The following is a 50,838-nucleotide window of genomic DNA, read 5'->3' on the forward strand; positions in this document are numbered from 1 at the left end:
GTCAACCTGCTCGTCAAACGCAAGCCGCCCGAACCGATCATGCCTTGAGCAGGCCGATCTCGATCAGCCGTTCTTTCAGATAATCATCCGCAAGAATCGGATCGGGATAGCGATTCGGATTGTCCACACTGATGCACTGCGGCAGCGTCGCGATCGGGAAGTCCGAACGGGCGTGCAGGAAATAGGGCATCGAATAGCGGCTGAAACGTGATCGTTCGCCCGACGGGTTGACCACACGATGCGTTGTCGATGGCAGGACGTGGTTGGTCAACCGCTGCAACATATCGCCGACATTGACCGCCAGACCACCCTCGGGCGGGGACACGTCCATCCAGCTGCCATCGGGGCGCAGTATCTGCAGCCCGGCTTCCTCTGCACCCAAAAGCAGGGTAATCAGATTGATATCCTCGTGCGCGCCTGCACGGATGCAGCCTTCCGCGTCGCCTTCGATCGGCGGGTAATGCAACAGGCGCAGGATCGAATTACCGTCCGCAATGGCCGAATCAAACCAGTCCGCCGGCAATTCGAGATAACGGGCAATCGAGGACAGGATTCGCCCGCCGACCTTGTCCATTTCGGCATAGAGGGTTTCGAATGTCTCTTTAAACTCGGGAACAGGGGGCCAGACATTGGGCAGCATTGACGATGCCAGCGGACTGGCCGGGTCCATTGTCCGGCCGACGTGCCAGAATTCCTTGAGATCGTGATGTTCGGCGCCCTTGGCAATTTCCGTCTTGAACGGCGTATATCCCCGTTGCCCGGCGAGCGCCTTGTCATAGCCGCCCATTTTTTCCGATTCGGGCAATTCAAACAGCTCTTTGGTCAGGGCCCAGGCTTTGGCGACCAGTGCGGGGTCCAACCCATGATCGACCACAGTGGCGAATCCATAGGCTTTAAACGAATCACCAAGCTGTAGTCCAAGGGCGTCCGCATCTTCGTGGCGCAGCGAAATAATAGGCATCTTGTTCATATTCATGCAAATAGCCCTTGACCTAAAGCGTGGCCAGCGAAATTGACTTGGGTCAAACAGGAGCATCAAAATGGCAAAACAATATTGGCTGATGAAATCGGAACCCGATGTTTACAGCTATGATGATCTGGTAAACGAGGGCGAAGGAACCTGGGACGGGGTCCGCAACTACAGCGCCGCCATTCATCTGCGGACCATGAAAGTCGGCGACGAAGCCTTTTTCTACCATAGCAATATCGGTCTGGAAATTGTCGGCATTGTCACGATCAGCCAGGAGCATTTCATCGACCCGACGGATGAAAAGGCCCGTTTTGTTGCCGTCAGAGTAAAACCCGTCCGCAAAATCGCGCGTACCGTCACCTTGAAAGCGATCAAGGCCAACCCGCGATTGGCGGCGATGGAGCTCATCCGTCAATCGCGTCTCTCGGTTGCGCCCGTCCGCCCGGCGGAATGGAAAGAGATATTGAAAATGGCAGGTGAATGACAATGCCACGCATCGCGATATTATGCCCGATCCCGGAATATGAAGAAGACTGGTCGCATATCAAAGCCGACTATGCGCGGCTATTCGGTCCCGAAACGGCATTCATTGATTGGACAATCGCCGAAGGATTGGCCGATTATGACCTTGTCACGCCCCTGTTGGCGTGGGGATATCAACGCAATTGCCCGCGCTGGTTCGCGTTGCTTGACCGGCTTGAGGCCCAAGATATCCGCCTGTCCAATCCGGCCCGTATCTTGCGTTGGAATAGCGATAAAGCCTATTTGGCCGAGCTGGGTTCACTCGGCATAGCCTGTGTTCCAACCCGGGTTACCGAATCGCTCGACATGTCATCTCTCAACGCAGCCCGCGCCGAATTTGAAACCGACACGCTTGTCATAAAACCTCCCATCTCTGGCGGAGCGGACGGTACTTTCCGTTTGGCTCACGACTCCGCGATACCGGCCTTGGCCGTGGGAAAACGCACGATGATCCAGCCCTATTTGCCCGCCATTGCCGCAGAAGGGGAATATTCGCTTTTCTATTTCAACGGCCAATTCAGCCACTCCATCATAAAGCGCCCGGCCGAAGGTGATTTTCGTGTGCAGGACCAGTTTGGCGGTTACGAAACACATGCCGTCGCCCCGGACGATGCCAAAGAAATGGCTGTGGCTGCGCTTGCTGCGGCTTCACACATTACCGACACCGAAACCCTTGCTTATGCCCGCGTCGATTTGGTTCGCGACGAGAAGGGGCAATTCAGGCTGATGGAATTGGAATTGATCGAGCCTTCATTGTTTTTGCGCTTCGCCCCGGACAACGGCATTGCTTTTGCCGCCGCCCTTATGTCCAAGGCTTAGGGTCAGCCTGTCCTATAATCTGCTATTACTTCTCCGCAGGCGCGCAGTTCCTCTTCATGGCCGATTTCCCGCCAACTTTCCGCCAATGCATCTTTCTCCCAAGCAAGCATCGGTTCAAGGGCAAGCATATGGTCAACCCAAAGCTGACCGGCTGTTCCGACATCAAGGCCATAGGTTCGCACCCGAAAAACTACGGGTGCAAAAAAGGCATCTACGGCCGTAAACTGTCCGCCTGCCAAAAAGGGCCCGCCAAAATTGGCAATTCCCTGCGTCCATAATTCCCGGATACGCGCAACGTCGCGTAAGAGCGCATCGGACATAGGTTTTGATTTGACCCTAACGCCGACATTCATCGTGCAATCGTTACGAAGCGCGGAAAATCCTCCGTGCATTTCGCACACCGCGCTCATCGCCCACGCCCGCGCCGCGTCGTCTTTTGGCCATATCCCGGCATGTCGGTCCGCCAGATGTAACGCAATGCCAAGCGAATCGTAAATCGTCCGTTGATCGTCCTGCAAAACCGGTACCTGACCCGTCGGAGAAAATGCACGAAAGTCGTCATAATTGCTGCTCGCGGCAAAAGGCTCCAGCCGATCCTCGAACGGGATATCCAGCATCTTCATTAACACCCAGGGCCGAAGGCTCCAGCTTGAATAATTGCGATTGGCGGTGATGAGTGTGTATGTCACAAAATGCCCTTTCACTGTTCCGCGTCGGGGGTCGACGCCAACGGTGGCAAATCGCTGAAGTCCAGCCACTGGCTATCCGCTTTCCCATAATAGCTGTCCATGACGGCAAACGGAATGCGAAACGGCCGACCCCAATTGCTGTTCCACATCACCACGGCGCCCGTGCGCGTAGCCGGTTCGAAGATCATGGTCGCGCGATAGCCGTCGACAGCGCCCGAATGCCCTGCAAGGCGATGGCCGTCATAGGTGAAGTTCCGCCAGCCAAGTCCATATTTTGCATCGCTATTGGCGGCCCTTAATGGACCACCATAGAGCCTGGCTGTGTTTACGCGCGGCGTTTGCGACAGCTTGAGCACAGCGGCGGGCAACACATCCTGGCGCAGCTCCATCATCGCCTGCATCCAGCGGGCAAAGTCGACAATGTTGCTATTCACCCCCGCAGCGGCGGGCACCCGCCAATAGGCATCGCGCAAGGTGCGAACCTGCGCGCCGTTATGCGGACGGGCCCATTGCTTGGCCCCGGTCAGCCCCGCCATACCATAGGTCGCACTGGTCATGCCCAAGGGCAGAAACAGCCGTTCGCTGACCGCATCGGTAAAAGGCCGCTTGGCCGCCTGCGCCAATATCTCACTGGCATCGTCAAAGGCGATATTCTGGTAAGTATGGCACGTCCCGGGCAGGCATTGCAGGGGCGCAGCGAACAGCCGTGCCCGCAAGTCGGCAGGATTTTCGCCCTCCTCCAGCTTTTCATCATAGGCATTTTTGGTGAGCCCTGTTTGCTGGGCCAGCAATTGCGCAAATGTCAGCCGTGTTTCCGCCCCGCCCGGAAGCCGGAGCGAGCTTTTCCATGACGACAGGGGTTGTTCGAGGTCGATGGCGGCTTCACTCGCCAAATTTGCCGCAAGCGCGCCCGTCACTGTTTTGGAAACGGAGGCCCACCGAAAGATGCTGGCAGGCGTAACCGGGCTTCCGTCGGTGCGGTCCAGCACGCCGTAAGTCCCCACAAAGCGGAGCTCGCCATTTTCAACGATGGCCACGGCAAGACCCGCCATCTCCGGCCGCGATGCCATTGCGGCAAGACGTCCGTCCAGATCGACATAGTCAATCCGGCCTTTCCATTCCTCCGGCGTATCGGGAAGATTAGAAGATTTCTTGCTCGTAATCGCGCGGATTATGGCCGCCGGACCATCGACGACGGTACCGGACAGGCCGTTCCAGACAGCCGCACCTGCAACACCCACAGCAATTAGCGCTTTGGTAATCCGCCGCATCGTTTCGGTTAAACCGCAACCTCATAATGTGCTGTGGTCTTGGACGCGACCTCTTCGACTGTCACGCCCGGTGCCGTCTCGATCAAGCGGAAGGGAGAGGCGTGGTCCGGCCGTTGAAAAACCGCAAGATCGGTAATGATCATGTCGACGACATTCTTGCCGGTCAGGGGCAAGGTGCAGCTCGGGATGAATTTCGGGCTTCCGTCCTTGGCATTATGTTCCATCACAACGATGATCTTCTTGACCCCTGCGACCAGATCCATGGCGCCGCCCATGCCCTTGATCATCTTTCCCGGAATCATCCAGTTGGCGATGTCGCCATTTTCGGCAACTTCCATCGCACCCAAAACGGTCAGGTCGATATGTCCGCCGCGGATCATCGCAAAGCTGGCCGCACTATCGAAATAGGCGGTTTGCGGCAATTCGCTGATCGTTTGCTTACCGGCGTTGATCAGGTCTGCATCCTCTTCCCCTGCATAGGGAAAGGGGCCGATGCCCAGCATGCCGTTTTCCGATTGCAGCGTCACTTCCATATCCGCAGGGACATGGTTCGCCACCAGCGTCGGAATACCGATGCCGAGGTTGACATAATATCCATCGCGCAATTCCTGTGCAGCGCGGGCGGCCATTTCGTCGCGGGTCCAGCCATTATTATTGCCATCATGGATCGTCATCACACAATCTCCTTTTCGCGGACGGTGCGAAATTCGATCTTCTTGTCATAGGGCGCGCCGATGATCATGCGCTGCACATAGACGCCCGGCAGGTGGATGCAGTCCGGATCAAGAGTGCCGACCGGCACTACTTCTTCAACCTCGACCACGCACACCTTGCCGCAGGTTGCTGCGGGCAGATTAAAATTGCGCGCTGTTTTTCGGAAAACAAGATTCCCGCTTTCATCGGCCTTCCAAGCCTTGATGATCGCAAGGTCCGCAAATATTCCACGCTCCAGAATATATTCCTCGCCATCGAATATTTTGACCTCTTTGCCCTCAGCTACCAAAGTCCCTACGCCCGTCTTGGTGTAAAATCCGGGAATGCCTGCGCCGCCTGCACGCATCCGTTCGGCAAGCGTCCCTTGCGGGCAAAATTCAACCTCCAGTTCACCGGCGAGATATTGCCGCTCAAACTCTTTATTCTCGCCCACATAAGACGAGATCATCTTCTTCACCTGCTTTGTGCGCAGAAGCTTTCCGATGCCTTCATTATCGATACCGGCATTGTTCGACACAAAGGTCAGGCCAGTCACCCCGCTATCGCGCACCGCATCAAGCAGCCTTTCGGGCAATCCGCAGAGACCGAAGCCGCCGCTGGCAATCAGGATATCGTTTTTCAAAAGGCCATCGAGCGCCGAAGCCGCGTCGGGGAAAAGTTTTTTCGCCATGAAATGCTCCAGTAATGTGGGAGAGACGGAACGCTATATCGCCTAGCCGCCAACCGGTCCAAAGGTCAACGCCAATAGCGCACCAAGTTCGTCCAACGCCTGTTCGCCGCTGGTGACCTTGATCGCGGCCATGCCCAATTGGGCGGCCGGTTTGCAGTTGATACCAAGGTCATCGAGATAGATGCAGGCCGCAGGTTCCACAGCCAACGCCGCGCACATCATTTCGTAAATGCGCGGATCGGGCTTGCGAACACCGGCCTTTGAGCTTTCGATAACATGGTCGAACCGGGCCATGATCGATTCCACCGCCCGCGCCTTATCTCCATCAGTGGCCATGCCCGCGCCGTGTCCGGCCCGCACATTATTGGTGATGCACCCCAGCGTCAGCCCCTCGCGCTTCAACTGGTCAAGTGCGGCCACCATCGCGGGACGGATGTCGCCGGCAAGGCAGGCAATCACCGATGCCCCGTCAAGCGCATGGCCCAAAGCCTCTGCCTCCTGCCGGAACAGCTTATCAAACTTCTCCGCGTCAATTTCGGCACGCTCGAATTTCGCCCAGGCATTATTGTCGGGATCGGTCGAATTGACCTTGCGCACAAAATCGCGGGGCAAGCCACGTTCGGCTTCCATCCGGTTGAACGCCTCAAAAGGTGACGAAGTGATCACCCCGCCGAAATCGAAAATGACCGTATTAAACGCCATAGACCCTCTTACGCGACGCTGGTGCCAAAGAGCGACCCGATAGCCGCGGTGGCTGCCATGGCAAAAGCGCCCCAGAAGGTCACGCGCAAAACCGCTTTGCCAATAGGCGCCCCGCCTGCTTTTGCACCGATCGCACCCAACAGTGCCAGAAACAGCAAGGCCGCGATGGATACCGACCATGTGAGCGAAGATGCGGAGGATAGTGGCACCATGGCGAGGGGGAGCGATGCACCCACCGCAAAGGACGCAGCCGACGCCAGCGCGGCTTGCACCGGACGGGCAGATGTGTGGGCAGCCATTCCCAGTTCATCGCGCAAATGGGTGGCCAGCGCATCATGTGCGGTCAGCTTATCAGCGACTTGTTCGGCCAAAGCACGATCAAGACCCCGCGCTTCGTAAATGCCGACAAGTTCCTCCCGTTCCTTCTCCGGAATGGTTTCGAGCTCCAGCTTCTCCCGCGCGCGGTCGGCGCTTTCGGTATCGGCCTGCGAGCTGACGGACACATATTCACCAGCCGCCATCGACATAGCCCCGGCGACCAACCCCGCGATGCCGGTCAACAGCACATTTGCGGGACTTGCCTGCGCCGCAGCGACGCCGACGATTAGGCTGGCGGTGGAGACAATGCCGTCATTGGCGCCCAGCACCGATGCACGGAGCCAACCGATACGGTCGATCAAATGGGCTTCCTTGTGCCTCGGCATGCGACCTGTTCCTTTTCAATAGTTGAGCTTCAAACCCGGTCGTGCCCATCGTGTTTTGACCAGCCGCCCGCTGCCCGAAAGGCAGATATAGGCATCGCGCATATCTTCACCGCCGAACGCGATATTGGTGGTGAAGATGTCGTCGGTAGCCACAAATTCGACCAGTTCGCCCTCCGGCGAAATCACGCTGATCCCGCATTCGCCGATGGTGGCGACGCAGATGTTGCCATTGGCTTCCATGCCAAGGCTGTCGAAAAATTTATAACCCGCCGGGCGATAGACCGGAATGCCCGGTCCCCCCGGTCCTGCATCCGCCGCAACCTTGCCGGGGGCGGTAATGTTGAACTTCATCAGGCGGCATGTGTAGGTTTCAGCTGCATAGAGCGTTTTGCCGTCTGGCGAGAGCCCTACGCCATTGGGGTTGTTCGACGGGAAAACCACCTCTTCCAGATGGCTGCCGTCTGCCTTTGCATAAAAGATGCCGACAATGTCATGGCACCGTTTGGCATAGTCCACCTTGCCATGATCGGTGAACCAGAAGCCGCCATGTTCGTCGAACACAATGTCATTCGGTCCGCGCAGAGTGCAGCCAAAATCGCTCGACTTGTAGAGGACTTCTACCGCACCAGTATCCAGATCGATCCGCTCGATCCGTCCGCCCGAATAATCTTTCGCGATGCCATGCGGTGCCAGAAAACCGTTTGAATCGAGATATTCAAAACCGCCATTGTTGCAACAATACAGCTTGCCATCCGGTCCCATCGCCAGCCCGTTGGGCCCGCCGCCCGTTTTGGCGACGATAGACTTGCTGCCGTCTGGCCGAACCCGGGTGATTTGCCCAGAAGCGATTTCGACCAGGATGATACTGCCATCGGGCATAATGACTGGCCCCTCCGGGAAGCGCAGTCCATCCGCTACCAATTCAAACTCTGCCATTTGCCCGCTCCTCCCGCGCTAAAACCCTATGCCTATTTTTCTTTGGTCCAGCGCTGACATAGATAATGCACGATTGGAAGTTTTTTGACACATTTTGATGTCGATCAACGACGGCCAACTTGAAATGCGTAAATTTGGATCATCCAGCCGACTCACCCGAGCGGCGGCCAGACTAAGGATGCGACAATGAAATCGATCATGGTACATGCGGGAAGCGACGCCGGCTTTGACAGCCGTTTGCAAGTCGCACTTGATCTTACGCGGCGATTTAACGGGCATCTCTCCCTCATTCTCCCGCGCCCCCCTCAGGATTATGTCGCGTTCGATATGTTTGGTGGCGCGCATTTCATTGCCGAAGCCTTTGAGGCCGCCGAAAAGGAGCGCGCGAAATTGCGGACACGGATTGACGAGATATTGAAGGTTGAAGGCATGCCCTGGGACTGGCAGGATTTTGATGGCACCACCACCGAGGCGTTGATCAATGCCGCCCGGTTGGGCGATGTTATGATTATGTCGCTGGATGCCACTGCGACCGGAGCGCCCGGCCACGGACGGGCATTGGTAAGCGATGTGGTAACAGCATCGCGGACGCCGGTTCTTGCGGTTCCTTTGTCATGCAAAAGCATCGCGTTCGAGCGCGCAATGATCGCCTATGATGGCGGGTTTGAAGCAGCCAATGCCATCCGAGCAGCTTTGCCAATGCTAGCGGCTTCTTCGACCGTGAGAATTGCCGAAGTGGAGATATCACCCGATGCGTTTCCCGTTACCGACGCAGCGACCTATCTTTCCCGACATGGCATCAGTGCAGAAATCTCGGTTGTGGCAAAAGGAGATACAAGCATCGAAGAGCGGCTGCTCGTCGAAGCCAAAGCGTGGCGGCCCGACTTTCTTGTCATGGGCGCTTACGGGCATGGCCGCTGGCGCGAGACGTTGTTTGGCGGGGTCACCCGATTCTTGTTGGGCGAGATTGGTGTGCCCGTGCTGCTGGCGCATTAAGGGCAGGAAACGCATAACAAAGATTGGCAATCTCTCCCCGGCGTGGCAGGTGTTTGCGTCGGGGGATTGAATATGGCGTCAGATACAAAAGCGGCCAGCCGCCCAATGGGCTTTTGGATGGCCCTCGCCCTTGTTATGGGCAGCATGATCGGTTCAGGCGTATTTCTCTTGCCTGCCAGCCTTGCCCCGCTCGGATGGAATTCCGTGTTTGGCTGGCTGATCACGGTGGCGGGCGCACTTTGCGTCGCGGCGGTCTTTGGAAAGCTGAGCCGGATCTTGCCCAAAGCCGGCGGACCCTATGCCTATTCCCGTGCCGCCTTCGGTGACGGTGCAGGCTTTGCCATTGCCTGGGCCTATTGGATATCCATGTGGGTCGGAAACGCCGCCATCGCCACTGGCGCGGTCAGCTATCTTAGCCAGCTTTTCCCCGTTTTGGGCGAACCCGGCATTTCGGCGGCAACGACTGTCGCAATCGTCTGGACATTCACGCTGATCAATATCAGCGGCACGAAACTGGCCGGACAGGTCCAGCTTGTGTGGACTATCATCAAGATCATACCGCTTATCGCGGTGATCGGGCTCGCTGCCTATGTCCTGACGCAGCAGGGCACCGCCGTCGTGCGGCCATTTGCGACGCAGGACCTGTCCTTGTCGGCCATTTCGGCGGCCACGATCCTGACCCTTTGGGCGATGCTGGGGCTGGAAACGGCCACCGTTCCGGCGGATAAGGTGGAAAATGCGGAGCGCACCATCGGACGGGCGACACTGCTCGGCACCGGCGGTGCAGGGCTGGTCTACATTTTGGTCTGCTCAGCCGTCGTCCTGATGCTACCGGCCGCATTGACCGCAGCCTCGCCAGCGCCCTTTGCTCTGTTTGTCGAAACCTTTGGCGGCGCGAATGCAGGGACGGCGATTGCCGCTTTCGGCGCAATCAGCGCACTCGGCGCGCTCAACGGGTGGGTCATGTGCCAAGGGGAATTGCCCGCCGCGATGGCGCGCGACGGAATGTTCCCCGCCTTTATGGGGAAAGCAGCCCCCAATGGCACACCACGCAACGCCCATCTTTTCACAACCTGCCTTTTGACTGTCGTCATCCTGATGAACAGCAGCCGGTCGCTGTCCGCGATGTTCGAATTTCTGATCGTCCTCACAACGGCCATCGTATTGGTCATGTATTTCGGCTGCGCTGCTGCTGCCGCGCGTTTGATGATGCGGGGCCAGATCCCCGCGACCAAGGGGTTCACCGCGATCATCCTGTTCGCCATGCTTTATTCGCTGTGGACCATTTACGGAGCAGGGTGGGAGGCCTTGGGATGGGGGATCGCCTTGCTGTTTGCCGGGCTGCCGACTTTCTGGCTGATGAAAATTTCCCTCGCGCGGGGTTCCCATAGCGCGCCCTGAGGCCTACATGCCCCGCATAGAAAAAATTGCGGGATTTCCAAATGAACAGCACAAGCGAACTCGGTATCTACATCAACGGTAGCTGGCGGCGCGGCGAAGGTCGCGACGTCCACAATGTCGTCAATCCGGCCACAGGAGCCGTGATTGCGGAATTGCCGCTGGCGACCGCAGCCGATCTGGACGAGGCACTAGACGCAACGGCCAAGGGATTCGCCCATTGGCGTGCCGTCGACGTTAATGAGCGCGCGGCAATTTTGCACAAGGTTGCGGGACTTATCCGTGAACGTGCCGAAGATATTGCAGTGCTGCTGACCACCGAGCAGGGCAAGCCATTGGCCGAAGCACGGACCGAAGTCCTGTCCTGCGCATCGCAATTCGATTATTTCGCCGAAGAAGCCAAGCGCAGCTATGGCCGGGTTCTGGTGCGCCCCACAGGGCAGCGCTCGCTCGTCCTGAAACAACCCGTCGGGCCGGTAGCCGCCTTTTCCCCATGGAACTTCCCGGTCAATCTGATGTGTAAGAAGATGGCCGCAGCGCTGGCCGCCGGATGCTCGATCATTGCCAAGCCGCCAGAAGAAACACCCCATTGCACCAGCGCGATCATGCAGTGCGTCATTGACGGCGGCGTTCCGGGCCATGTCGCCCAGTTGGTCTATGGCGTTCCCGATATGGTTAGCCGCCACCTGATTGCCTCGCCCGTCATTCGTAAGGTCAGCTTCACAGGGTCGGTACCTGTCGGCAAACATCTGCTGAAACTCGCCGCCGATGGCGTGAAGCGCACGACAATGGAGCTGGGCGGACACGCCCCTGTCCTGGTATTCGACGATTGCGATCTGGAAAAAGCCATCAAACTGTCGTCCACGCAGAAGTTCCGGAATGCCGGACAGGTCTGCATTTCGCCAACGCGCTTTTATGTGCAGGAAGGCATTTACGACCGGTTCGTCGCCGGCTTTGCCGAAGCAACGAAGAAGGTACAGATGGGCAACGGCCTCGATGCGAGCACCATCATGGGTCCGCTCGCCAATGATCGCCGCCCGCCCGCCATTGAAAAGCTGGTGCGCGATGCAACCGACAAAGGGGCGAAATTGCTCGCTGGTGGCGAACGTGGCGAAGGTGGCTATTTCTATCAGCCCACCGTGCTGGCCGATGTTCCGATGACAGCCGACATCATGACGGACGAGCCCTTTGGCCCCGTTGCGTTGATCCGGCCCTTCAAGGATTTTGATGAGGCCATTGCGCAGGCCAATCGCCTGCCATTCGGTTTGGCGGCCTATGCCTTTACCGAAAATGCCCGGCAGGCCAATCTGGTCGCCGACGCGCTCGACACAGGCATGGTCGGCCTGAACAGCTTTGTCATCTCGATGCCGGACGCGCCCTTTGGCGGGGTAAAAGAATCCGGATTTGGTAGCGAAGGCGGACCCGAGGGCCTCGACAGCTATTATGTCACCAAGGCGGTGCACCAATATTGATCAAAAGGCGGCTCTATCTCGCAGCCGGCTTCACATCGGTAGCATTGGGAATCGTGGGCACGGTTTTACCCTTGTTGCCCACGGTGCCGTTCATGATCTTGGCCGCCTTTTGCTTCGCGCGCAGCAGCCCGGCGCTTGAGGCGCGTCTGATGAACCATCCGCATTTTGGCCATCATCTGGTCGCTTGGCGGGAAAAGGGCGTTGTGTCGCGGCGGGCGAAATGGTCCGCCGCAACCGCTTTTGCCATCAGTATCGCGATCAGCCTTGCGACCCTGCCGCTCTTATGGTCGCTGATCCCCTTGGGTGTCGCGGTGATTTCCCTGACGTGGATCTGGCGGAGGCCTGAAGCCTGAAATTTTTCGGTCTGAAGAAGTGAAACGCTACATTCGACCAACAACCACATCACTCTGAACTAACCAAAAACCACGTCACCCTGAACTTGTTTCAGGGTCTATTTCTCAGCCATATCCTTCGCCGTGCGTGGCAAGCCGGCCAGTTACGCCCGGTTACTTTCCGCATACCGCTCGGGCAATGCTGATCAATGGACCCTGGCACGCAGTCACCGAAGGTGAAACAAGTTCAGGGTGACGGTATGGGTTCATCAAGGAATATAGTTACGACTTAAAGCGCCGCGTCGCGGACCACGGCGATGCCCGCCTCGCGCTGGACCTTTAATTCCGCCTTCAGCTTGGCCGGATCCCGCGCGAAGACAAAGCCGAAGCTGACGCCGCCTTCCTTGCCAATTGTCGCATGGTGCAGCTTGTGCGCCTGCACCAGCCGCTTGGCATATCCGCTGCGCGGCACATATTTGAAATAACGCTGATGCACCAATCCATCATGGACCACGGTATAGATGATGCCATAGAACATGATGCCCAGGCCAACCCATGTCCCCGGCTGCCAGGCATTGGCGCCCAGAACAAGCGGGCTACCGATGGCAAACATCGAAATGCTAATCACCGCGCCGACAATCCCGTAAAGATCGTTTTTCTCAAGGACATTATCGTGCGGCTCGTGATGGTCACGGTGCCAACCCCAGCCCCAGCCATGCATGATATATTTATGGCTCGCCCACGCGACCCATTCCATCGCAAGGACGGTGGCAAGAATAATCAACAGAATGACCGGAATGCTCATTCGGCCTCTCTAGCGACTTTTTATGGGAGAATGAAGTGCACAAGCAGTCGCCTCACTTGATTTCGCTGCAATCGCTTCTATGGCAACATTCATTATGTCAGCGCCCCAAACCCTTTACGAAAAAATCTGGAAAGCCCATGTCGTCGAACAGCGGGATGACGGCACTTGCCTGATCTTCATTGATCGCCATCTGGTTCATGAAGTCACCAGTCCGCAGGCTTTTGAAGGACTGCGCGTCGCCGGACGCAATGTGCGTCGCCCTGACCTGACTTTGGCAGTGCCTGACCATAATCTTCCCACAACCGCGCGGCGCGATGGTGCGGGCAACCGCATCCCTATCGCCGATCCCGAAAGTGCAGCGCAACTGGATGCACTTGAGCGCAATGCCCCTGCCTTCGGTATCCGCTATATTGCCGATGCCGATCTCGAACAGGGCATTGTCCATGTGGTGGGGCCCGAGCAGGGATTTTCTTTGCCGGGAACAACGATTGTCTGCGGCGACAGCCACACCGCCAGTCATGGCGGGCTTGGCGCATTGGCGTTCGGTATCGGCACGTCTGAGGTCGAGCATGTTCTGGCGACACAGACGCTTCAGCTCAAACAGTCCAAATCCATGGAAGTCCGTGTCGATGGTGAACTTGGACCCGGTGTTTCGGCAAAGGATGTCGTGCTGCACATCACCGGCGTGCTCGGGGCTTCGGGCGGAACGGGTTATGTTATCGAATATACCGGATCGGTAATCCGCGCACTCAGCATTGAAGGGCGGCTGACCGTATCGAACATGGCGATCGAACATGGCGCACGCGCTGGCCTTGTTGCGCCTGACGATGTGACATTTGCTTATCTGAAGGGCCGTCCCATGGCCCCCAAAGGCGCGCAATGGGATGCAGCAGTCGCCTATTGGCGTAGCCTTGCTACCGACGCAGGCGCTGCATATGACAAGGTCGTCGTGATCGACGCGGCAGATATCGCGCCCAGCGTCACATGGGGCACCTCGCCAGAGGATGTCTTGCCGATAACGGGAACCATTCCCGACCCCGCAGGCTTTGCCGACCCGTCCAAACAGGTCGCAGCGCAAAAGTCGCTGGATTATATGGGTCTGTCGGCGGGAACAAAGCTTACCGAAATCGAAGTTCAGAATATCTTCATCGGCAGTTGCACGAATAGCCGGATCGAAGATCTGCGGGCGGCGGCAGCGATTCTTAAAGGACGCACGAAGGCGGCTGGTGTGAAATGGGCGATCGTCGTACCCGGCTCCGGCCTCGTCAAAAAACAGGCGGAAGACGAAGGGCTGGACGAAATTTTTACAGGTGCCGGCTTCGAATGGCGCGAACCGGGATGTTCGGCATGTTTGGGCATGAATCCAGACAAAGTCCCGGCCGGAGAACGTTGTGCATCGACAAGCAACCGAAATTTCGTCGGCCGACAAGGCCCGGGTGCGCGGACTCATCTTGTGTCACCGGCGATGGCGGCCGCCGCGGCAGTAACCGGACGGCTGACTGACGTCCGAACCTTGCTGAAATAGCACCCTGCCCCGCAGTCCCTTTACGGTACAATCTTACGCCACATATTGACTCATTGGGCAGGGTGCGGAATGTAAAATGCTTACGGGGGGAGCCGATGGCAAAGCAAGCTGCCAAAAGCGATAAAATAAATGAGCCGCCGCCGGAACAGCCCGGTGTTGTTGTAGGCTGGACGCATCATGACCATGGGGCGTCTATCGATTTGCGGATTCAAACCACAATTTCACGAGAGGCGCTGGACCACAAGCGGATCGACAGCCACCATTTTCTGATGACATATAATCAGGCCTTGTTGCTCGCAAAATTCCTGCTCGATACGACAGGGCAGACGTTGCCGTTACGGCAACGTCCTTCCCTTTGGCGGCGGATATATTCCCGATTCAACAAATAGGCCAAAGTCCCTTTACTTGTCCTGATAGCCAAAGCTAAGGCTGCTGTGTAAGGGACAGATGCATGACCGATAAAAAGAATATAGCCGAAGATGATAAATGGTCCACGGGTGCCAAAGTTGGCGCGGCCGTAGGTTCTGCAGCTTTGGTTGCGGCCTTGCTATATGCAGGTCGGCGCAGCCTGACGCAGAAAAAGGGCAAACTTGAACCACTTTCGCCTGAACCCGATCTGGACATGACGACTGAAGCCCGGCCAAAAACGGATACGGACTGAACAGCGATGCAGCCCGTTTCTCATGTCGAAGGTCGCGCCTATCCGTTGGGGCTGAAAAATGTCGATACAGACATCATCATTCCAGCGGTCTGGCTTAAAACCATCAGCCGCAGCGGCCTTGGGAAAGGCGCGTTCGAATCGTTGCGGGCGGTTGAAGGCAATGTGTTTGACAATCCCGAATATACAGGCGCACCCATATTGATCGCAGGCGATAATTTCGGCTGCGGATCAAGTCGCGAGCATGCGGCATGGGCAATGGCCGATCTTGGCATACGGGCCGTTATCGCGCCGAGTTTTTCCGACATATTTTCGGGCAATGCCTTCAAAAACGGACTGCTTGCTATTGTCTTGCCGCAGCCCGCGATTGACCGGCTTTTGGATGTGGCCAAAACGCATCCAATCCATGTCGATCTGGAAACGCAAACCGTAACGACGCCGTTTCAGGACCGGTTTGAATTTGAAATTGACCCGTTTCGTAAACATTGTCTGCTGAACGGCGTCGATGAAATCGGATTAACATTGAAAAGCAGCGAAGCAATTTCGGCATATGAACGCAAATTGGCGGCGGACCGCCCTTGGCTGGCTCCGGAAATGGCTTGAATCGATTACGCTACACAAATTTTTGGAAGAGAGAGACATATGCGCGCATTATTATCCATGGCAACCGGCGGACCTGACACTTTGGTGATGGGCGAACTGCCCGAACCAATTGCCGCGGCTGGCACCGTCGTGGTTGCGGTAAAGGCGTGTTCGATAAATTATCCAGACACCCTGATGATCGTCGATCTTTACCAGTTCAAGCCAGCCAGACCTTTCGCCCCGGGAGGTGAAATTTCCGGCGTGGTCGAAGCGATCGGAGAAGGCGTAACAGGCTTTGCGATCGGCGACCGCGTTATTGGCCTGTGCGGGAATGGCGGCCTTACCGAAAAAGTGGCAGTCGCCGCGTTCAATTGTTTCAAAATGCCCGAAGCCATGTCTTTTGAAGATGGTGCGTCATTGCTGATGACCTACGGCACGTCGATCCATGCCCTGAAAGATCGCGGCCAAATGAAGGCAGGCGACAATGTGCTCGTCCTCGGCGGCGCAGGCGGGATTGGCATTTCGGCCATCGAATTGGCGAAAGCTTATGGTGGCCGCGTCATCGCCGGGGTGTCGAGCGAAGATAAAGCAGCCATCGCGCGCGAGGCCGGAGCAGATGACGTTGTCGTCTATCCCCACCAACCTTTTGACAAAGACCAATCCAAAGCGGTTGCGGAAATGTTCAAAGCTGCGGCGGGTAAAGACGGTTTCAACATCATCTATGACACAGTCGGCGGCGATTATAGCGAACCGGCCGTGCGGTCCATCGCGTGGGAAGGAAAGTTTCTGGTTGTCGGCTTTCCCGCTGGCATCGCGAAGTTGCCGCTCAATCTGACGTTGCTGAAAAGCTGCGATATCTGCGGCGTATTCTGGGGCGCATTTGCCGCGCGCACGCCGCAAAAGAACCACGCAAACATCGCCGAATTGTTCGATCTATATGCAGCAGGCAAAATCAAGCCGCGCATTTCGGAGACGTTCAGCCTTGAAAATGCCGGCCAAGCCATTGCTCGACTCGGTGACCGGGCGGCGGTTGGGAAGCTTGTTGTCCAAATTTGACAGAAGTTACCTTGTCGATCCAACACTGAGCCATTATCTTTGCCACATGCACCTAAGGGAACCGCAATATGACGACCTTTGACAATCGCGAAAATGCTTTCGAGAACAAATTTGCCCATGATGCAGATTTGCAATTCAAGATTACGGCACGCCGGAACAAGCTGATCGGGCAATGGGCGGCCGAAAAAATGGGTCTTACACCTGAAGAAACCACATCTTATGCAACATCGGTTGTGCAAGCCGACTTTGAAGAGGCGGGTGACGAAGATGTTGTTCGCAAGCTGCTAGGTGATCTTACCTCGGCAGGCGCAGAGGTTGATGACGCTATGATTCGTGCCGCGCTGGAAGACAAGATGGTTGAAGCGCGCCGGCAGTTTATCGAGCAAGCCTGATGGCGATGGCTGCCGAAGACATAGAAGGCATGATCCGGGCCGCACTGCCCGATGCCATCGTCGAAATTACGGATCTGGCGGGCGACGGCAACCATTATGCCGCGCGCGTAGTGAGCGAGAGTTTCCGCGGGCTTTCCAGAGTGAAGCAACATAAGACCGTTTATGACGCATTGAACGGCAACATGGGCGGCGTTTTGCACGCTTTGCAGCTGACCACCGCAACACCTTGAATTTGGAGTATTGAGCATGAGCGTGAACGAACGGATCGATGAAATCGTCAAAAACAACGATGTGGTACTTTTCATGAAGGGCACCCCGTTGTTCCCGCAATGTGGATTTTCAAGCAAGGCAATCGCCATTCTCGATCATTTGGGCGTCACTTACGAAAGCGTTGATGTTTTGCAGGATATGGAAATCCGCGCAGGCATCAAAGACTATAGCGATTGGCCAACAATCCCCCAGCTTTACGTTAAGGGCGAATTTCTCGGCGGCTCCGACATCATGATGGAAATGTTTGAAGCCGGAGAGCTGCAAGACATGGTTTCCAGCCAAGGACTTGCATAGGGTCAGGACCTAGGCCGGTTAACGCTTCATTCTGCGTTATTCACCACCTCAAGCCTTGGCTGCATGATATGTATCCAGAGCAAGGCCAACAGATACGCACTGGCGCACATGGCGAACATCGGCGTGTAGCCATAGCCAGAGTCGAGCGACCATCCGGCAAATTCCAGCATGGCGGCCCCGCTTAGATTGCCAACCAGCGCGCCAATTGCAATTACGCTGCCCACTTGCCGCGCCGGAATAATATCGGCCGTCATCCCAAAGATATTGGTCGAAAATCCCTGATGGGCAAATAATGCAAGGCCGATGATAAGCGCCGCGACCCATTCATTGGGCGCCTGCAACGCCAGCGGAATGGGCAGGATCAACAGCGCATAAAAGAACATCGAAGATTTACGAGCGCCGTTGGCTGTCATGCCTCGGCCCAAAAGAATTGGAAACAAAATGCCGCTGGTTAATGCACCAACTGCGGCCAAAGCATACACAAGAGCGGTTGGCGCGCCGATTTCGGCCTGACCCAGATCGAATTGCCGCGCGAAGAAATCAGGTGCCCAAAACAGGATGAACCACCAAACGAGGTCGGTCAAAAGCTTTGCGCCCGCAACCGCCCATGTCCTGCGTTCCTTCAGCAACTCGCGCCAAGGTGGGCCTTTGATGGCAGGGTTGGCAGCCGCAATCGCTGCATCGCCCAGCGGCACCAGCTTGCTGGTTCCCAACCACCAAAACAACAACCAGACAAAGCCGAGAGCGCCGGTAATGATAAAGGCTTCTTGCCACCCGTAAGTAATAGCAATCCAGGGCACGGTAAGCGGTGCAAGTATCGCCCCGATGTTCGCCGCGCTATTGATGACTCCAATACCTATCGACCTTTCGCGGATCGGCAAATATGTTGCGGCGGATTTCATTGCGGCTGGCGTATTCACCGATTCCGCAACCGCCAACGTCACGCGTGCAGCCACAAATTGCCCGACATTGCTGGCAAACGCATGGGCCATGCCCGCAAGACTCCAAACCGCAACAGCCAGGCCATAGCCCCAGCGCACACCAAAGCGGTCAATGAACCAGCCGATACCAAGCAATGCGAACGCAGTTGCGATCTGAAAGGCCGAACCAAAATGGCCGAATTCCCGGTCGCTCCATCCAAATTCAACTTGCAATGTCGGTTTCAGCAGGGCGAGCACTTGGCGGTCCAGATAGTTCAGAGCCGTCCCGAAAAACAACAGCGCGATCAATCCGTATCGAATAAACCGTTGTGCGTCGCCTTCGCTTGCCGTGTTGTTTGTCATTGCGCCCTCTCCCGACACTTGCTTTATGCTGGCATCTCGTTGCGACTTGCCTATAGAAGGCTGTATGACACCGCAAGACATAAACGCGAATTATATCGCCGATCTCTATGGCGAGACCTATCTGGCGGAAGATAGTCCTGCCATTCGCAGGCGTCTTGCGATTAGCGCATTATTCCCGGGTTTTGTCGTCGTCGCAATTGCGTCGGTCGCAGCGACGTGGTTCTCGGAACATTATGCCATGCCCGTTATCTTGGCCGGCCTGCTGCTTGGATTGGCCCTGAATTTTGTTTCGGCCGAACCCAAGGTGCATCCGGGTTTGGATTTTTGCGGTACATCTTGCCTGCGCTGGGGAATTGTGTTGTTGGGAACGCAGGTCACCGTAATGCAGATTGGCAGTATCGGTGCCCTCGCTTTTCTCGGGCTAGTCGGCATCATGGCTCTGGTTATCGGCGCAGGCCTGCTTGGCGCGCATTGGGGCGGGCAAAGCCGGTTTGCGGGTTGGCTGGCGGGCGGCGCGACCGCAATTTGTGGAGCATCCGCTGCGCTCGCCATTTATGCAATTATCGGCCGTGAGCGGCTGAATCAGAACCAGTTCACGTTAACTTTGGTCGGCGTAGCCTTGGCAAGCGCCATTGCGATGTCATTTTACCCTTTAATTGCCGCATATCTTGAATTTTCCGACCGGCAAGCGGGTTTCCTGATGGGAGCAGCCGTCCATGATGTCGCGCAAGCGTTAGGCGGAGGATATAGTTTTTCCGAAAATGCGGGCGAAGTCGCAACAATTGTAAAACTATCAAGGGTTGCGTTATTGGCACCTGCAGTCGCCCTGATAGGCCTTGCTATCGGTAGCACCGGCGGCAAGCCCAAAAGTCTTTTAGCCAAATTGAAATTGCCTTGGTTCATCCTGGCATTCTTTGCGACGGTCGCGATAAATTCGGTCATAAGTGCGCCTGCATGGGTGGCGGAATTTGGGTTGATCGCATCCAAGGCAATGCTCCTTTTTGCGGTAACCGCAACTGCAATGCGGTCTCGGCTTGACTTATTGCTCGGTCAAGGCTGGAAGGCCTTGTTGCCAGTCATGCTAGCGACGTTAACCGCTTTTGTCGCTTCGGCGACCTTTGCTTGGGCATTTTTATGACTGAACAGATTTACGACCTCGTCATCGTCGGTGGCGGCGTCAATGGAGTGGGAATAGCCCGTGATGCTGCCGGACGCGGGGCAAAAGTTCTGTTGCTGGAACGTGGTGATCTGGCGCGCGGGACATCGTCGGCGTCGACAAAGCTGATCCATGGCGGGCTGCGTTATCTGGAACATTATGAATTCGCGCTGGTGCGCGAATCTCTGATCGAGCGCGAGCGGCTTTGGGCGATTGCGCCCCATATCATTTGGCCCATGCGTTTTGTCCTGCCGCATCAAAAGGGCATACGACCCGCGTGGCTCGTCCGGCTGGGCCTGTTTCTGTATGACCATATCGGCGGACGCAAGAAATTACCTGCCACCCGCACGCTTCACCTGCATGATTCCCCCGCAGGCGCGCCTTTGAAGCCCGAATATGACAAAGCCTTCGAATATTCGGATTGCTGGGTGGATGACGCACGGCTGGTTGTCCTGAACGCCTTGGATGCCGCTGAACATGGGGCGGACATACGCACCCGCGCCGAAGTCACACATCTCGAACGCCGTGACGGGCTCTGGCACATCGAAATTGCAGGCCAGCCTGCCGTTGCGGCACGTGCCGTCGCGAATGCAGCCGGCCCCGCGGTGCTCGACCTGTTGGCGCGCACAACCGGACATCAGCGCAAGCCCGGTGAGCGCATACGTCTGGTAAGAGGATCGCATATCGTCGTGGCCAAGATGTTCGACACGCCACAAGCCTATTTCTGCCAAAATCCCGATGGCCGCATTTTTTTTGCCATCCCCTATGAGGATGACTTTACCCTGATCGGCACCACCGATGCCGACCACCAAGGGCCGCTCGACAATATTACCGCGACCGAGGAAGAAATCCGCTACATCTGCGAATCTGCTGCTGTTTATTTCAAACAGAAGATAACGCCTGATGATGTGATCTACAGCTACGCCGGCGTCCGGCCGCTCGTCGACGACGGCTCGGGCAAACCCGAGACGGCATCGCGGGGCTATCATTTCGATCTGGACACCGATGCGCAGGGAACAGCGCCGTTGCTCTCCATCTTCGGTGGGAAAATCACCACCTATCGCCACCTGGCCGAGAGCGCCGTTGGCAAACTGGCCGAGTATCTGCCAATGCTGGCGGGGCCCAGCTGGACCCTCGAAAAACCGCTGCCCGGTGGGGATTTCCCTATGGACGGGGCAGAGGCGTTGTGCAGCCGGTTTGCCACGCTTTATCCCTTCCTGCCCATGCCGCTGATCCGGCGACTGGTGCGGTCCTATGGCACAAGCGCACAGAAGTGGATTGGCGAGGCCAAGGCCATCGCCGATCTCGGGACGGACTTCGGCCATGGTCTTTACGCGGCAGAGGTCGATTATCTGATCGACCAGGAATGGGCGCAATCGGCAGACGATATACTCTGGCGACGCAGCAAGTTGGGGCTGCGGTTCGAAAGCGCACAGGCCGCCGCACTCGATGCCTATGTTCTGCAAAAGAGATGAACTTGCAGCTTTAGCCTCTCTCGCCTAGTTCGGGTCAGGCCCACCGGGGCAATACAAGCTTAACCGATTATCGAGGTCGCTTTCATGCATCAGAGTCGCAGTGCCGGACTTAAGCGTACCGAGGCGCCACACAGCGACCTGTATCCATCGTACACGTCGCCTGACAAAATCGAAGTCACACATTTCGCACCAACAGCGGAACTGGCACCTTATGTCACGCAAATCTATTTTTTCCGGTGCGATGAACCGGCAATGCGTGATCGGCAACCGGCGTCTTTGGGCCATCTGATATTCCTGCTGAGTGGGCGGGGAACGTTGACATTTCAAAATGGCGATATCGTCGAGGTTGCAGACGCGACTGTCTTTGGCCCTGGTCTTGCCGCCGCGGAATTCGACTTTGAAGGGCCTCTATACGATCTGGGCTTCGCGCTGTCCCCCTTGGGCTTCGTGGCGCTGACCGGGAAGGCTGCAAATCTATATGCAGACCGCGCCGTTCCGGCGTCCGAACTGTTCGGTCCGCAGGTCGACCAACTGGCAGAAGAGTTTAGCACAGGTCACCGGCAGGGAACGATGCGCGTGGCCGAAATGGTCGAAAAGGCAACCGCCCTTCTTCTGTCCCAAGTACGGCCGGTTCCGCCATCGCATATGCATATGGTGCATATAGTCATCAATTGGCTCTCAAGCGATCTGGAACCCAATGTCGAGAAGCTTTATCCGATGCTGGATATGTCGCGCAGCACCGCCGCGCGGCTCATTACGCGCTATTTCGGCTCGACCCCCAAACCGTTGATGCGCAAATATAGGGCGCTTCGGGCGGCAAGTATGCTGATCGACCCGAACTGCACCAACACGCTACGCGCCCAGATCGAGTCGCTTTTCTACGACCAGCCGCACATGATTCGGGAAATCCGGCAATTTGCGGGACGAACCCCGGGGACGCTGGATGGCGATGATACAAAAATCCTCCGTATCTGGCTGTCGAAAGACAATTACCGCGATATCGAGACCTTTCCGGGTTGATTTTTGCCTGCAAAAGGACCATTTGCCTGAAATCGGAATAAATTTGTCTGATTAAGGTTTCGCACATGCGCTTGTCCAATATGGCAGATTATGCAGTAGTCGTTATGAGCGCGGCGTCGCGCCATTGTGGCGGTCTGCGTACATCCGCGACCGAACTGGCAAGCGAAACCGGAATCGCGCTTCCCACCGTCCAAAAACTGGTGAGCATTTTGACCAAAGGCGGACTTCTGCGCTCTGTCCGGGGTGCAGGCGGCGGTATCCAGCTTGCACGTCCTGCGGCAGCGATCACGCTGGCCGATATTATCGAGGCGGTGGAAGGGCCGATTGCCATGACCAGCTGTATTAACGCGTCGACCTGCAACTGCGCGATTGAACCGGACTGCAATATCAAACCGCATTGGGCGATTGTGAACAATGCGGTCCGCAGCGCCCTGTCCGATGTCTCGCTGAGCAGCCTTGCCGTGGGGCGCGCCGCATGAACGACGATAGCGCGATCAAAGATCAAGCCGCTTGGGATGCCGCCGACAAGGTTGCGGACTATGAACATGGCTGGTCATCCGACATCGAAACCGATTTCGCGCCCAAGGGTCTGAACGAGGATACCGTCCGCTTCATTTCGGCCAAGAAGAATGAGCCGGAATGGATGCTCGAATGGCGGCTGAAGGCCTTTGCCATGTGGAAGACGATGACGCCGCCCGACTGGGCCAAGCTGAACATCCCGCCCATCGATTACCAGGACGCTTATTATTACGCCGCGCCCAAGGCGAAGCCAAAGCTCGGCAGTCTGGACGAGGTCGATCCCGAAATCCTGCGCGTCTACGAAAAGCTGGGCATCCCGATTGCCGAACAGAAACTGCTCGCCGGTGTCGAAAACGATCCGGGCGAAAGCGGGGATGGCGGACTGCCTGCGCGCCGCGTTGCGGTCGATGCGGTGTTTGACTCCGTGTCCGTCGCAACCACCTTCCGCGCCGAACTGGAACGCGCGGGCGTGATCTTCCGCAGCATCTCGGAGGCGATCAAGGAATATCCAGACCTCGTCCGCCAATGGCTCGGCAAGGTCGTGCCGATGCGCGACAATTATTTCGCGACGCTCAACTGCGCGGTCTTTTCGGACGGGACCTTCGTCTACATCCCCGAAGGCGTGCGATGCCCTATGGAGCTCTCCACCTATTTCCGCATCAATGCGGAAAATACCGGCCAGTTTGAGCGCACATTGATCATCGCCGATAAGGGCAGTTATGTGAGCTACCTCGAAGGCTGCACCGCGCCGATGCGCGACGAAAACCAGCTCCACGCCGCTGTGGTCGAACTGGTCGCGCTCGACGATGCAGAGATCAAATATTCGACGGTGCAGAACTGGTACCCCGGCGATGCCGAGGGCAAGGGCGGCATCTATAATTTCGTCACTAAGCGTGCCTTGTGTCAGGGCGCGCGGTCGAAGGTCTCCTGGACCCAGGTCGAGACCGGCAGCGCGGTGACGTGGAAATATCCTTCGTGCGTGCTCAATGGCGAAAACAGCGTCGGCGAATTTTACTCGGTCGCGGTGACCAACAATTTCCAGCAGGCCGACACCGGCACCAAGATGATCCACAACGGCAAGGGCAGCCGCTCGACCGTCGTCAGCAAGGGCATCAGCGCCGGGCACAGCAACAACACCTATCGCGGACTGGTGCGCGTCGCGCCCAATGCGGAAGGTGTGCGCAACTTCACCCAGTGCGATTCTTTATTGTTGGGCTCACTCAGCGGCGCACACACCGTCCCCTATATCGAAGTTCGCAACCCCAGCGCGCAGATCGAGCATGAAGCGACGACCAGCAAGATTTCCGACGACCAGATGTTCTACGCGATGCAACGCGGCCTGAATGCCGAGGAATCGGTGGCGCTGATCGTCAACGGCTTTGCCAAGGAAGTGCTGCAGCAACTGCCGATGGAATTTGCGGTCGAGGCGCAGAAGTTGCTGGGCATTTCGCTTGAGGGGAGTGTGGGGTGACAATTCCGCGCTGGTATCGTATCGAATGTCTGGTCTGGCTGTTCACCGGCCTGCCGTTTCAATGGTTTTTCACGGCCTTCAACGGGCTGTCCTTCTTTTCATTGCCCGATGCTCCGGGGCCGAATGGTTCAACCTTTAGCGTCTGGATACCTGCTATCCTGTTTCTCTATCACCCATTGTTTCTGGCGCCGGTGGCATTGTGGCAAAGCCGGGCGCGCCCTGCGAAAGTTGACGAATAGATGCTCCAAATAACTAATCTCCACGCCAATGTTGGCGACAAGCCTATCCTCAAGGGCCTCACCCTCGCGCTCAACGCGGGCGAAATCCATGCGATCATGGGGCCGAATGGCGCGGGCAAATCGACGCTGGGTTATGTGCTGTCGGGACGGCCCGGTTATGAGGTGACCGAGGGTTCGGTGACGTTAAACGGGCAGGATTTATTGTCCCTCGATCCGCACGAACGTGCCGCCGCTGGTCTTTTCCTCGGCTTCCAATATCCGGTTGAAATCCCCGGCGTGTCGAACGTACAGTTCCTGCGCGAAGCGCTCAACGCGCAGCGCAAGCATCGCGGCGAGGCTCCACTGACCGGCGGCGAATTCCTGAAGGTCGCGCGTGAACAGGCGGGTGCGCTTGGCATGGATATGGATATGCTCAAGCGCCCGGTGAATGTCGGATTCTCGGGTGGCGAGAAAAAGCGCAATGAGATGGTGCAAATGGGCATCATCGATCCCGCGCTTGCGATCCTCGATGAGACCGACAGCGGCCTCGACATCGACGCGCTGCGCGTGGTTGGCGACGGCATCAACCGCATCATGCGCAAGCCGGACAAGGCTGTGTTGCTCATCACCCATTACCAGCGGTTGCTCGACTATGTGAAGCCCGACTTCGTCCATGTCCTCGCCGATGGGCGCATCACCCGCACCGGCGGTGCCGAGCTCGCACTGGAACTGGAGCGCGACGGGTATAAGGAACTGGCCGCATGAGCGCCGCAGCTATTCCTCTTTTCTGCGGCCTCTGCGTTTTCTCTGCGCCTCTGCGCGAACCGTGCGACGTCTTTGGTTCACGCAGAGGCGCAGAGGAAGCAGAGACCGCAGAGGCGGTTGTGCGATGAATACACTTCCGACCCGCAGAGATGAGGCGTTCCGGTATAGCGATATGGATGCGCTTGCACGCGTTTGGCCTTTGCAGGCGGCGGAGTGCATTGTTGTTCCTGCTGAAGGCAATTTTATAAGGACAATCGTGCAAGACAGCGGCACGATCCACCAACTCGACATCGCCATCGGTAAGGGCGCGACGGCTGCGCTTCATGTGCTGAACATCGGCGGTGACTATGGCCGGGTGGAACTGAACGTTACCTTGCACGAAGGTGCGGATTTCAAACTCGGTGCGGTGCAGATCGGCGGGGGGAACCAAAATCTCGAGATTGTAACCACCGTCACCCATGCCGAACCCGGGGCAACTTCCTCACAGATTGTGCGCTCGGTCCTCGCCGGGACAGCGACCGGAACCTATCTCGGCAAGGTTGCCGTCGCCCGCGATGCACAGGCCACCGACAGCGAACAATCGGTCAAGGCAATGCTGCTCGACCGCAGCGCAACGGCCAATGCGAAACCCGAACTCGAAATCTACGCCGACGACGTCAAATGCGCGCATGGCTGTGCGATTGGTGAGCTTGATCCGATGGGATTATTCTATCTTCAGGCCCGCGGGCTGACGCCGGCAGATGCCAAAAAGCTGATGCTGCAGGCGTTCGTAGCCGGGGTGTTTGAAGGCGCTGCGGACGAGGAGATACTGACCTCCCTGGCGCTGCAAAAGCTGGGGGATCTGGTGTGATTGAATCAACCACCTCTCCGTTCGTGTCGAGCGCAGTCGAGACACCCATCAGTGGGGCGCAGCCTCACGGTGTCTCGACTGCGCTCGACACGAACGGAATTAGGGATCAATTCCCCGGTCTTGCCAACAACTGGCATTATCTCGACACCGCCGCGACCGCGCAAAAGCCGCAGGTCGTGCTCGACGCGATGATGCGCGCAGGCGGCACCGATTACGCGACAGTGCATCGGGGCGTCTACGCCCGCTCTGCCCATATGACCGTCGCGTTCGAAGCCGCCCGTGAGCGTGTGGCGCGCTTCATGGGTGCGGCTTCTGCCAACGAAATTGTCTTCGTGCGCGGTGCTACCGAGGGTATCAATCTGGTCGCGCACAGTTGGGGCGGCGCACATCTGAAGGCGGGCGACCGCATCATGCTCAGCCAGTTGGAGCATCACAGCAATATCGTGCCTTGGCAGATGGTCACCGAAAAGGTTGGCGCGCACATTGATGTGTGCCCGTTGACGGCAGACGGTCTGATCGACCTTGATTGGCTGGAAGAAAATCTGACCGAGCAGCACAGACTGGTCGCGCTGGCCCATGTGTCCAATGTGCTGGGTTCAGTGCTGGGCGTGAAGCGGGCGGCAAAGGCAGCCCATGCCGTAGGCGCCAAGCTTTTGCTGGATGGATGCCAGGCGGCTCCACGTATGCGGCTCAACATGGCCGAACTCGGCTGCGACTTTTATGTGTTTTCGGGCCACAAGCTTTATGGCCCCACAGGTGTCGGCATCCTCTGGGCAAAGGCGGAAACGCTGGAGTCCATGCCGCCTTGGCAAGGTGGCGGCGCGATGATCGACCGCGTGACCTTTGAAAAGACTAGCTATGCCCCGGCCCCTTCCCGGTTCGAGGCTGGGACGCCGATGATTATCGAGGTCCTTGGCCTGCACACGGCCATAGATTTTGTCGACGCCATAGGCCCTGAAGATATTTTCGCGCACGAAAGCGCCCTTGCCGCGCAGACACGGGATGCGTTGCGGAGCATCAATTCGATCACGCTTTTCGGGCCGGAAAAGTCGGCCGGAATTGTGTCTTTTTCGATGGCAGGGGTGCATCCCCATGACATCGGCACCATTTTGGATGAAGAAGGCGTGGCCATCCGTGCCGGCCACCATTGCGCGCAGCCGTTGATGGACCATCTGGGTGTCCCTGCAACCGCGCGGGCAAGTTTCGGTATTTATAATGATGAAAGCGATGTCGCGGCCTTGGTGCGCGGCCTTGAAAGAGTGAAGAGGATTTTCGGATGAGCGACGATGGCATCCGCATTGAAGAAGTTGGTAGCGTAGAAAAGCCAGCCAAAGCGCGGGTGGAAAACGCATCCGAAACCTTTGAGCGCAAGAAAGATTATCTGGAAGGTTTCCTTGCCCAGAAACCCACCGCACCTTCCGCCGGAGAGCCTGAAGGTGACTTGTATGAGGCTGTCATTGCCGCGCTAAAGGAAATTTACGATCCGGAGATTCCGGTTAACATCTATGATCTTGGGCTGATCTACAATGTCGAGATCAACAATGGCCATGCGCTGGTTTCGATGACGCTGACCACACCGCATTGCCCGGTCGCCGAATCCATGCCCGGAGAGGTAGAATTGCGCGTGGGGGCGGTGCCCGGAATAGGCGATGCTGAAGTCAATTTGGTCTGGGAACCCGCATGGAGCCCTGCCAATATGACAGACGAAGCCCGCTTGGAGCTTGGAATGCTATGAACGATATCAAAACCCGTGCACGGCCCGCCGCAGTCATGCTGACACCCGCATCAGAAGCACGCATTGCCGAGTTGATGGCCAAAGCCCCCGCCGATGCGATAGGGGTCAAGCTGTCCACACCGCGGCGCGGCTGTTCCGGCCTTGCCTATTCGGTCGATTATGTCACCGAGGCGGTCGCTTTTGACGAGAAAATCGAGACGCCCGGCGGTGTGCTTTATATTGACGGAGGGTCAGTCCTCTATTTGGTCGGTTCAACGATGGACTGGGTGGAAGACGAATTCGCCGCTGGTTTTGTATTCAACAATCCCAATGCCACCGGCAGCTGTGGCTGCGGCGAAAGCTTTACCGTCTGAAATCGAACCCTGCGGTCAGGACCTAAAAATCATATTGTAGCCGGAAAGCCACACCGACATCGTCGGACAGATTTTCGTAATGCCCCGGTTCCTGCCGCCAGAATAGGTTGGACGAAAAATAGCCACCGGAAATTGGCACGGTCCAGGCTACCTCACTCGCGATTTCGCGTCCCGATGGTGCCAAACTGAACCGGCGTGTCCCAAATGTCGGCGTCAGCGTTGCATAATCATAGGATATAGGCACATTCAGCGCCAGTCCACCGCCCGAAACACGCAAGGGTTGCGCGACCCGTAACGCCAATCGGTCGCCGCTGGCAAAGGCATTGATGCGGGCGATATCAAACGAGAATGCGTTGCTGCTCAACTGGCTTTGCCCCGAGATCGCAGCGCCACTATTGGCATAAGTCCAGCCTTGCCGCCAACTTGCGCCAAGACTCCAGCCTGCGCCTAAAGCCAGTTCACCATTACCATCTACAAACAGTGTGCGCGCGCCATTCTGGCCGATAAACTGGGCAAAACGCGAACCGAGGATCGTTTCATCCTCCCGCATCCAACTGGCACCAAGCGCAAATTTTACCGGGCCGACCTGCCGGTCCACTGACAGACCGAGCGTTGCGTAGGGATATTTACGATGACCATTGCGGTCAAATTCAGCGCCCGCACGTTCGAACAGACGTGCATCGCCCGTTTCGACGCTACCGGTCAGGCCAAATGCTCCCAACTGCCGCCGCAACGCGACTGAACTGCCCGGCTGGCGTTCAAACCCACCGTCGAGGCGCGCCTCGGTTGCGGTTAAAAACGCGCCGCTGTGCATTTCCTGCAGGGCAGCAACTTGTGCAGATGCGGCCTGTCTGATTCCCAGACTGAAACGCAAATCCTGCGAAATGGCCGCACTGACCCGCCCGGCCAGAACACGAGCCTGTTTTTGCTGTCCGTCCGATAGCGCCAAAGGCAGTAAATTGGCGGCTCCAGTTGATGCTGCGCTAATCGAAAAAGCGATCTGGGCTGTACCAACAGCCAAACTGACCGAACGCCCCTGATCAACGAGGGCTGGCGTCAGGCGCAATTTGGGCGTCGCAGCATTTAACCCGTGCGCCAGATCTATGTCATAGGCCCGGCCATAGCTGTCCAGTATAACCGCGTTAATCGGCCGGTTGGACAGAGCCACGTCACCCATCGGACCCGATGTCGTACCGCCATTTCCTGCGACAGGTACCACGGTCGTTGTTCCTGCCAATGACGTCGTTCCAACAGGGGCAAAGGCGCGCGCAATATCCAATATACCGCGCCCATATATTGCATCAGTGCCCGTTGCGCCCGCATCACGCGCACTGGTCAGCAAAAGATTGACAATCTGCTGACCAGTCAGATTCGGGAATGCTTGCGCCAACAATGTAGCGGCACCCGCAATTTGAGGCGCTGAAAATGATGTACCATTAAAAACACGGACAAGGGTCTGGCCATTTTGTTGGATACGATTGATGGTATCATTTACATATTCGCAACAGATTCCTTCACCCAGCGCCGACAGGGTCGTGCTTTGCGAAACACCTGCCTTGTTGCTGAAATCCGAAATCACGTTTTGATCGTCAACTGACGTGGAAATGATAACCAGTCCATTGCCGCTCGCAACCAATGCCTGAGCAAACGGGCTTGGGTTATTCGGATCGAATTCAGGCGCGGTGCTGTTGCCTTCGTTCCCTGCGGAAACCACAATGACGATACCGGCCAGGGTAGCGCGATTGATCGCATTTCGCAGGGCCGCATTTGCTCCGCCAGCACCACCCAATGATATGTTGATGACACGCGCACCATTATCGGTTGCACGATTGATACCGGCCGCGATCGAAGAATCAAAGAATGAGCAACTGGCTTCATCTTCGCCGGCAGCGGGCGTTGTGCAACTGCCGGCCTGATCCGCACGCAGCGATAATATGGTTGCGTTAAAGGCAATGCCGTGCGTGTCGCGGTCATCTTTTGCAGCGGCAATAACCCGCGATACTTCGGTGCCATGTCCGTCTTCATCTCCCAAAGCGCGGCCTGCTCCGGTCACATCGCCCGATTGGGCATGAATTCTTCCGGCAAATTCGTGGCTGTTGGGATCAATACCTGAATCGATAACGCCCACGGTAACGCCAGCGCCCGATGCGCCAGCCTGATACGCCGTTATGGCGTTGTGGAAACCCGGACCATCTGATCGATTATATTCCATCGTGGCGAAGTTGGTGGTCGGCGGAGGTGGGGGTGGGGGTGGCGGCGGCGGCGGAGGTGGAGGAGGCAAAACAACCGTAGGGGCTGGCGGAGGGGGAGGCGTCGAACTCACCCCGCCACCGCCCGCGCCACCACCGCCGCAAGCCGACAAACTAAGGGCAAAGATAATCGAAGAGCCGATTGCAATCCTATTGTTTTTATGCGCTTGTTTCATAGCCGGGTCAGCCTTTTTTCAGAGTGGAATTAGATAAGACGGCATCACTTTCGAAAAACTTAAGATCATTTGCACCAGAATCGATTAACCTTACTAAATTGGTCCAATTGAGGTCCTGACCCTAGGGTCAGAACCTATTAAAAGCACTTACGAGGTTTGAGGCCATTTTGCTCAGGGCAAGGAAGGAAGCCGCAGGGATATGAATATATCTCAAGGCTTTCTGACGCAGCCATGGGCAAAATGGGTCAAATCCTTCGGACGTCAAAATGGCTTTGATCTCGAACCAAATTGCGCTTGCAGGCAGAATGGCTGCCTGACGGCGCGCAATTTGGTCCGATACCTTCGCCATTTTGACGCGTCGCAAGTGCTTTTAATAGGTTCTGACCCTAAGACGTGTTGAGAAAAATTGGATAGCAGTTTAGGCAAAATCCGATGCATCAGACCTTCTCCCATATCGATACCTGGATTTTCGATCTTGACCTGACTCTGTATCCGCCCGAAGCGCGTATCATGGCACAGGTCCGCGATAGAATCGCGCTATTCGTGCAGGACTTTTTTAGAATCGACGCACAAGAAGCACATCTGATCCGACACCAATATTGGAAGAAATACGGAACGACCTTGGGTGGCTTAATGCAAGAACATGATGTGGAGCCACATGCTTATCTCGATTTTGTTCATGATGTCGATTTGTCTTTGCTAGAGCCCGCGCCTTTATTACGCACGCAAATCGAGGGATTACCCGGCCGAAAGTTGATATTTACAAATGCCGACGCGCCATATGCCCATCGCGTGTTGACGGCGCGCGGGTTGGACGATTTGTTCGAGGATATTTTCGACATTCACCGAATGGGTCATCTGCCAAAGCCACATCCCGACAGCTACATTGCCTTATGCGCAGAACTTGAGATCACCGCGCAGACATCGCTTTTTGTTGAAGATTCACCCCAGAATCTGATCCCTGCCAAAGCGATGGGAATGAAAACTATTTGGGTGAAACACGAGGGCGAAGCTGATAGCAGCGGCGACCTCGAACATATTGATCATGAAATTGCCGACGTGGCCGATTGGCTGTCGTCAATTCAAAACCTCGAAAGAACATTATGACACAGCAGCTATCCGCAATAATCGATAACGCGTGGGACGCGCGGGACCAGATCAGCGCAGCGACGCAGGGCGAAATTCGCGATGCTGTGATAGCGGCGTTGGCCGGGCTGGACGACGGCCGGTTTCGGGTGGCGGAAAAACACAATGGAGATTGGCAGGTCAATCAATGGCTTAAAAAAGCCGTGTTGTTATCATTCCGCTTGAACGACAATGTCGTCGTTAATGGCGGCGCATCAGGTGCGCCCGCCTATGACAAGGTTCCATCGAAATTTGCTGGCTGGGGCGAAAACCGTTTTCGTGACGCCGGATTCCGGGTTGTACCAGGTGCCGTTGCGCGACATGGATGTCATATTGCTAAAAATGTGGTCCTTATGCCCAGTTTCGTCAATATCGGCGCACGGGTGGACGAAGGCACGATGGTCGACACATGGGCGACCGTCGGCAGCTGTGCCCAAATTGGGAAGAACGTGCATTTGTCGGGCGGCGTAGGGATTGGCGGCGTACTTGAACCATTACAAGCAGGCCCGGTCATCATTGAAGACAATTGTTTCATCGGTGCGCGCTCCGAAGTCGTTGAAGGCGTAATTGTCGAAGAAGGCGCTGTTTTGTCCATGGGCGTGTTCATCAGCTCGACAAGCAAGATTGTCGACCGCACGACTGGCGAAGTCTTTGTGGGACGGGTTCCCGCCTATTCGGTTGTGGTTCCCGGTTCATTGCCAGGTAAGCCCTTGCCCGATGGCAGCCCCGGACCCAGCCTGTCTTGCGCGGTTATTGTCAAACGTGTCGACGCGCAAACCCGCGCAAAGACGGCAATTAACGACCTGCTGAGGGATTAGGACGTTTAGTCGCGTATCGGCGTCAAAAATTCCCTATTGCAAATCGGAGCGAATCGCTCCATTAAAGAAGAGCGGACCGGGCCCCTCTGGCGCTCGCTTCTTTTTTGAAGCAACGTGATGTCGGCCGCATCGGATGTCTCCGGTGCACTGGCTTGGTGGTTCCCTCCCTCCAAACCCTGAAACGCTACCTTTCCGGTGACCGGAGCATCCGATTGAACCCAATTTAGTTCAAAGAGGATGTATTTATGACATTATCATCATTCCGTCTGATGCAATTTCATCAAAAGCTGGACCGGGAACTGCGCGCAGAGTTGAAAATGCGGTGGCCGGATCTGTTCCGTATCCAGAAACTGAAGCGCCTGAAATTGGTGGTAAAGGACCGACTTCAGACTAGCGCAGCACGACGTTTTGCAAGCAATCGTTCGCATTTTCAGAAAATATAAAACCGGCCATTCTTCGGGCACCATATGATATTTTCATATGGTGCCTGTTGACGTGCAAACAGGGAACATAAAATGGAATTTTTAACGATGGACTGGCTGGGAACGCCGGTCTGGTTCTGGATGGCTTTTCTCGGGCTCGTCGTAGCTTTGACGGCATTCGATCTCGGCATCTTGCATAAAGAAGACCGCGAGATGGGAATTGGCGAAAGCTTGAAGCTGTCGGCATTCTACATCAGTATCGCGTTGGCCTTTGGCGTGTGGGTCTATTTCCAGAAAACAGCCGCATTTGGCACCGAGATCGGTGCCGACCTTACGATGAAATATTATACCGGCTTTTTCATCGAAAAGGCGCTGTCGATCGATAATATTTTCGTCATAGGCCTGATATTTACAACCTTTTCGATCCCACCAAAATATCAGTATCGAGCACTGTTATGGGGCATCATTGGCGTTATCGTCCTACGCGGCGTCATGATTGCTTTAGGAGCTGCGTTGGTCGAGCAATTCTATTGGGTGCTCTATATTTTTGCGTTGTTCTTGATTGCGACGGGCGTCAAAATGCTGTTTGCCAGCGATAAGCCGATGGATGTGGCAAACAATCCAGCGGTCAAGCTCATATCACGCCTCATGCGCGTCACGCCGGAACTGCACGAGCAAAAATTCTTCGTTCGCGTTCCCGACACAAAGACCGGAAAGCTGGCCTTGGCCGCAACGCCGTTGTTTCTCGCGTTGGTGGTCATCAATGTCGTGGATCTTGTGTTCGCGGTCGATTCAGTCCCGGCAATCTTTGCTATCACAACGGATACGTTCATCGTTTACACATCGAACATCATGGCCGTTTTGGGCCTGCGCGCGTTATATTTCGCACTCGCCGCAATGGTCCATCGCTTCCATTATCTAAAATATGCCCTCGCGCTGGTTCTGGTGTTCATCGGTTCGAAGATATTCGTGTCCGACTTCATCCTGGGCGGCGACAAGTTCCCGCCGGTGTTAAGTCTTGCGGTGACCTTCGGTCTAATCCTCGGTGGCATATTCTACTCGCTTTGGAAAACCAAGGGCGAGGAGGCTGCAGCACATAGCTAACGACGGTCTTTCGTCGGAGCATTAAAGTCGGGCGGTTTGTTGGCAATCCACGCCACAAACCGCCCGATTTCTTCATGCGCCAAAAGCGCCGTGACAGTCGAAAATCGTTTTTCCAGATCACTATTGCTAAAATTCGCGTGGATGGTGCGGTGGCAGATCGGGTGCACGGGTTCTCGCGATTTTCCGCCCCGGCTTTTGGGAACCGGATGGTGCCATTCGGTGATTTCGCCCATTTCGCGACCACAGAGCCAACATGTCAGTATCGGTGCGTCTGCCGCCGATTCTTCATCGTCCATCCAATCGCGCGATTTACGTGCCATCCGGTCTATCGCCTTTTGTAGGTCATCAGCTTTTTGTCGTGCCAAGCAGATCAAGCACGGCAGCTGTCATCGCTTCTATTCCAAGCCGCACGGAAGGTTCCGGATCGATTTTGAACAAAGGAGAATGATGGCCTGCAACAGGTTTACCCCCATTTTTCGCAGCTTCAATCCATTCCGGCGCAGTTCCGCCGACGCCAAAATAATAGCCCGGAATGTTAAACTTCGGATCAACAAAGAACGCAAAATCCTCCGCCCCCATGTTCGTCTGACGGAATGGTACAACGACATCGTCGCCCAATGCCTTGGCGATGGCCCCATTCAACCGCCGCGCCAGCGCCGCGTCATTGACGGTGACGGGTGTCGATTCATTGACCTTCACGATCGGAAGCTTGTCCTCTGGCAATCCATGCGCGCGGCCAATGCCGACCGCAACCCGCTCGATGGAAGCGATTAGCTTGTCGCGCACGTCTTGACTGTTTGCGCGAACGGTAACTTGCAGATCGGCGAATTCGGAAATAATATTATGCTTGGTTCCGGCGTGGAAAGCCCCGACGGTTATCACGCCTGGCTCCAATGGACCTTTTTCCCGGCTGATGATCGACTGAAGTCCAACGACAATTTGCGAAGCTATATAGACCGGATCACGCCCTAGTTGCGGAGCTGCACCGTGAGTCGCTATACCCGGGACGCGGATATCGACGCTGTCGGCCGATGAATATTGGATCCCTTCCGAAGCGGCAATCTTTCCGGTTTCCAGCTCCGCCGCAACATGGAACGCCAGTGCGTAATCCGGTTTGGGAAAACGGGTATACAAACCATCTTTGATCATCGCATCCGCACCGCCAACACGTTCTTCTGCGGGCTGCACTATGAATATGACGGTCCCTTTCCACCGATTCTTCAAAGCGGCCAATTGCCGCGCCGTGCCGACGAGCGAGGTGATATGCACGTCATGGCCACATGCGTGCATGACCGGCATTTCCAGACCATCTACACCGACCTGTCGAACGGTTGAAGCATTGGCGAGGCCGGAACGTTCCTGAACCGGAAGCCCGTCCATATCTGCACGTACCAGAACCACGGGGCCATCCCCATTTTTCAAAACACCCACGACGCCAGTCTCGCCGACTTTTTCGGTCACCACCATGCCCGGAACAGCGCGCAATTCCTGCGCCATCCTTGCGGCGGTCTTAAACTCGCGGAAAGAAAGTTCGGGGTTGCGGTGGAAATGGTCCCACAAAGCGGCCAGCGACTTGTCATAATCGGCCTTCACCGAAGCCGAATAGTCCGGACGCGCGGTTACCGGCGCGGTCAAAAGAGCGCCGCCAAGCAACGCCAATATCATCGTTTTTTTCATCATGCTGGCCCCATCCTATAGACGCATATCTTATTACCATCGGGATCGCGGAAGTAAGCCGCGTAGAACGCCATCGGTCCTTCTTCCCCGCGCAATCCCGGAGGGCCCTCGCATGTGCCGCCCAATTCCATTGCCTTGTGGTACATCGCATCCACCTGCGCCCGATCGCGCACGACAATCGCCGCCATATTCCCGTTTCCCGGCATCGCCGGTTCGCCATTATAGGCAGTGGTAATGGCGATGCCCGCCTTATCGAGGCTGACGCCGTAAACAATGAAGCTGTCGCTAAAGCGCATCAGCTCTTTCCCACCGATCACGGGCACCAGATTGCTGTAAAAAGCCTCGGCCGCCGCCAGATCATTTGATCCTAATGTGATATATCCCAGCATGTATCTTCTCCCTCCGGTTCGGGTAACTCTATCACGGGCATTGGTCGAAGCAATGGCCAACCGGTGCGAATTCATCCACCATCGTGACATAACGCACAAAGCCCTTGCCGGTCGACCGGTTCACCCAGAAACCGGCACGCAGGCTATAGGCCTCACCCACATGGCCGATCCATTTCCCGCCTTTGCCGTCGTCCAGCCAATGTATACCCAAACCATAGGCCTTGAAATAACCTTTATCGTCATCACCATTGCTGCCGTCAAAGGTCCAGACAGGACCTAACATCTCTGCAAAGGATTTAGGCGAGAGCAGCGGCGCGCCGTCTTTCAGCAGAAGCTGGCCGATCTTTGCCAGATCGCGCGGCGAAATGCGCAATCCGCCCTGTGGACTAAACGCCGAACCGTTGCGGCCCAGTTTGTAGAGTTTTTCGACATCGCAACTGCCGTTGGAGGCAGGGGAAACCGAACACATCTCGTTTCCCACCAAAGGGGCGTCACGTGCCAAATCGCCATTGGGTCTTAACAATGTCACTGCTTTCGCACGGCGGCCTTCACTACATCCTGCACCCCAGTTGAAGCAGGCATCCATCTTTAACGGTTCCAGCACCAATTGTGCGATCAAACGATCAATCCGCTGTCCCGTCGCGCCTTCCAAAACCGCGGCAATCAAAGGTGAATTTATGTTGGCATAGCTAAAATAGTGTCCGGGCGGGTACTGCAATTCCCACGCTGCATGTGCCGACAAAACAGCCGACAGATCGCCGTCTAACGGAATGATATAATCAACGGAATCGCGAAGACCGGCGCGATGCGACAATAAATAGCGCAACGTTATCGGTGCGTCTGGAAAAGCGGGGTTGCGGACTGACCAGCCGAGATAGGCATTCACATCTCGATCAATGTCGAGCTTTCCCTGATCAACCAGGCGCATCGCAGTCAGGGCAACAATCAATTTCGAAATCGATGCCATCCGGACCGGGTCATCACCCGTTACCAATCGATCCGCCACACCGGCATGGCCTTGGGCAAAGCGGGTCGAAATAGTCGAAACGGTAAAATCGATCCAGACTTTTGCAGGGCGAATTTCGCCACTAACCCTGTCTTTTGCGAAAGCCGTATTGGGTAAAGCTATGATCGACAGAGCCAATCCCAGCAGCTTCATGCCTGCAAAAAAATGGTATCTGCCGATCATTCCGCCGGGCAATCTCCGACATATCGACCGATTGCATTGCCTTTCATTTTGACCTTGCCGATCATAGGCAGGCGGACATCCACAGCGCTTTCATAGTTAAACGAGGTTTCGCCCATGACCCCGGCCAGCTCCATATCGAGAGTACCCATGCCGTCCATACCGCAACTCAGCTTCATGCGTACATTCTGTCCGGATACATCAAAGGCTTTGTAAAGGCATTTTTCAGCACCATCACCGCCGAAAAAATCCGCGCCGGGCTTTTTTGCTTCGGCTTGGGATAAACAACTGCGGCTCGAAGCATTTTTGGCAATTTCATCCATAATCTGCTTTTTTTCCGACTTGCCCAAAGTGGGCACGTTGAGATCAGAAAACACAAATTTGGTTTCCCAAAGCCCGGCTTTCATCGGCACAAATGCATCATAATCCATTTCGGCGGCGCGTTCCTGGCTATCGATAACCCCATTGCCATCCTTGTCGGCGCCATTATCCGAACAGGACGCCAACGATATCAGCACGAACACCACCCCTGTTGCGACCCAGAGACGGTTCATGCCGGACAATCCCCTACGCGCTTTCCTTCAATTTTTCCGGTCATTTTAACCGCGCCCATGGGCGTGCCTTCTGTGCTTTGATCGATATTCATCGTATAGGTTTCGGCGGCGAATTTTCCGTCCATTTTGCTCTTGATTGTCATATTGCCCGCAGGCTTGCACGTCATCGCAACTTTCATGCTGTCGCCGTTGCGTTTTAGCTCCTGAAACGTGCAATTTGCCTCGGCAGGTGCACCGAAGAAATCGCCACCAGGCTTATCAACCTGTTCCTGTGTAAGGCAGCTTTTCTGGGTCATGCCTTTGCCCATTTGCTCCTTCATCTTACCCTGCAGTTCAGCGGGGATTCCGGGTGCGTCAATCTTGTTGAAGCTGATTTTCACTTCCCACTCGCCCGGCTTCATCGCCATCGAACCGCCGTCGGACATCTCGGCCTTTGCTTCGGCATCGGAAATCTTGCCATCGCCATCGGCATCCGCACCTTTTTCAGAACATGCCGAAATGGCAAGCGCGGCCACAGCTAAGACCAGAAATTTACGCATGGGTTTTTCCTCCCGTTTATACTTTGATGTCCGCTTTGTGTCCCTGCGACGACCAAAAGGCAACAGGGATAAAAAGAACTACAATGCAAAAGTGATACCTTGCCGTAAAATTTAGTCACTATGCTGGTCGCTTCCCTCTTGCCCCTTTCATCCAAAAAGTACATAACGCGAACATGGCCGAACTCATTATCCGCCGCGGGTTGGAAGAACCGGATACGGTAGGCAGCTTTATCCCGCACAAGCCCGATCGTCCGCCCAAGATGGAGGGCGGAAAGCCCTTTCGCATAGTGTCGGATTATGAACCGGCAGGGGATCAGCCCACCGCCATTCGGGAACTTGCGGAAACCGCATTGGCAGGCGAGAAAAATCAGGTTTTACTTGGTGTAACAGGCTCCGGCAAAACCTTCACGATGGCCAAGGTCATTGAAGAATTGCAGCGTCCGGCGCTGATCCTGGCGCCGAACAAGATTTTGGCGGCGCAGCTTTATGGCGAATTCAAAAGCTTTTTCCCCGACAATGCCGTCGAATATTTTGTCAGCTATTATGACTATTACCAGCCCGAAGCCTATGTCCCGCGCAGCGATACCTATATCGAGAAGGAGTCGTCGGTAAACGAGGCCATTGACCGGATGCGGCACTCGGCAACACGGTCACTCCTCGAACGCGATGACGTGCTGATCGTGGCATCGGTGTCCTGCATTTACGGCATCGGTTCGGTCGAGACCTATTCGGCGATGATCTTCGACCTGAAAAAGGGCGAGAATGTCGATCAACGTGAATTGATCCGTAAACTGGTCGCGCTGCAGTATAAACGGAACGACACCGCCTTTACCCGTGGCAATTTTCGGGTGCGGGGCGACAATCTGGAAATCTTCCCCAGCCATTATGAAGATATGGCATGGCGCATCAGTTTCTTCGGCGACGAGATTGAAGAAATTGCCGAATTTGATCCGCTGACAGGCACGACCGGCGTCAAATTGAACAGCGTGCGCGTCTATGCCAACAGCCATTATGTCACCCCCGGTCCGACGATGAAGCAGGCGAGCGAGGCGATCAAATTCGAACTGTCCGAACGGCTGAAAGAACTGATGTCCGAAGGCAAATTGCTGGAGGCACAACGGTTGGAGCAGCGGACACAATTTGATCTGGAAATGATTGCCGCCACCGGGTCCTGTGCTGGCATCGAAAATTATTCGCGCTTTTTGACCGGCCGCCTACCCGGCGAACCGCCGCCGACGCTGTTCGAATATCTTCCCGACAACGCCCTGTTGTTTGTTGATGAAAGCCATCAGACCGTGCCGCAAATCGGCGCGATGGCGAAGGGTGACCACCGGCGCAAACTGACTTTGGCCGAATATGGATTCCGATTGCCCAGTTGCATCGACAACCGCCCGCTGCGTTTCAACGAATGGGACGTGATGCGCCCGCAGACCGTGTGCGTCTCGGCAACCCCCGGCGGATGGGAGATGGAGCAATCGGGCGGCGTCTTTGCCGAGCAGGTGATCCGGCCCACCGGCCTGATTGACCCGCCGGTCGAGATCAAACCGGTCGAGGACCAGGTGCAGGATTGTATCAACGAATGCCGCAAGACGGCGGAGGCCGGATACCGGACGCTGGTCACCACCCTGACCAAGCGGATGTCGGAAGACCTGACCGAGTTCATGCACGAAGCAGGGTTGAAGGTGCGCTACATGCATTCCGATGTCGAGACATTGGAACGTATCGAACTCATCCGCGATTTGCGGCGCGGTGTCTATGACGTGCTGGTCGGCATCAACCTGTTGCGCGAGGGCCTCGACATTCCCGAATGCGGATTGGTCGCCATTTTGGATGCCGACAAGGAAGGCTTCTTACGCAGCGAGACCAGCCTGATCCAGACCATCGGCCGCGCGGCGCGTAATGTCGACGGGCGGGTCATTCTTTACGCCGACCGCATGACGGGCAGCATGGAACGCGCCATCCGGGAAACCGACCGGCGCCGCGAAAAGCAGCGCGAGTATAATGTGCTGCACGGCATTACCCCTGCCACCATCAAGCGGAATATCCACGACATCGTTGCCGACACCGCCAGCCGGGATTCGGTGTTGGTGGAGATCGATGCCGAAGGGGCCAACAATCTGGTCGGCCACAATCTGCGCGCCTATATCGAAGAACTGGAAAAGAAAATGCGTGCGGCGGCCGCAGATCTGGAATTCGAGGAAGCCGGACGGTTGCGCGACGAAATCCGCTCGCTGGAGGCGACCGAATTGGGCCTACCCACCGATATGCAAGTGGCAGCCCCTGTAGGAAGGGCGCAAGAAGGCAAGCCGGGAACACGCAAGATGCGCTACGGCAAGGTGCAGAAGAAGTTCGGGCGCTAGTCTTTAGCTTTTCGGCAGCTTCGCAATCAGCTTTTCAACCGAAGCAAGGCGTACCGACTTTGCCGGGGCAGCCGACGCTTTCGTTTCTTTGGCTGCCTTGCGATCAATGTCTTTCAGCAGATCGCCCGAAAGCCCAAATCCCGTTTTGACCGCAGCCGATTTGATTGGCGGCTTTTCGGCTTCGGCCATGCGCACGGGTGTGGCAGCAGGCAAGGCGGGAATGACGCGGTCTTTCAGCAGCATCGCAACGGCCTTGCGTGCTTCGGCTTCGCTGCGGCGCTGTTTGGGATAGATGAAGCCGTGCACCGGCCATTCCGTACTTCCGAGCGCTTCATTGGGGGTGTACCAGACGCGGACGCGGCTCCAGTCGTTCGCTTCGGACACATCGACCGCGCGGACGTCTTCTTCAATATGACCGCGCACACCGCCGATAGTAGACCAGTTGGCGTGGCTGATGACGATAGTCCGGTCATCCAATATGCGCCGGACCGCCGCGACATGGCCTAGGCGCATATTGCCATGGGGCGGGAACGCCAGCACGGCGCCCACTTCAGGCGCATTACCACGTGCGTATTTGCCCTCGGCCTGCCCCCACCAGCTATGGGCGTCACCATATATGGTCACACCCGACAAAGCCCGGGCATAGGGCACGCATTGCAGACCTTCGTTCAACGCGAACGCTGGTGATGCCAAAAGAAGTAGGGTCAGGAATGCCGCTTTCATGTAAAATGTGATAAATTAAGATCACAAATTTCGGCCTAAGGCATATGGTTAACGCTGAGAGAATAAGAATGAACAGGCCGTTAAGGGCGAGGACCCGACTACAGTTAGAATAACCTAAATACCGCCGAAATCGCGGCCAATCCCAAAGTTAGCGCAACAAACAAGCGCCAGATGTGCGCCGGAATCTTGCCGAATGATCTCGCCCCCAGCCAATTGCCGGCAAGCATTGGGGGGAACAATATCAATGATAGTAAAAGCAGCCGCCAACTGGCCAAACCAAGCGCAACGGATGAAATGGTCCCGGCAATCGCTGTGGCAAAAAAGACGAGCATCATCGACGCCCGCGCTTCTGCGGGCGGAATGGGTTGGCGCAGATAATATGGCACAACCGGTGGCCCGGGCATGGCAGCAAACCCCGTCAATATCCCGGAAGCGATGCCGGTTAGTGCCGTTTCCTTGGGCCCCGGCCGCAATTCGCCACGCGGTGGTAACAATACAAGTATGAACGCTCCAATAGCGATCATGACAATCAACACACGAGCTACGTCGGGCGCAGTTTGCTGCAAAAGCCATATACCAAGTGGCGTCGCCATAACGGCATAGGCCGCAATGGAAAGTGCGCTTTTGCGGTGCGCGTCTGCATATATTATCTTGATACCGACCGGTCCGATCAACACTTGCAACAATATGCCAAGTACAACGGCTTCGGCTGGCGTCACGATCAGCCCCAATAACGGAACCAGGATAATCGCCATACCAAAACCGGTAAGGCCACGGACATAGGCCGCGCCAAAGGTCATCGTCGCAGCCGCTGCCAACATGACAGGGTCAATTCCCGCCAAGATATCGATTGGATTTATACGCGCAAATCCGGTGGTGTTGCTTCTTTGGTCAGCATTTCAACCGCCTCGTCCAACGTCATGATCCGTTGGCCATCAGAACCCAAAGAGCGGATCGCGACCTTGCCTTCTTCTGCCTCCCGCATACCGACAACCAGCAGATGTGGGACTTTTGCAAGGCTGTGTTCGCGCACCTTATAATTGATCTTCTCATTGCGGAAATCGCTTTCGACCCGAAGGCCAGCGGCGCGCAACCGTTCAACAACTTGAGCGCCATAGCTGTCGGCGTCCGATATAATCGTGGCAACCACCGCCTGCACGGGTGCCAGCCAGACCGGGAACCGGCCGGCATAATGCTCGATCAAGATACCGATAAACCGTTCATAAGAGCCAAAAATCGCACGGTGCAACATGACGGGCCGGTGGCGGGCGCCATCTTCACCGACATAGCTTGCGTCCAGCCGTTCGGGCAGTACGCGGTCCGACTGGATCGTCCCCACCTGCCATGTGCGCCCAATGGCGTCGGTCAGATGCCATTCCAGCTTAGGCGCATAGAAAGCCCCTTCGCCGGGCAATTCTTCCCAACCATATTCCGGGGTTGCGAGTCCCGCGCGCGCCACCGCATCGCGCAGTTCGTTTTCCGCCTTGTCCCAATCTGCGTCGGAACCGAACCGCTTTTCGGGACGCAGCGCGAGCTTGATCGAATAGCTAAAGCCGAAATCCTTGTAGATCCGGTCCGCCAGCGCACAGAAATCCTGCACTTCGGCGACAATCTGGTCTTCGCGGCAAAAGATATGGGCGTCGTCTTGTGTAAACTGTCGCACCCGCATCAATCCGTGCAACGCGCCATGCGGCTCGTTCCGGTGGCAACACCCATTTTCATAAAGCCGCAGCGGAAGGTCGCGATAGGATTTGATGCCCTGCCGGAATATCAACACATGCGCCGGACAGTTCATCGGCTTCAGTGCCATCCAGTCGGCGTCGCCCGAAATCACCGGACCTTCATCATCCACATTCGGAACTTCATCGGGGATCACGAACATATTTTCGCGATATTTGCCCCAATGGCCCGACTGTTCCCACTGCCGCGCATCCATCACCTGCGGCGTTTTGACTTCCTGATAGCCGGTCGCATCAATGGCGCGGCGCATATAAGATTCAAGCTGACGCCATATGGTAAATCCATTTGGATGCCAGAATACCGAGCCATGCGCCTCTTGTTGCAAATGGAACAGGTCCATATCCTGACCCAAACGACGATGGTCGCGTTTCGCCGCTTCTTCGAGGCGCACCAGATGCGCATCAAGCTGTTTCTTATTGAGCCAGCCGGTGCCGTAGATGCGGCTCAGCTGGGCATTGTTCTGGTCGCCACGCCAATAGGCACCGGCTACGCGCGTCAGCTTGAATGCTTGCGGATCCAGCTTTCCGGTCGACGCCAAATGCGGCCCGCGGCACATGTCCATCCAGTCATCACCCGACCAGTACACCGTCAGTTCTTCGCCGTCGGGCAATTCACGCGCCCATTCGGCCTTGAAACTTTCGCCTGCCGCCGCCCATGTCGCGATCAGCGCGTCACGGGACATGACTTCACGGCGCAACGGCTTGTCGGCTCGGATAATCTCGCGCATCTTTTCTTCGATGACGGGCAGGTCGTCGAGCGTGAACGGCCCACGGCTGGCAGGCGCCATCACATCATAGTAAAAACCGTCGTCGGTCGCAGGCCCAAACGTAATCTGGGTTCCGGGAAACAGCGCCTGAACCGCTTCGGCCAGAATATGCGCAAAGTCATGCCGCGCCAGTTCAAGGGCATCGCCTTCATCCTTCGCGGTAATCAGCGCCAGCTGGGTATCGCTATCCAAAGGCCGCATGATGTCGCGCACCTCACCATCCACGCGCGCAGCAAGTGCGGCCTTGGCAAGACCCGGACCAATTGCTGCGGCAATATCCGCTGGGGTGGTTCCGCAAGGCACTTCACGGGCGGAGCCATCGGGAAGGGTGACGCGGATCATCTCGGACATGGGAAAGACTGACTTTCTAAAAATTTTAAGAAGCGCTCCTTTGCCAGCCCTCACCCAAAGCCGCAACCCTGCAGAAACAGGGGAATTGGCACACAATTTTCTATATTTTGAAAAAATGGAAAGGGTGCTTGACATTTCACTTCATTAAAGTAAAGTACACTTGTCTTTAATGAAAGGGTCTTTGACATGCCACAAAAGAACAAGATGGCGCCCTATATGCGGCGTTACACGATACGGATTATGGTGTTCATGGCCGCCTATGTCATAATCTTGACCAGCAGCCTGTTTTTTGCGCGCAATGGAGGTCTCCATTCGCAAGCCACACTTATAGGATTGGCGTTGATAACCGCGTTTCCGATTATTGGCGTTTTCTGGGCAATATTTCGATTGCTGGTCGAAACCGATGACGAATATCAACGTTTGCTTTTTGCCAAACAGACATTGCTTGCGACGGCTATGACACTCGTGATCGTGACGGTTTGGCAGTTTCTGCAAGTCTATGATGTGGTGTTGACTGGGCCGCAATGGATGGGTGTCATCTGGTTCGCAGCACTTGGTATCGCGGGCGCGATCGTGCGTTGGAAAGCATGAAGAACCGTTTAAAAGTTTTGCGCGCCGAGCGCGATTGGAACCAGCAGGATTTGGCCGATGCGCTCGGTGTATCGCGACAATCTGTCAACGCAATCGAAACGGGGAAATATGACCCGTCATTGCCTTTGGCGTTCCGAATTGCAGATGTTTTCGGATTGTCTATAGAGGCTATATTTCTGCGTGCGTAGATGGGGATGCGCGCGCGTCACATGTTTTAGAGGTGATTTGCATGTCCGTCCTCATCGGTGTCCCATCAGGGCGCGGTTCCATGTCTGTTGAAACGACGACGACGTTGATGAATTTGGGTCTTATTTTCAAACATCGACAAATTGACTATAGCTTTGTCAGTGTTTCAAATGCCGAAGTTGCAACGGCCCGAAATGTTCTGGCTGCCCATTTTTTGCAGAGCAGTCACGATGTGTTTATCGGGATTGACGATGACATCGGAATTGAAATGGCGGTCCTCGAAAGGCTGTTAAACCATGATGCGGATTTTTTGGCCGTTTACCAGCCGCAACGAACGCTTGACTTAAGGGCGTTTGAAAATGCGGTCTTATCCGGTAAACGCGGCAATGAAGCGCAATTCGCGGCCGCACCCTATGTCGGGACGCAATCCAATCCGACAAATCCCGAATATGGCACAATCGGCAAAGTGCAATTTATTGGCACGGGCTTTTATGTGCTAAAACACGCTGTATTGGAGGCTATGGTCGAAAAGGGCATCGCCATGCCAATGCACACGCGCATGCCTAATTTTAGCCAAAAAACCTATGGCTTTTTCAACAATATAACAGATGACAAGCTTGGTCATCTTTCGGAAGATTACAGCTTTTGCAGCCGCGTCACGCGCGCCGGTTTCGACATTCACGCCTATCTTGGACCCGGTATCAGCCACACCGGTCCAATGACATTCCAGAGTTAATCACGAACCGATCCGACGGATTATCCGCCCGACTTTTCCTTGCGATAGGGAACAAATTCGCCCAAGCTGCACACTGGCCCCGGGATTCCACTGGTCCGGTCGAGCAACTTTATAAGGTCGCCCCGGCATTTCTGGCCGCCAAATTGTTCGGTAACCAGAATATCATTGTCATTGGCAAGGCCGGGGCACCCGCCGCGCAGGGTGTTCTTATACACCAGCCGGCCAGAGACTCGGTAGAGCAGAATATCATCGCTGATGCGGATGACGTTCGTGCCGTTAAAATCGCTTATGCAATTCACAGGTGCACCCGCAACCTTCCCCGCAAGCTCTTTAGTGAGCCGAACCGATTGCTTGTCGGTCAGGGGCTTGGGCGTGCTATCAACCGGTCCACACGCGGCGAGGGCGAGGGCTGCCGAAACGGGAATGGCCAATGCGAGAATCAGTTTGCTTTGCATGATATGTCTCCTTGGACGGATACATCACATTATGAACCTGAATGGCAGATTAGCAATATATAGTAGCGCTATGCCTTTTTTCCTGCGGCGTCACATTTACGATCACGCCGCTAAGGTCGATATCGGGTACATCTTCAAGCACAGCCAGGGCCCTTGCGCCATTTTCCATCGCAATTACGAGCGTCGCGGCACCTATCTGGTCCTTTGACACAGGCCGGGCATAGGTCAGGATTTTACCTTTGCCTTGGGGCGCACTGTCCAGTTCGACCGATTTGGCATGATATCCAGTTGCGACGTCACCCATCCACGGCTGCGCGGGTTGGTAAGCGGTATAAATACCGACCGCCTGTTTTGACATGACGCCACCATTGGCGGTTACCATCGCGGGTTTTGAACCATCGCTTCGCAAAGCATCGACCATGGCGGCTATGCTATAGGTGGCATAGCCGTTTCCGGGGCCGCCAAAAAAGTTAAGGCCACCGGTTAGCGTATAATTCCCCAGCGAACGCATGGGGTCGCCCAAAGTATCGACCGCCCCGTAAACGGCGACCGGGAAACAACTGTAAATGTCGACAGGACCTAGATCGGTTGCAGCGATTCCTGCCTGGTCCAACGCAGCGTGCAAGGCGAAATCCAGCGCGTTGGCGTGCGTTATGTCGTCACGTTCGCTATAGGGCGGCTCTTTGGTTTCGCTGGCCCCTGCAAGCCAGACCATCTTGTCATCGGCCACACCCATTTCGCGCGCCTTGCCTGCACTGGACAAAATAATGGCACCGCCCAGATCGACCGCGTCTTGGGCAACCCGCCAGCGACGATAGATGTCGGTCAGACGATAATCACTTTCATGGTCACGCACCAGATCACGCACCGTAAAATGCTTTGCGAATTGGGCATGTTCGCGGGTCAGTGACTTGGCCGACATCGCAGCCCCTAATTCGGCCATATGGACAAGATAATCCTCTCGCGACATTCCCAAATCCAACCGCCGCGCATTTTCCAAAAGCGAATAGGCCAAGGGCATGGAAATAATCCCGTGCCGGATTTCGTTGCGGCTGAGGATGGGAGAACTGGACAGGCGATTATCGAATGCCGTTTGCGACGGCAAGCGCCAGTCCAGTTCAATCCCTGCCTTGCGCGCCCGCTTGGCCGTGCCAGTCGCCTCTGCGGCGACAATGATCGCAACCTGCGTTTCCCCGCGCCGGATTGCTCCTGCCAATTCGTGGACCATGGCCTGCGGACTTTGGCCGCCGACGTCCGCGTAAATCAGCCGGTCCGCACGGATCCCGCCTGCTGCACCAAATGCTTCGGGTACATTGTCGGGGGAACCGGTGCCCAGCGATAAGCCGCTATCTTCAAATGTCCGAATAGCGGCAATGGTGTTGATTGCGGCAGAAACTGCATGTGCCTGACCCGTATCGGCCAACGCAACCTTGATCGCGTGCCCCGCCAGATCGACCGGACAAGGCCATTCCCCCGGCACCGTCTTACGGCTTGCTTCGCCTACGCCAATGATGACGGGTGCATTTGCATCAAAATCAGCCACAAAAATCCTCTCACAAAGTTCTTAACTGTACGCTTAAATATGCTAGCAGTCGATGCAAGGATAAAGGAGAGCGCAATGGCAGCCTGGCCAAAATTGACATGGGACACAGAACCGACAGGACCGTTAAAGGGCATCAAGGTGGTCGACATGGCGACCGTGGTTTTGGGGCCTTATGCGACGGTGCAGCTCGCCGATCTGGGCGCGGAAGTCATCAAGATCGAAAATAGCGAAGGTAATACGCCGGGCGACCTGATGCGCCATGCGGGCGATTCGCCGACCAAGCAACATGGTCCCATCTTTTCTGCGTTGAACCGCAATAAGAAGGCGATCAATCTCAATATCAAGAAACCCGAAGACAAAGCCGTACTCGAAGCGTTGCTCGAAGAGGCGGACGTATTCATCCATAATGTCCGTATGGCCGGCATGGAACGCCTTGGTTTTGGCTATGATGCGGTCAAAGCGATCAACCCCAATATCGTTTATGTGCATTGCGCCGGTTTTGGCGCAGGGGGGGCCTATGGCGAGCGGCAGGCTTATGATGATCTCATTCAGGCCGCCTCGGGCTTCGCCGCCTTAAGCGAACAACGTGATGGAGGGCGGCCCACCTACGCGCCTTCGCTGGTTGCTGATAAGGTCAGTGGTCTGTTCGCAGCCAACGCCACTATGGCCGCGTTGCTGGCCCGGGCGGGAGGACAAGGTGGCCAATTTGTGCAGGTTCCAATGTTCGAATGCTTTACCTGGTTTCATATGGTCGAAAATCTCTGGGGCGAAACCTTCATTCCCGGCAACGGACGGATGGGCTATACACGCTCGGTCAATCCGCGGCGTCGGCCTTATCCGACCAAGGACAGTTTTATTGCCATCGTTCCCTATAATGACCGGCAATGGGCGACGTTTTTTGAACTGGGCGGTCGGCCCGGCGTTTTCGACGACCCGCGCTTTTCAACCTACCAGGAACGGACCAAACATACTGGCGAGCTCTATGCGTTAATCGAAGAAGTCACCGCCGAACGAACAACCGCCGAATGGTTGGACCTGTTGGCGGAAAATGACATTCCGGCGATGAAATATAACCGCATGGCAGATGTGCTGACCGATCCGCATCTTGCAGACGTCGGCTTTTTTGAGGAACGCGAAAGCCCCGATATCGGCAAATATCGCACCATGAAGCATCCTGTTCACTATGCCGGAACCCCTGTGGTAAATTATGCACACCCGCCAATGCTGGATGCCGATGGAGAGGAAATAAGGGCGGCATTGGGTTTGTAATCCCGCTCTGAATCCAATTTCAGGCCAATAGTCCCCGCATAATCAGATCAATTGTATGTTCGCGGTACCGATCGCGCATGTTCTCGTTGAAATCATCCTGATTATAGCAATGCCGAAGCACAAGTCGGGACGAGTAAAAGCGGTCGGCGGAACCTGTTACCGTGAAGTAGAAAAATTGTGGGTCGATTTTACGGAATTTACCCACCCGCACGCCTTCGCTGATCAGATCTTCATACGCCTTGGAAATAGGGCGCAGATAAAGATCGGCGATCCGTGCCGCCTCTACCGGGGCGCTATCGCGGACCATCCGCATCAGCAACCGGTTAAGATAAGGATAGGCATAATAGGTGTCGATGACCGCGCCGATATGCAAACGCAGTTTCTCCTCCGGCGGCATATCTTTGGCCACAAGCGCGCCAAGGCCATGTACGATATTCCCCATATCGCGATCCAGCAGAGCCAGCATCAATCCATTTTTGTTGCCGAAATAATATTTGACCAGCGCACTGTTCAGCCCCGCCCGCATTGACAGCTCCGACAGGGACAAGTCTATCGTGTCGCCTTCCCGCATAATCTGGCTGGCTGCCTCGATCAGTTGATCGCGGGCATTTCCGTTATCCGGTATCTCGTTCACTAATTTTGGTCCAATGCTGGCCATATGCTCCCAATCCCATCCCTGCCGTAGCGTCACTTATAGACAGGTTCATCCCACCAAGGAAAGAAGTCTGGCAAATCTGTGGATACTTTATCGGGATAAATGGGCGCTCGCTTCTCAAGGAAGCTGGCGATCCCTTCGGCGGCATCGCCCGAACGTGCGCGGCGGTAAATCGCCCGGCTGTCAATCTGGTGCGCGGCCATCGGATGGTCGGCAGAAGGCAAGCGCCACAGCATCGCGCGTGTCAGGGCAATCGACACCGGCGCGGTATTGTCTGCGATTTCACGGGCCAGCTGTGTTGCTGCGGCCAACAAGTCGCCCGGCGCATGGACCGACCGAACCAGCCCTCCGGCAAGTGCTTCGGCGGCATCAAAGACCCTACCAGTCATGCACCATTCTAACGCTTGTTGCATACCCACCAGACGGGGCAAAAACCAGCTCGACGCCGCTTCAGGCACAATCCCGCGTCTTGCAAACACAAAACCAAAACGGGCGGTGTCGCTTGCCAGCCGGAAATCCATCGGCAGCTGCATCGTTGCACCTATGCCGACCGCCGCACCATTGATCGCGCCAATGACCGGCTTTTTGCATTGAAAGATGCG

At 56.0% G+C, this 50,838-nt stretch carries 58 protein-coding genes; 34 read left to right on the forward strand and 24 right to left on the reverse strand.

Translation table 11 applies throughout. The features are described from left to right. Positions 1–37 precede the first annotated feature (37 nt). Positions 38–976, reverse strand: a complete 939-nt coding sequence (locus tag ACKVOS_RS00465) for an isopenicillin N synthase family dioxygenase (RefSeq protein ID WP_409210055.1) — start codon at positions 974–976, stop codon at positions 38–40. A 64-nt stretch (positions 977–1,040) separates the two neighbouring features. Here ACKVOS_RS00465 and ACKVOS_RS00470 point away from each other — a divergent pair, with 64 nt between their 5' ends. Both ACKVOS_RS00470 and ACKVOS_RS00475 read left to right on the forward strand, forming a co-directional pair. Beyond that, positions 1,041–1,454 (forward strand): EVE domain-containing protein, encoded by a 414-nt coding sequence (locus ACKVOS_RS00470; RefSeq protein WP_409210056.1) that lies wholly within the window; start codon positions 1,041–1,043, stop codon positions 1,452–1,454. Further along, a complete protein-coding gene (locus tag ACKVOS_RS00475) occupies positions 1,451–2,311 on the forward strand; it encodes a RimK family alpha-L-glutamate ligase (protein WP_409210057.1) in 861 nt (286 codons plus the stop codon). Before ACKVOS_RS00470 ends, ACKVOS_RS00475 begins: the two co-directional genes overlap by 4 nt. Positions 2,312–2,313: 2 nt before the next feature. On the opposite strand, the gene ACKVOS_RS00480 is transcribed toward ACKVOS_RS00475, so the two are convergent. From ACKVOS_RS00480 to ACKVOS_RS00510, 7 genes are read right to left on the reverse strand one after another with little or no spacing between them, the layout of a single operon-like run. Beyond that, positions 2,314–3,000 (reverse strand): glutathione S-transferase family protein, encoded by a 687-nt coding sequence (locus ACKVOS_RS00480; protein ID WP_409210108.1) that lies wholly within the window; start codon positions 2,998–3,000, stop codon positions 2,314–2,316. Between the two features lie 11 nt (positions 3,001–3,011). Next, the gene (locus tag ACKVOS_RS00485; protein WP_409210058.1) at positions 3,012–4,271 is read right to left on the reverse strand and encodes a serine hydrolase domain-containing protein; all 1,260 of its coding nucleotides are present in this window, start codon (positions 4,269–4,271) and stop codon (positions 3,012–3,014) included. A gap of 8 nt (positions 4,272–4,279) precedes the next feature. After that, positions 4,280–4,945 carry a CoA transferase subunit B gene (locus ACKVOS_RS00490; RefSeq protein WP_409210109.1) on the reverse strand — a complete coding sequence of 222 codons (666 nt, stop codon included), beginning with the start codon at positions 4,943–4,945 and terminating at the stop codon, positions 4,280–4,282. Then, on the reverse strand, positions 4,945–5,655 hold the full coding sequence (locus tag ACKVOS_RS00495) for a CoA transferase subunit A (RefSeq protein ID WP_409210059.1): 711 nt from the start codon (positions 5,653–5,655) through the stop codon (positions 4,945–4,947). Before ACKVOS_RS00495 ends, ACKVOS_RS00490 begins: the two co-directional genes overlap by 1 nt. Before the next feature lie 42 nt (positions 5,656–5,697). Further along, the gene (locus ACKVOS_RS00500) at positions 5,698–6,357 is read right to left on the reverse strand and encodes an HAD-IA family hydrolase (RefSeq protein WP_409210060.1); all 660 of its coding nucleotides are present in this window, start codon (positions 6,355–6,357) and stop codon (positions 5,698–5,700) included. An 8-nt stretch (positions 6,358–6,365) separates the two neighbouring features. Then, positions 6,366–7,061, reverse strand: coding sequence for a VIT family protein (locus ACKVOS_RS00505; RefSeq protein ID WP_409210061.1), 696 nt, complete (start codon positions 7,059–7,061; stop codon positions 6,366–6,368). A 15-nt stretch (positions 7,062–7,076) separates the two neighbouring features. Continuing rightward, positions 7,077–7,997 carry an SMP-30/gluconolactonase/LRE family protein gene (locus ACKVOS_RS00510; RefSeq protein ID WP_409210062.1) on the reverse strand — a complete coding sequence of 307 codons (921 nt, stop codon included), beginning with the start codon at positions 7,995–7,997 and terminating at the stop codon, positions 7,077–7,079. 186 nt (positions 7,998–8,183) lie between these two features. Here ACKVOS_RS00510 and ACKVOS_RS00515 point away from each other — a divergent pair, with 186 nt between their 5' ends. The 4 genes from ACKVOS_RS00515 (at position 8,184) to ACKVOS_RS00530 (ending at position 12,216) form a co-directional block, all read left to right on the forward strand. Continuing rightward, positions 8,184–8,993: a universal stress protein gene (locus ACKVOS_RS00515; protein WP_409210063.1), complete on the forward strand. Its 810-nt coding sequence runs from the start codon at positions 8,184–8,186 to the stop codon at positions 8,991–8,993. A 72-nt stretch (positions 8,994–9,065) separates the two neighbouring features. Next, on the forward strand, positions 9,066–10,394 hold the full coding sequence (locus tag ACKVOS_RS00520; protein WP_409210064.1) for an amino acid permease: 1,329 nt from the start codon (positions 9,066–9,068) through the stop codon (positions 10,392–10,394). Between the two features lie 41 nt (positions 10,395–10,435). Next, positions 10,436–11,863, forward strand: coding sequence for an NAD-dependent succinate-semialdehyde dehydrogenase (locus ACKVOS_RS00525; RefSeq protein ID WP_409210065.1), 1,428 nt, complete (start codon positions 10,436–10,438; stop codon positions 11,861–11,863). Beyond that, positions 11,863–12,216: a YbaN family protein gene (locus ACKVOS_RS00530; RefSeq protein WP_409210110.1), complete on the forward strand. Its 354-nt coding sequence runs from the start codon at positions 11,863–11,865 to the stop codon at positions 12,214–12,216. The genes ACKVOS_RS00525 and ACKVOS_RS00530 overlap by 1 nt, the downstream gene beginning before the upstream one ends. A 268-nt stretch (positions 12,217–12,484) precedes the next feature. Here ACKVOS_RS00530 and ACKVOS_RS00535 read toward each other — a convergent pair whose 3' ends face one another. Then, the gene (locus ACKVOS_RS00535) at positions 12,485–13,000 is read right to left on the reverse strand and encodes a sterol desaturase family protein (RefSeq protein WP_409210066.1); all 516 of its coding nucleotides are present in this window, start codon (positions 12,998–13,000) and stop codon (positions 12,485–12,487) included. A gap of 94 nt (positions 13,001–13,094) precedes the next feature. Here ACKVOS_RS00535 and leuC point away from each other — a divergent pair, with 94 nt between their 5' ends. The 8 genes from leuC (at position 13,095) to grxD (ending at position 17,777) form a co-directional block, all read left to right on the forward strand. Continuing rightward, on the forward strand, positions 13,095–14,525 hold the full coding sequence (gene leuC / locus ACKVOS_RS00540; protein WP_409210111.1) for a 3-isopropylmalate dehydratase large subunit: 1,431 nt from the start codon (positions 13,095–13,097) through the stop codon (positions 14,523–14,525). Between the two features lie 95 nt (positions 14,526–14,620). Further along, positions 14,621–14,914, forward strand: coding sequence for a hypothetical protein (locus ACKVOS_RS00545; RefSeq protein ID WP_409210067.1), 294 nt, complete (start codon positions 14,621–14,623; stop codon positions 14,912–14,914). A 62-nt stretch (positions 14,915–14,976) separates the two neighbouring features. Continuing rightward, the gene (locus ACKVOS_RS00550) at positions 14,977–15,186 is read left to right on the forward strand and encodes a hypothetical protein (protein ID WP_409210068.1); all 210 of its coding nucleotides are present in this window, start codon (positions 14,977–14,979) and stop codon (positions 15,184–15,186) included. Between the two features lie 6 nt (positions 15,187–15,192). Further along, positions 15,193–15,786, forward strand: a complete 594-nt coding sequence (leuD, locus tag ACKVOS_RS00555; protein ID WP_409210069.1) for a 3-isopropylmalate dehydratase small subunit — start codon at positions 15,193–15,195, stop codon at positions 15,784–15,786. 39 nt (positions 15,787–15,825) lie between these two features. After that, a complete protein-coding gene (locus tag ACKVOS_RS00560) occupies positions 15,826–16,821 on the forward strand; it encodes an NADPH:quinone oxidoreductase family protein (RefSeq protein ID WP_409210070.1) in 996 nt (331 codons plus the stop codon). Between the two features lie 68 nt (positions 16,822–16,889). Continuing rightward, positions 16,890–17,213 carry a DUF1476 domain-containing protein gene (locus tag ACKVOS_RS00565; RefSeq protein ID WP_409210071.1) on the forward strand — a complete coding sequence of 108 codons (324 nt, stop codon included), beginning with the start codon at positions 16,890–16,892 and terminating at the stop codon, positions 17,211–17,213. Further along, positions 17,213–17,443, forward strand: coding sequence for a BolA family protein (locus ACKVOS_RS00570; protein ID WP_409210072.1), 231 nt, complete (start codon positions 17,213–17,215; stop codon positions 17,441–17,443). Before ACKVOS_RS00565 ends, ACKVOS_RS00570 begins: the two co-directional genes overlap by 1 nt. A gap of 16 nt (positions 17,444–17,459) precedes the next feature. Next, positions 17,460–17,777: a Grx4 family monothiol glutaredoxin gene (gene grxD / locus ACKVOS_RS00575; protein WP_409210073.1), complete on the forward strand. Its 318-nt coding sequence runs from the start codon at positions 17,460–17,462 to the stop codon at positions 17,775–17,777. Between the two features lie 26 nt (positions 17,778–17,803). Here the strand turns inward: grxD and ACKVOS_RS00580 are convergent, their stop codons facing one another. Beyond that, positions 17,804–19,060: an MFS transporter gene (locus ACKVOS_RS00580; RefSeq protein WP_409210074.1), complete on the reverse strand. Its 1,257-nt coding sequence runs from the start codon at positions 19,058–19,060 to the stop codon at positions 17,804–17,806. A 64-nt stretch (positions 19,061–19,124) separates the two neighbouring features. Here ACKVOS_RS00580 and ACKVOS_RS00585 point away from each other — a divergent pair, with 64 nt between their 5' ends. From ACKVOS_RS00585 to ACKVOS_RS00635, 11 genes are all read left to right on the forward strand, one after another. After that, on the forward strand, positions 19,125–20,198 hold the full coding sequence (locus ACKVOS_RS00585; RefSeq protein ID WP_409210075.1) for a YeiH family protein: 1,074 nt from the start codon (positions 19,125–19,127) through the stop codon (positions 20,196–20,198). After that, on the forward strand, positions 20,195–21,691 hold the full coding sequence (locus ACKVOS_RS00590; RefSeq protein WP_409210076.1) for a glycerol-3-phosphate dehydrogenase: 1,497 nt from the start codon (positions 20,195–20,197) through the stop codon (positions 21,689–21,691). Before ACKVOS_RS00585 ends, ACKVOS_RS00590 begins: the two co-directional genes overlap by 4 nt. Before the next feature lie 84 nt (positions 21,692–21,775). Then, a complete protein-coding gene (locus tag ACKVOS_RS00595) occupies positions 21,776–22,711 on the forward strand; it encodes a helix-turn-helix domain-containing protein (RefSeq protein ID WP_409210077.1) in 936 nt (311 codons plus the stop codon). Positions 22,712–22,776: 65 nt separating this feature from the next. After that, positions 22,777–23,190: an SUF system Fe-S cluster assembly regulator gene (locus tag ACKVOS_RS00600; RefSeq protein WP_409210078.1), complete on the forward strand. Its 414-nt coding sequence runs from the start codon at positions 22,777–22,779 to the stop codon at positions 23,188–23,190. Then, entirely contained in the window at positions 23,187–24,701 is a 1,515-nt protein-coding gene (sufB, locus tag ACKVOS_RS00605) for a Fe-S cluster assembly protein SufB (protein ID WP_409210079.1), read from the forward strand. Before ACKVOS_RS00600 ends, sufB begins: the two co-directional genes overlap by 4 nt. Then, entirely contained in the window at positions 24,698–24,940 is a 243-nt protein-coding gene (locus ACKVOS_RS00610; protein WP_409210080.1) for a hypothetical protein, read from the forward strand. Before sufB ends, ACKVOS_RS00610 begins: the two co-directional genes overlap by 4 nt. Further along, entirely contained in the window at positions 24,941–25,684 is a 744-nt protein-coding gene (gene sufC, locus ACKVOS_RS00615) for a Fe-S cluster assembly ATPase SufC (protein WP_409210081.1), read from the forward strand. 124 nt (positions 25,685–25,808) lie between these two features. Continuing rightward, positions 25,809–26,534, forward strand: coding sequence for a SufD family Fe-S cluster assembly protein (locus ACKVOS_RS00620; protein WP_409210082.1), 726 nt, complete (start codon positions 25,809–25,811; stop codon positions 26,532–26,534). 98 nt (positions 26,535–26,632) lie between these two features. Beyond that, the gene (locus tag ACKVOS_RS00625; RefSeq protein ID WP_409210112.1) at positions 26,633–27,814 is read left to right on the forward strand and encodes an aminotransferase class V-fold PLP-dependent enzyme; all 1,182 of its coding nucleotides are present in this window, start codon (positions 26,633–26,635) and stop codon (positions 27,812–27,814) included. Next, positions 27,811–28,269: a DUF59 domain-containing protein gene (locus tag ACKVOS_RS00630; protein ID WP_409210083.1), complete on the forward strand. Its 459-nt coding sequence runs from the start codon at positions 27,811–27,813 to the stop codon at positions 28,267–28,269. The genes ACKVOS_RS00625 and ACKVOS_RS00630 overlap by 4 nt, the downstream gene beginning before the upstream one ends. Further along, positions 28,266–28,622, forward strand: coding sequence for a HesB/IscA family protein (locus tag ACKVOS_RS00635; RefSeq protein ID WP_409210084.1), 357 nt, complete (start codon positions 28,266–28,268; stop codon positions 28,620–28,622). The genes ACKVOS_RS00630 and ACKVOS_RS00635 overlap by 4 nt, the downstream gene beginning before the upstream one ends. Positions 28,623–28,644: 22 nt before the next feature. Here the strand turns inward: ACKVOS_RS00635 and ACKVOS_RS00640 are convergent, their stop codons facing one another. Continuing rightward, positions 28,645–31,047 (reverse strand): S8 family peptidase, encoded by a 2,403-nt coding sequence (locus tag ACKVOS_RS00640; protein ID WP_409210085.1) that lies wholly within the window; start codon positions 31,045–31,047, stop codon positions 28,645–28,647. Positions 31,048–31,479: 432 nt separating this feature from the next. Here ACKVOS_RS00640 and ACKVOS_RS00645 point away from each other — a divergent pair, with 432 nt between their 5' ends. The 4 genes from ACKVOS_RS00645 (at position 31,480) to ACKVOS_RS00660 (ending at position 34,516) form a co-directional block, all read left to right on the forward strand. After that, the gene (locus tag ACKVOS_RS00645; protein WP_409210086.1) at positions 31,480–32,154 is read left to right on the forward strand and encodes a pyrimidine 5'-nucleotidase; all 675 of its coding nucleotides are present in this window, start codon (positions 31,480–31,482) and stop codon (positions 32,152–32,154) included. Then, on the forward strand, positions 32,151–32,990 hold the full coding sequence (gene dapD, locus ACKVOS_RS00650) for a 2,3,4,5-tetrahydropyridine-2,6-dicarboxylate N-succinyltransferase (protein ID WP_409210087.1): 840 nt from the start codon (positions 32,151–32,153) through the stop codon (positions 32,988–32,990). Before ACKVOS_RS00645 ends, dapD begins: the two co-directional genes overlap by 4 nt. Positions 32,991–33,235: 245 nt before the next feature. Continuing rightward, the gene (locus tag ACKVOS_RS00655) at positions 33,236–33,433 is read left to right on the forward strand and encodes a DUF465 domain-containing protein (protein ID WP_409210088.1); all 198 of its coding nucleotides are present in this window, start codon (positions 33,236–33,238) and stop codon (positions 33,431–33,433) included. Positions 33,434–33,505: 72 nt separating this feature from the next. After that, positions 33,506–34,516 carry a TerC family protein gene (locus ACKVOS_RS00660; RefSeq protein ID WP_409210089.1) on the forward strand — a complete coding sequence of 337 codons (1,011 nt, stop codon included), beginning with the start codon at positions 33,506–33,508 and terminating at the stop codon, positions 34,514–34,516. Here the strand turns inward: ACKVOS_RS00660 and ACKVOS_RS00665 are convergent. The 6 genes from ACKVOS_RS00665 to ACKVOS_RS00690 are packed head-to-tail and all read right to left on the reverse strand — an operon-like array spanning position 34,513 to position 38,861. After that, positions 34,513–34,836: an HNH endonuclease gene (locus tag ACKVOS_RS00665; RefSeq protein ID WP_409210090.1), complete on the reverse strand. Its 324-nt coding sequence runs from the start codon at positions 34,834–34,836 to the stop codon at positions 34,513–34,515. The two genes, ACKVOS_RS00660 and ACKVOS_RS00665, sit on opposite strands and share 4 nt — an antisense overlap. A 25-nt stretch (positions 34,837–34,861) precedes the next feature. Further along, complete coding sequence (locus ACKVOS_RS00670) at positions 34,862–36,196, reverse strand: amidohydrolase (RefSeq protein WP_409210091.1); 1,335 nt, start codon at positions 36,194–36,196, stop codon at positions 34,862–34,864. Further along, a complete protein-coding gene (locus tag ACKVOS_RS00675; RefSeq protein ID WP_409210092.1) occupies positions 36,193–36,582 on the reverse strand; it encodes a VOC family protein in 390 nt (129 codons plus the stop codon). Before ACKVOS_RS00675 ends, ACKVOS_RS00670 begins: the two co-directional genes overlap by 4 nt. Before the next feature lie 31 nt (positions 36,583–36,613). Continuing rightward, positions 36,614–37,771: a serine hydrolase domain-containing protein gene (locus ACKVOS_RS00680; RefSeq protein ID WP_409210093.1), complete on the reverse strand. Its 1,158-nt coding sequence runs from the start codon at positions 37,769–37,771 to the stop codon at positions 36,614–36,616. Then, positions 37,768–38,322, reverse strand: a complete 555-nt coding sequence (locus tag ACKVOS_RS00685; RefSeq protein ID WP_409210094.1) for a DUF3617 domain-containing protein — start codon at positions 38,320–38,322, stop codon at positions 37,768–37,770. Before ACKVOS_RS00685 ends, ACKVOS_RS00680 begins: the two co-directional genes overlap by 4 nt. Continuing rightward, the gene (locus ACKVOS_RS00690) at positions 38,319–38,861 is read right to left on the reverse strand and encodes a DUF3617 domain-containing protein (protein ID WP_409210095.1); all 543 of its coding nucleotides are present in this window, start codon (positions 38,859–38,861) and stop codon (positions 38,319–38,321) included. Before ACKVOS_RS00690 ends, ACKVOS_RS00685 begins: the two co-directional genes overlap by 4 nt. A 173-nt stretch (positions 38,862–39,034) precedes the next feature. Between ACKVOS_RS00690 and uvrB the strand changes: the two genes are divergently transcribed. Beyond that, complete coding sequence (gene uvrB, locus ACKVOS_RS00695) at positions 39,035–41,221, forward strand: excinuclease ABC subunit UvrB (RefSeq protein ID WP_409210096.1); 2,187 nt, start codon at positions 39,035–39,037, stop codon at positions 41,219–41,221. A gap of 3 nt (positions 41,222–41,224) precedes the next feature. Here the strand turns inward: uvrB and ACKVOS_RS00700 are convergent, their stop codons facing one another. The 3 genes from ACKVOS_RS00700 to thrS all read right to left on the reverse strand — a co-directional run bounded on the left by ACKVOS_RS00700 (position 41,225) and on the right by thrS (position 44,801). After that, positions 41,225–41,944: a CHAP domain-containing protein gene (locus tag ACKVOS_RS00700; protein WP_409210097.1), complete on the reverse strand. Its 720-nt coding sequence runs from the start codon at positions 41,942–41,944 to the stop codon at positions 41,225–41,227. Positions 41,945–42,048: 104 nt separating this feature from the next. Next, entirely contained in the window at positions 42,049–42,786 is a 738-nt protein-coding gene (locus ACKVOS_RS00705) for a sulfite exporter TauE/SafE family protein (protein WP_409210098.1), read from the reverse strand. A gap of 14 nt (positions 42,787–42,800) precedes the next feature. After that, positions 42,801–44,801 carry a threonine--tRNA ligase gene (gene thrS / locus ACKVOS_RS00710; protein ID WP_409210099.1) on the reverse strand — a complete coding sequence of 667 codons (2,001 nt, stop codon included), beginning with the start codon at positions 44,799–44,801 and terminating at the stop codon, positions 42,801–42,803. A gap of 186 nt (positions 44,802–44,987) precedes the next feature. Here thrS and ACKVOS_RS00715 point away from each other — a divergent pair, with 186 nt between their 5' ends. From ACKVOS_RS00715 to ACKVOS_RS00725, 3 genes are all read left to right on the forward strand, one after another. Next, complete coding sequence (locus ACKVOS_RS00715; protein ID WP_409210100.1) at positions 44,988–45,392, forward strand: hypothetical protein; 405 nt, start codon at positions 44,988–44,990, stop codon at positions 45,390–45,392. After that, on the forward strand, positions 45,389–45,580 hold the full coding sequence (locus tag ACKVOS_RS00720; RefSeq protein WP_409210101.1) for a helix-turn-helix transcriptional regulator: 192 nt from the start codon (positions 45,389–45,391) through the stop codon (positions 45,578–45,580). Before ACKVOS_RS00715 ends, ACKVOS_RS00720 begins: the two co-directional genes overlap by 4 nt. A gap of 80 nt (positions 45,581–45,660) precedes the next feature. Then, positions 45,661–46,314, forward strand: a complete 654-nt coding sequence (locus ACKVOS_RS00725) for a hypothetical protein (RefSeq protein ID WP_409210102.1) — start codon at positions 45,661–45,663, stop codon at positions 46,312–46,314. Positions 46,315–46,334: 20 nt separating this feature from the next. On the opposite strand, the gene ACKVOS_RS00730 is transcribed toward ACKVOS_RS00725, so the two are convergent. Together ACKVOS_RS00730 and ACKVOS_RS00735 are read right to left on the reverse strand one after the other, a co-directional pair. Continuing rightward, positions 46,335–46,769 (reverse strand): DUF6491 family protein, encoded by a 435-nt coding sequence (locus ACKVOS_RS00730; RefSeq protein WP_409210103.1) that lies wholly within the window; start codon positions 46,767–46,769, stop codon positions 46,335–46,337. 49 nt (positions 46,770–46,818) lie between these two features. Next, on the reverse strand, positions 46,819–48,312 hold the full coding sequence (locus ACKVOS_RS00735; protein ID WP_409210104.1) for a hypothetical protein: 1,494 nt from the start codon (positions 48,310–48,312) through the stop codon (positions 46,819–46,821). Between the two features lie 75 nt (positions 48,313–48,387). Between ACKVOS_RS00735 and ACKVOS_RS00740 the strand changes: the two genes are divergently transcribed. Continuing rightward, positions 48,388–49,581 carry a CaiB/BaiF CoA transferase family protein gene (locus tag ACKVOS_RS00740; protein WP_409210105.1) on the forward strand — a complete coding sequence of 398 codons (1,194 nt, stop codon included), beginning with the start codon at positions 48,388–48,390 and terminating at the stop codon, positions 49,579–49,581. A 19-nt stretch (positions 49,582–49,600) separates the two neighbouring features. Here the strand turns inward: ACKVOS_RS00740 and ACKVOS_RS00745 are convergent, their stop codons facing one another. Together ACKVOS_RS00745 and ACKVOS_RS00750 are read right to left on the reverse strand one after the other, a co-directional pair. Beyond that, on the reverse strand, positions 49,601–50,239 hold the full coding sequence (locus ACKVOS_RS00745; RefSeq protein ID WP_409210106.1) for a TetR family transcriptional regulator: 639 nt from the start codon (positions 50,237–50,239) through the stop codon (positions 49,601–49,603). A gap of 29 nt (positions 50,240–50,268) precedes the next feature. Beyond that, a partial coding sequence (locus tag ACKVOS_RS00750) for an enoyl-CoA hydratase-related protein (protein ID WP_409210107.1) occupies positions 50,269–50,838 on the reverse strand: 570 nt, incomplete at its 5' end.

The sequence above is a fragment of the Sphingorhabdus sp. genome, assembly GCF_046154385.1.
Taxonomy (GTDB): domain Bacteria; phylum Pseudomonadota; class Alphaproteobacteria; order Sphingomonadales; family Sphingomonadaceae; genus Sphingorhabdus_B.

Coding starts and splice junctions, on each gene's coding strand:
- ACKVOS_RS00465 (WP_409210055.1), bottom strand. CDS start 976: ATGAATATGAACAAGATGCCTATTATTTCGCTGCGCCACGAAGATGCG.
- ACKVOS_RS00470 (WP_409210056.1), top strand. CDS start 1,041: ATGGCAAAACAATATTGGCTGATGAAATCGGAACCCGATGTTTACAGC.
- ACKVOS_RS00475 (WP_409210057.1), top strand. CDS start 1,451: ATGACAATGCCACGCATCGCGATATTATGCCCGATCCCGGAATATGAA.
- ACKVOS_RS00485 (WP_409210058.1), bottom strand. CDS start 4,271: ATGCGGCGGATTACCAAAGCGCTAATTGCTGTGGGTGTTGCAGGTGCG.
- ACKVOS_RS00490 (WP_409210109.1), bottom strand. CDS start 4,945: ATGACGATCCATGATGGCAATAATAATGGCTGGACCCGCGACGAAATG.
- ACKVOS_RS00495 (WP_409210059.1), bottom strand. CDS start 5,655: ATGGCGAAAAAACTTTTCCCCGACGCGGCTTCGGCGCTCGATGGCCTT.
- ACKVOS_RS00500 (WP_409210060.1), bottom strand. CDS start 6,357: ATGGCGTTTAATACGGTCATTTTCGATTTCGGCGGGGTGATCACTTCG.
- ACKVOS_RS00505 (WP_409210061.1), bottom strand. CDS start 7,061: ATGCCGAGGCACAAGGAAGCCCATTTGATCGACCGTATCGGTTGGCTC.
- ACKVOS_RS00510 (WP_409210062.1), bottom strand. CDS start 7,997: ATGGCAGAGTTTGAATTGGTAGCGGATGGACTGCGCTTCCCGGAGGGG.
- ACKVOS_RS00515 (WP_409210063.1), top strand. CDS start 8,184: ATGAAATCGATCATGGTACATGCGGGAAGCGACGCCGGCTTTGACAGC.
- ACKVOS_RS00520 (WP_409210064.1), top strand. CDS start 9,066: ATGGCGTCAGATACAAAAGCGGCCAGCCGCCCAATGGGCTTTTGGATG.
- ACKVOS_RS00525 (WP_409210065.1), top strand. CDS start 10,436: ATGAACAGCACAAGCGAACTCGGTATCTACATCAACGGTAGCTGGCGG.
- ACKVOS_RS00535 (WP_409210066.1), bottom strand. CDS start 13,000: ATGAGCATTCCGGTCATTCTGTTGATTATTCTTGCCACCGTCCTTGCG.
- leuC (WP_409210111.1), top strand. CDS start 13,095: ATGTCAGCGCCCCAAACCCTTTACGAAAAAATCTGGAAAGCCCATGTC.
- ACKVOS_RS00545 (WP_409210067.1), top strand. CDS start 14,621: ATGGCAAAGCAAGCTGCCAAAAGCGATAAAATAAATGAGCCGCCGCCG.
- ACKVOS_RS00550 (WP_409210068.1), top strand. CDS start 14,977: ATGACCGATAAAAAGAATATAGCCGAAGATGATAAATGGTCCACGGGT.
- leuD (WP_409210069.1), top strand. CDS start 15,193: ATGCAGCCCGTTTCTCATGTCGAAGGTCGCGCCTATCCGTTGGGGCTG.
- ACKVOS_RS00560 (WP_409210070.1), top strand. CDS start 15,826: ATGCGCGCATTATTATCCATGGCAACCGGCGGACCTGACACTTTGGTG.
- ACKVOS_RS00565 (WP_409210071.1), top strand. CDS start 16,890: ATGACGACCTTTGACAATCGCGAAAATGCTTTCGAGAACAAATTTGCC.
- ACKVOS_RS00570 (WP_409210072.1), top strand. CDS start 17,213: ATGGCGATGGCTGCCGAAGACATAGAAGGCATGATCCGGGCCGCACTG.
- grxD (WP_409210073.1), top strand. CDS start 17,460: ATGAGCGTGAACGAACGGATCGATGAAATCGTCAAAAACAACGATGTG.
- ACKVOS_RS00580 (WP_409210074.1), bottom strand. CDS start 19,060: ATGACAAACAACACGGCAAGCGAAGGCGACGCACAACGGTTTATTCGA.
- ACKVOS_RS00585 (WP_409210075.1), top strand. CDS start 19,125: ATGACACCGCAAGACATAAACGCGAATTATATCGCCGATCTCTATGGC.
- ACKVOS_RS00590 (WP_409210076.1), top strand. CDS start 20,195: ATGACTGAACAGATTTACGACCTCGTCATCGTCGGTGGCGGCGTCAAT.
- ACKVOS_RS00595 (WP_409210077.1), top strand. CDS start 21,776: ATGCATCAGAGTCGCAGTGCCGGACTTAAGCGTACCGAGGCGCCACAC.
- ACKVOS_RS00600 (WP_409210078.1), top strand. CDS start 22,777: ATGCGCTTGTCCAATATGGCAGATTATGCAGTAGTCGTTATGAGCGCG.
- sufB (WP_409210079.1), top strand. CDS start 23,187: ATGAACGACGATAGCGCGATCAAAGATCAAGCCGCTTGGGATGCCGCC.
- sufC (WP_409210081.1), top strand. CDS start 24,941: ATGCTCCAAATAACTAATCTCCACGCCAATGTTGGCGACAAGCCTATC.
- ACKVOS_RS00620 (WP_409210082.1), top strand. CDS start 25,809: ATGAATACACTTCCGACCCGCAGAGATGAGGCGTTCCGGTATAGCGAT.
- ACKVOS_RS00630 (WP_409210083.1), top strand. CDS start 27,811: ATGAGCGACGATGGCATCCGCATTGAAGAAGTTGGTAGCGTAGAAAAG.
- ACKVOS_RS00635 (WP_409210084.1), top strand. CDS start 28,266: ATGAACGATATCAAAACCCGTGCACGGCCCGCCGCAGTCATGCTGACA.
- ACKVOS_RS00640 (WP_409210085.1), bottom strand. CDS start 31,047: ATGAAACAAGCGCATAAAAACAATAGGATTGCAATCGGCTCTTCGATT.
- ACKVOS_RS00645 (WP_409210086.1), top strand. CDS start 31,480: ATGCATCAGACCTTCTCCCATATCGATACCTGGATTTTCGATCTTGAC.
- dapD (WP_409210087.1), top strand. CDS start 32,151: ATGACACAGCAGCTATCCGCAATAATCGATAACGCGTGGGACGCGCGG.
- ACKVOS_RS00655 (WP_409210088.1), top strand. CDS start 33,236: ATGACATTATCATCATTCCGTCTGATGCAATTTCATCAAAAGCTGGAC.
- ACKVOS_RS00660 (WP_409210089.1), top strand. CDS start 33,506: ATGGAATTTTTAACGATGGACTGGCTGGGAACGCCGGTCTGGTTCTGG.
- ACKVOS_RS00665 (WP_409210090.1), bottom strand. CDS start 34,836: ATGGCACGTAAATCGCGCGATTGGATGGACGATGAAGAATCGGCGGCA.
- ACKVOS_RS00670 (WP_409210091.1), bottom strand. CDS start 36,196: ATGATGAAAAAAACGATGATATTGGCGTTGCTTGGCGGCGCTCTTTTG.
- ACKVOS_RS00675 (WP_409210092.1), bottom strand. CDS start 36,582: ATGCTGGGATATATCACATTAGGATCAAATGATCTGGCGGCGGCCGAG.
- ACKVOS_RS00680 (WP_409210093.1), bottom strand. CDS start 37,771: ATGATCGGCAGATACCATTTTTTTGCAGGCATGAAGCTGCTGGGATTG.
- ACKVOS_RS00685 (WP_409210094.1), bottom strand. CDS start 38,322: ATGAACCGTCTCTGGGTCGCAACAGGGGTGGTGTTCGTGCTGATATCG.
- ACKVOS_RS00690 (WP_409210095.1), bottom strand. CDS start 38,861: ATGCGTAAATTTCTGGTCTTAGCTGTGGCCGCGCTTGCCATTTCGGCA.
- uvrB (WP_409210096.1), top strand. CDS start 39,035: ATGGCCGAACTCATTATCCGCCGCGGGTTGGAAGAACCGGATACGGTA.
- ACKVOS_RS00700 (WP_409210097.1), bottom strand. CDS start 41,944: ATGAAAGCGGCATTCCTGACCCTACTTCTTTTGGCATCACCAGCGTTC.
- thrS (WP_409210099.1), bottom strand. CDS start 44,801: ATGTCCGAGATGATCCGCGTCACCCTTCCCGATGGCTCCGCCCGTGAA.
- ACKVOS_RS00715 (WP_409210100.1), top strand. CDS start 44,988: ATGCCACAAAAGAACAAGATGGCGCCCTATATGCGGCGTTACACGATA.
- ACKVOS_RS00720 (WP_409210101.1), top strand. CDS start 45,389: ATGAAGAACCGTTTAAAAGTTTTGCGCGCCGAGCGCGATTGGAACCAG.
- ACKVOS_RS00725 (WP_409210102.1), top strand. CDS start 45,661: ATGTCTGTTGAAACGACGACGACGTTGATGAATTTGGGTCTTATTTTC.
- ACKVOS_RS00730 (WP_409210103.1), bottom strand. CDS start 46,769: ATGCAAAGCAAACTGATTCTCGCATTGGCCATTCCCGTTTCGGCAGCC.
- ACKVOS_RS00740 (WP_409210105.1), top strand. CDS start 48,388: ATGGCAGCCTGGCCAAAATTGACATGGGACACAGAACCGACAGGACCG.
- ACKVOS_RS00745 (WP_409210106.1), bottom strand. CDS start 50,239: ATGGCCAGCATTGGACCAAAATTAGTGAACGAGATACCGGATAACGGA.